This is a genomic window from Actinomadura sp. CNU-125 (genome assembly GCF_001942465.1).
Classification (GTDB): Bacteria; Actinomycetota; Actinomycetes; order Streptosporangiales; family Streptosporangiaceae; genus Spirillospora.
In genome coordinates this window covers 1-49575 of the sequence record NZ_MKJY01000570.1, presented here as the reverse complement: position 1 = coordinate 49575, position 49575 = coordinate 1, and the positions used below count along the sequence as shown (strand labels likewise).

Here is a 49575-nt window from a genome sequence, read left to right as displayed (position 1 = left end):
CCGACGTGATCCCCGTCCTCATCAAGGGCATCACGCTGCTGCGGGACCTGCTGCCGTCGTTCACGCCGCTGGTTCGGGGGGCGGCAGGGGCCGTCGGTCAACTGTTGGACCGTGCTTCGGCGGCGGCGCAGTCGCCGTTCTGGCAGCAGTTCGCCCAGTTCATGGGGCAGGCAGCCGGGCCCGCGATCCTGCAGTTGGGCACGCTGGTCGGCAGCGTCCTGACGGCGTTCGCCGGGATCGCGCAGGGGTTCATGCCGATTGGCATGGCGTTCTTGCAGGTCCTCAACGTGGTCGCCGAACGGTTCGCGGCGTTCGCGACCGGGCTCGTCAGCAACCCGGCGTTCCAGCAGTTCGTCAACCAGTTCATCGCTGCGGTGCCGCTGATCGCCGACACGTTGTCGGCGGTCGGGTCGCTGGTCGGGTCGCTGTTCGCTGCGCTCGCGCCCGCGATGCAGCCGGTGCTGCAGTTCGTGCGGACTCTCGCGTCGACGCTGGCTGGCGTGCTGCGGGCGGTGGCGCCCGCGATCCAGTCGGTGTTCGCCGCGCTGGGGCCGGCGCTGTCGGCGGTGCTGTCCGCGCTCGCTCCCGTCGTGGTGCAGCTCGTCAACGCGCTCGCGCCGCTGCTGGTGCAGCTCATCCAGGGGCTGCAGCCGATCCTGATCTCCCTGGTGCCGGTCCTCAGCTCGGTGATCACCGCGCTGGCCCCCGTGATTTCGGCGCTACTGTCCGGGCTACAGCCGGCGATCGCGGCGCTGGTGCCGGTCGTGGGGCTGCTGGTTCAGGCGGTCGGCCGGATCCTCCTCGCCCTCGCGCCGCTCCTTCCGGTCCTCGGCCAGTTCATAGCCGAGCTGATCCAGGGACTCATGCCGATCCTGACGCCGATCGTCAACGCGATCGCGGCGGTGGCGGCGGAGATCGCCGGAGCGTTCATTGAGGCGCTCCGGCAGAGCCTCCCGGCACTGCAGCAGGCCCTCATTGCCGTCGCCGGTCTGCTGCCCGCACTGATCCCGCTCCTACCGATCTTTGCCGAGTTGCTCACCACGATCCTGCCGCTGGTTCCGACGCTGGTGCAGCTCGCCGCGGTGCTGATCACGGCGTTGGTGCCGGTGCTGCGCCTCGCGATCAGCATTGTGGTGCGGTACTGGCAGACGATCGCGTCGCTGCTGCTGCCGGTGCTACGGCTGATGGTGAACGTGGTGCAGTGGGTCGCGGGCATCCTCACCCCGATCATCCAGGGCATCGGCTGGGTCATCCGAGGGCTCGGCACCGTCGCAATGTGGCTGTGGAACAACGCGATCAAGCCCGCGTTCCGGTTCATCGCGAACCTGGCGAAGTGGCTGTACTCGATCATCGTCGTGGCCGTGATCGGCCCGATCATGGTCCAGTTCAAAGTCTGGGCGACGGTCGCGCAGTGGCTGTGGCGGTCGGTCATCCGGCCGGTGTTCTCCGCGATCGGCGGGTTCCTGAAGGCCACCTGGAACAACGTCATCAAGCCCGTCCTGAAGGCGATCTGGGGATTCCTGCGCGACACCCTCGGGCCGGTCTTCAAATGGATCTACAACACGATCATCCGGCCGGTGTGGAACGCGGTCGGATCCGCGATCAAGTGGGTCTGGGAAAACGTCATCAAGAAGGCGTTCGACGCGATCCGTTCCGCCGTTGGGAAGCTCGGCGGCGCGTTCCGTGTCGCCGTCGACGCGATCGGCAAGGCGTGGGACAAGCTGAAGTCCGTCGCCAAGAAGCCGGTGTCCTTCGTGGTGAACACGGTGTTCAACAAGGGCATCGTGGGCGTCTGGAACGCGGTTGCGAACCTGGTGCCGGGCGTGAAGAAGCTCGAGCCGATTCGTGGGTTTGCCGAAGGTGGCGTCTACCCCGGCTACACGCCCGGCCGCGACATCGGCTTCATCGGCGTGTCCGGTGGTGAGGCCATCATGCGGCCCGAGTGGACCCGCGCGGTCGGCCCCGGGTTCGTTGACGCCGCCAACACTGCGGCCCGCACGGGCGGCGTCGGTGGGGTGTCGAAGTTCATGTCCGGCATGTTCGGCGGGAACTTCTTCCTCGGCGGCGTGGTCGACAAGTTCAAGTCCGCCGCGAAGGGGTTCTTCGCCGACGGGCTGAAGAAGTCCGCGTCCCGAGTGTTCAAGCCGCTGCTCGAACTCGCGGACCGGACGCTGGGCGACACCGCCTTCGGCCGGCTCGCCGCGGCGATCCCGCGAGCGCTCATCAGCAAGATCATGGCGTTCTTCGGGCCGCTCGAAGCGAAGATCGGCGGCGACGGGAAGAAGGTCGTCTCCACCGCCGAAAAGTACGTCGGACTGAGCGGTAACCCGAACCGGTTCACGCAGGCGTGGGGACTCAATGGGTTGCCCTGGTGCGGCATGTTCGTCGGTGAGGTGTTCAAGGAAGCCGGCGCGAAGAAGGCGCTCAGCAAGGTGTCGTGGCCGCCGCTGGTGTCGTCGTACACGACCCTGCCGAAGGTGTCTCCGTCGGCTAAGAAGCCCGGCGACCTCGCGCTCTATCGGGGCGACAGCGGCCACATCAACATCTACACCGGCAAGGGCCTCGTCACCGTCGGCGGTAATGAGTCCAACTCCGTCCGCCGCCAGTCCGGGTACATCAGCTCCGCGAGCTCGATCCGCCGACCGGCGTTCGCGACCGGCGGCATCGTCGACATCCGCGGGCTGCTGAACCAGGACCGGCAGGAGAACCGGCCGTCCACCACCCACCCCGGGACGCAAATCCTCCGGGGGCTCACGGGGATGCAGACGTTCGATTCCGGCGGGTGGCTCCCGACCGGCGTGTCGATGGTCTACAACGGCACCGGCTCGCCCGAGCCGGTCCTCACCGACGCACAGTGGGCGCGGATGTCCGATGCCGCCGCCGGCGGCGATGGCGGCACGCATTACCACGCGCACCTGGACGGCATGACCAAGTCCGCGTACGAGTCGCAGATCCGGACGGCGTTCACAGCGATGCAAGTCGCGCAGGCTCAGCGGGACCGCACCGGTAGACGGAGGTAGATGTGCCACTCCTCGGCCGTCCGGGCACATCAGGACCAGTCACTCCACCGTCCGGGGTGGACAGGCAGCCGCTCACCGTCACCTACATCGACCCGGACGGGGGAGAGTGGCCGTGGTCGGCGCCGGACTCACGATGCAGAGTCCTGTCCGTCACCGGTATCGGCGGGCCCCCGACCGCGTACACCGACACGGCGCTGCCCAGTGGGGCGAGCCTCCCGCAGTCCTACGGGGCGGCGAAGCGGTCGATCATCGTGGGGCTGCACGTGTACGACGACGCATCCCAGTCCGGGCTACTGGACCTGCTGGACCAGCTCACGTTCGCGTTGTGGACCGAACGAGCGGGGATCCCGGCGCCGGGCCGTATCGTCCTCGCCCGCCCGAACGGCAGATCTCGCCAGATCGAGGTGTTCTGCACGTCGGGCATCGAGCAGACCGACGAATCCCGCGACGCCTATCAGCGGGATACCGGGTTGGTGTTGACGTTCGAGTCTGGTCTCGACGCCATGTTCTCCGACGCTGATCCGATCGGGCCGCTGGTGTTCGAGGCGCCCCCGGACGTGGGCGGTGTTCCGCCGCTGCTGCCCGTGGTTCTGACGCCTTCGAACACGCTGGGGGAGACGACCATCGTCAACAGCGGGAACGGGGACGCGTACCCGATTTGGACGATCCAGGGCCCCGGTACCCCGACCCTGTCGAACCTCACGACTGGGCGTGAGTTCTCCTTCGCGACGTTGGGGATCGGTGAGGTGGTCACGGTCGACACGCGTCCTGCACGGCAGTCCGCGGTCGACGGGGTCGGCGCGGACCGGTGGGGTGACCTCGTGAAGACGTCCCCGCGGGACCTGTGGACGCTCGTGCCGGGGAAGAACGACCTGAACTTGGAGATCGCGGACGCGGTCGAGGGGTCGAAGATCGAGATGGTGTATCACCGCCGCTGGCTTAGGGCCTGACATGCCGGTCCTGCTCGAGCCGCTCGACCTGGCGACGTTGAAGCGCGGTCGGCCGGTCGTGTTCGACAAGATCGACGTGACCCTCACGCACAACGAGGTCGGCTCCGCTGTCGTGGAGATGCCCGCGAACGCCCGCAACTGGGAGCTGATCCAACTAGACGTCAACGGGGGGCTGGAACCGTTCGGCCTGGTCATGACGTGGAACGACGTCTTCGTTGTGCCGCTGCTGATCGAGGACTGGTCATTCAAGCGCTCCCTCAGCGATGGCCGGATCGTGGAGACACTCACGCTCACGGGCTCGGACTTCCTCAGTCTGCTGGCGAACCGAATCGCTTTTCGGGACGCCTCGCTCGCGTGGACCGCGCAGACCGTCGGGTCTACGACGTTCGGGCCGTGGGCCGCCGAGACGGTCATCAAAACGCTCGTGTACGTGAACCTGGTGACCGCTGGCGATACGGACCGGCGGGTGCCGCTGTTCACCATCGCCACGGATCAGGCCCGCGGCGGAACGGCCTCGTACAAGGTCGCTACTCCGGCGCCGGACGCAGAATCGGGGACGGAGAACGCAACCGTTCAGCAGTCCCTGATGGACATGGTCCGTGCGGTGGACGAACAGTCTCCGATGGGGGTGGAGGTCACCCTCGGGGCCGGAGCGCTGGTGTTCGACTGCTACGTGCCCCGTGACCTCAGCGAGAAGGCCGTGTTCTCCACCGAGCTCGGAAACCTACCCGAGTCGACGCTGACGGTGTCGGCGCCAACGGGGAACGCGGTGCTGGTGCAGTCGAAGGTCGCCGGGGCGACGTTCACCGAAGCCGCTGGGGCCGGTGCGACGAGCCCGTGGCGGCGCGTCGAGCAGTTCACCGACCAGTCGTCCACCGACACGGCCGCCGACGTGACGACCGCGACGAACGAGGCGGTCGCCGCCGGTGCGGGCACGGTCGCGATCGAGGTGACGGTCGTGGACCTCCCGCGGCTGCGGTTCGGTGCCGACGGCGACGGCATCCAGGGGTATCGGGTCGGGGACATCGTCACCCTCGACCTGCGTGACGGGGTCACCTACTCCGACGTCGTGTCCAAAGTGCAGCTCGTCGCGGACAGCAGCGGCGACACCTACACCGAGACGGTGACGCCCACGATCGGTACCGCGTCGGGGGACTCCGATCGGACGATCAGCGCGAAGCTCGCGGCGCGGCTGCGTGCGGTGGAGAAGGCTCTGCGCGGTTCTGTCGCGCCCTGAGCGCCTCTTGCTCTTCGACCCTTTCTTGGAGGTGCCGTATGGCGCTGGACGACGCCTACCCCACGGGTGCGACGCAGCTGGAGACGACCGCGCAGTGGGAGGCGTTCGTCTCGAGTTTCGCCACGGATGGTGTGGTCGCTGGGGTGCGGGGGGAGTTCGCCCCCTACTTGAATTTCGGTGCCCGCACCGCGGCGATGGTGACCGGGGCGGCGCTGATCCGCGGGTTCCGCACCGAGGGCGCCTCGGACACGGCCGTGGCGATCCCCGCGCCGTCAGCGCAGGACCGCGTCGACCGGCTGGTGCTTCGCCTCGATCGCGACTCGGCCACGGCCGCCGGGTGGGTCACGGCCGCGGTCCTGACCGGCACACCGGGCACGTCACCGCAGCCGCCGGCGCTGACGCAGACGACCGACGGGATCTACGAGATCCCGATCTCGAGGTGGACGTCCGCAGCGAACGGGCAGCTGAGCGGGTTCGCGGATGAGCGTGTGATCGCCGCGGCGCCCCCGGTGGAGTTCAACTCGTGGGCGCGGCCGTCGCCGAGCCTGCGGCGGGTCGGGTTCGACCGGACCACCGGTTCCGTGCTGTGGGCCGACGGGACGTCGTGGCGGGTCCTGTCGGAAGACACCGGCTGGATCAACCTGCAGCTGAGCGGAGCCACGGCCGGGCCGAACGCGAACTCCTGGACGAACAACGTCGTCTCGCGGGTGCGGCTCCGGGACCGGCAGGTGCATCTGCGGCTGGCGATCCGCCGCTGGGACGACTACGGGCTGGGCCTGGACGACGCGAACGGATCGGTGCCGTTCATCCTCCCGAGCCTGTACCGCCCGGAGGTGTGGGAGGTCGGGTTCGGCTACCACTCCCGCAGCCCGGTGGTGGTGCGGGTCGAGCCGGACGGCTCCGTCCGCATTTTCCCGCTCGAGACGAACCTCCCGGCCGGGCGGACCATCATCGCCGGCGCCAACTACTTCATCTAGGAGCTCTGATGGCGCGCTACTGGTTCGGTCAGTCCCCGACGGACTGGACGATGGTGCTGGGCACCGGGATCGTGGAGAGCGGCGTCACGTACGCGCCTGTCCAGGCAGCCGGACCGATGACGGTCACGATGTGGTCGGCGGAGACCGGCGGCGTGCAGCACACCGATCTGCTGGACGCGTCGGGGTCCCCGATCACGGAGGTGACGTCGGCGGACGGGTCGGGGACGCTACCGACCGGCACGATCCCCCAGTTCCAAGGGCCTGACGGCATCGCGCAGCTGTGGGCTGATGCTGGCGGCGGCGTCCGGTATCGGATGCTGTCGAGTGACCTCGGTGCGGTCGTGACGACCCAGCAGGCGCAGATCGACAACCTCGAGAACATGGTCACGAACCTGGACGCGCTGACCGCCAACATCGTGCTCGCGGTCGTGTACGACGAGGTGGCGTCGACGTGGCCGACGCGTCCGGCGGTCGCAGGGACCCGGCCCGTGTACTGGCACGGCCCGAACGCGTCCCCGCCGCCCGCGGGGTACATGCAGACGAACGATCAGTTCTTCGGGTGGACTTCCTGATGCCGTTGGTGCGCGCGTATGCGCTGCGGCGGGCCCGGTTGGAGCCGTACGACGGTGGCGCGCCGATCATCCCCCCGGACCCTGACACGGGGCAGGGCGGCGGGGGTGGGACGCCGGGGACGGGAACCGGGCTGCTGGTGGGAGCGGCGATCGATCCGCCGAACCTCACCGCGTACCAGGAAGCGAACTCGACGATGGGGCCGTGGACGTGCCGCCGCGGTTTCGACTCCGGCGGGTTCGCGTCCGGTGGGTTCACCGCGTCCCGGAGCGGCGTGGACGTGGGCCGGTGGGCGAGCGTGTGGTCAGGGAAACCAGATCCGATCCAGATGGCATCCGGCGCTCTGGACTCGGCCGCGAGGACGTTCCTGGCAGGCATCCCGGACAGCCATACCGCGTTCGTGAGCATCTGGCACGAGGCCGACGTCAAGATCAAGCAGGGAAGCGCGCCGTACACCGCATCTCAGTACAAGGCGGCGTGGCGGAAATTCTTCACGTTGGTGAGGGAAGCGCAGGCCACGAAACCGAACCTGTACGGCTGTCTGATCTTCGGGTCCTACTCGTATATCAGCCCCAAGCCCGGGGCCACGCTCGACGAGTTGTGGCCCGGCAACGGCGCCGACGGGCGCCCGTACGTGGACTGTGTCGCCTACGACGGCTACAGCTTCACGGGCTCCGAGACCGGCGAATACATGTGGGGCACGGGCCGCCAGTTCGCCGACGACCACGGCGTCGCGTGGGGGATCGCGGAGGCCGGACTGACCACCGACGTCACCAGCGGCGCCGCGGGCGCGGCATGGATGCAGACCCAAGCGGACTACGCCGCAACGCACGGAGCCGGCCCGCACTCGAGCGCGGCGTTCCTGTGCTGGTTCGGGTCCACCGTCGGGGGCGTCCTGCAGACCCCGCAGTACTACGCCGAGACCCGCACCCGCTCGGGCCTGATCGCGCAGCAGTACTACACGCCGTACACCTCGTACCGTCTCTGACCAGGGAGAATCATGCCGATCGAGCACCGGGCAGGAGCGGGCGCGTCCGACGTCACCGGCGACCTGACCATCACCATCCCCAGCACGGTCGTGTCGGGGGACTTCATGGTGATCACCTGGCATGTCGCGTCGGCCTCGCGGTTTTCCTGCCGGAGGGGTGGGCGTATCTCCCCGAGGCGGGCACTCCTGGACCGCACAGCGTGGGCACGTCCCGCGCCGCCGGGATCTACAAGATCGCTGACGGGGCCGACGCGAACACCGTGTTGGACCTGGGGACAACCGACGAGACCGAGGTCAAGGAGACCTGCCGTTTCAACGCGTGGTCCGGGGTCGACGAGGCCGCGCCGTTCGACGGCGACTCTGTTTTCGCGTCGTCGACCACGGTGAGTGGTACGACCCACCCGTCCCCGTCGATCGTGACGACCGCCGATGGCGCCGTCGTGGTCACTACCGCGAGTTTCAAGGATTCCTCGGTCAGCGCGATCACGGCGCCGACGGGCTGGACGGACCGCGGCAGCAGCACGTCGACGGGCGGCGGTCGATCGTCCACGGCCCACGCGTCCAAGGCGGCGGCGACGGGCGGAAGCTACGGCGGCGAGTCGTGGACGACGGACGCGATCCCGTCCAGCCGGGCGATGTTCACGTTCGCGCTGAAGCCGCAGGTCGCGACGCAGACCGCGCGGCCCGTCAATGACGTGACCGCTACGAACACGACCGACGAGAACTTGGGCACCGTCGACCTGTACACCACGATCGACGAATCGATCCTCAACACGGCCGACTACGTCCGCGCGATCGAGGGCGGTGTCTACGAGGCGCTGCTGGCCACGATGACGGCACCGCCGTCGGAGTCGGGGTTCCAGGTGAAGTACGTGGTGGGCCTCGGGGACGGTGCGGCCTCTGCCACCGTGGACACGTACCTCATGCAGGGTGCCACGCAGATCGCGCACTGGACGGACGAGATAACCGCCGACAATACGACCGTGTCGCACACCCTCACCGGGGTGGAGTTCGATGCGATCACCACCTGGTCGGACCTGCGGATCCGCTGGGTCGCGACGGATCTGAGCGGCTGATGGAAGCACGCATCTACCAGGCGTGGGTGGAGACCGGCCCCGCGCTGCCACGGCCGACCGTCCGGATCTATCAGGCGTACGGGCAGACGGTGGACGCGCCACCTCCGCTGACGGTGCGGATCTACCAGGCGTGGGTGACGGCCGCGGCCGGTGGTGTGGGGACGCTGCGGATCTATCAGGCGTGGGTGACGGCGGCGCTGCCCGCTGATGTGGTGCTGTCGGGCATCAAAGCGGACCGCGGGGGGAGTCTCGGCGGGGTGACCGCGCGGGTGTTCCGAAACGGCGGCCTGTGACTGGCTACTCCTGATGGTGGACGGCGGTGACGATGCCTGATGGGGCGACGAATGCTTGGCGTCTCGATCGGCTTGAGGAGAACCTCCGAGACCTCGCGCAGCGGGCCGTGTCCACCGACCTGTACACGCGGGACCGCACCGAGCATGAGCGGACCATCGCCGATCTGCGGGCGGCGCTCGCCGAAGAGAAGACTGCCCGGCGGGCAGCGGACGAGTCTGCGCGGATGGCGTGGCAGGCGGCTCTGGAAGCAGAGCGGATCGCCCGCGAACGCGCCGACGAGGACGAAGAAGAGGACCGGAAGCGGGACGTCCAGGACATCAAGACGGCGATGGTCAACCGCGGCGTCAGTTGGCGGCAGGCCGTGTATGCCGGGCTCTTCCCGGTGCTGCTGTTTCTGGCCACGGTCTTGCTGCAGCTCAAGGCCGGGACGGGTAAGTAATGGCTGAGCGGGTGCGGAGTATGCGGCGCAACCTCGGCGTCTTCGTGCTGACGGTCGCGGTGGTTGCTCTGGCGTGGTGGGCGTGGCAGTCGGTCCGGGACCTGCAGAAGGACAATGCTCTGCTTTCGCAGCAGGTGCAGCAGCTCGGCGGTGTTCCGCTCAAGTCGCCGAAGCCTGGCCCGACCGGTCCACAAGGTGAACCCGGTGCAGCGGGCGAGCGGGGCAATCCCGGTGAGCGGGGTCCCGCCGGCGCGGCCGGAGAAGCCGGTGCGTCGGGGGAGCCCGGAACACCGGGCGATCCGGGGGAGCAGGGCCCGCAGGGCGCGCCGGGCGAGGTTGGTCCGTCGGGGGCGCCAGGGCAGGCAGGCGCCGACGGGCAGGACGGTGCTCCCGGTTCGCAAGGGCCCGCAGGCCCGCAAGGCGATCCTGGTTCGCCCGGACCGGCAGGTCCGTCGGGCCCGCCGGGGCCGGCGTGCCCCTCTGGCTACACGGTCGAGGAGGTCACGGTCGTGACCGCCACCGGACCGCAGCCCGCCACGATCTGCACCGAGACCGCGGAATAGGGGGACTCGATGCCTCTGGCAGCCGCACGAGCAACCGTCACCGAGCCGAGCAGCCCGGACCTCGCCGCCGCCGTCGCGGCGCTGACCGCGAAGGTCGACGCCCTGCAGCAGACGGTGGACGCGCTTCCTGATGTGGTGGCGGTCAAGGTGGCTGAGGAACTCCGGACACGGCTGGTGTCGTAGAACCGGATCGCCTGCAATGTCGGGGCTGCGGGGTATCGTCGATGCGACCCCTCGAAGCTCCCTCCACGGCCCGTGGCGGCTGTTGTTCTAGGCAGGCGACGATCCTCACCCTCGACGATGTGATGACGCGGTTCGGTGCGCTGACGGATACCGCAGCGCCGCCCGATCATGCGCATGTGCGGGGGACTGTCCTGGCGGTCGGCATGGACTGGCTGCTGCGCATCCCCGCGGGGCCTGCGCGTGACGCGGCGCTCGAGCGGCTGCTCGAGTCCGCCGAGCTCGCCTGCGCGGCCCTGAACACCGCCGACTGACCTTCCTTCTTCATCCTCAGCCGACCCATGGCGGGTCGGCTTTTCGGCATGCGCTGGAGAGGCCGATGGACGACAAGAGCAATGAGGAGCCGGACGTCGAGGAGATCGACGTGCCGCCGATCCCGGAGCCGGACGAGCCCGAGGAGGGCGTGCTGGACCCGGACGACACCTACACCGAGGGGCCGCAGGCATGAAGCTGCAGCGCCGTTCGGCGTTCGGGTGGCCGGGGACCGCGGCCGGATATGCGCCCTGCAAGAACGGGCTCGTCGTGCACTACGACGGCGCGAACAAGGGCTTGGCCCGCAAGCCGCATTCGGCGTGCGTCGACTACTGGAAGTGGTGCCGGCGCTTCCACATGGGGACGCGCGGCTGGGCCGACGTGGGGTACAGCTATGCGGTTTGTGCCCACGGCTACGTCATGGAAGGCCGTGGCTGGCAGCGGCAGCAGGCCGCGCAGCCCGGAGGGAACTCGACCTGGACGAGCGTGACGTTCATGTCGGGGCCCGCGGAGCGTCCGACCGCCGCGCAGATCGGCGCGTCCGCGACCTGCGGAACTGGCTCCGCGGCAAGGGACTCGCCGCAGCCGTGTCGTACCACGGCCGGTTCATCTCGACGACCTGCCCCGGCGCGATCCTGCGCGGCCTCGTGACGTCGGGCGCGCTGATCGCGGGGGACATCAAGGAGGACAAGGACATGCCCGAGTACGTCAGCGTCGGCGTCGACTCCCCGCAGGAGCTCCCGCCGAACGAGTGGGTCACCGTGACGTGGGGCCACGAGTACTCCGACGGTGAGCACCACCATTGGGACAAGGGCGGCTCGTCGTTCGTCATCGGCCCCGCGCGGTACTCGGTGACGGCGAACGTCCGCATCAGCGGGCTGCCGGCCGGTACGGAGATCCAGGCGCGGACGATCGAGCGGCACGAGGACAGCGGGGATGTCGACGGCGGTCCGCTCGCGGAGTACACCGCGTCGGGCGGCGACACGTTCGTCCATTACGCGCTGCCCGCGGACGTCGTGTCGGACAAGCGCCGCGTCCGGTTCCAGGTGATCCACTACGGCACCGCCACCGGACGGATCACCGGTGGCAGCGCCAAGGCGTTCGTGTGGGAGCAGTGAGGAGATCGTCATGAAGATCTGGGGTCGTGAGCCCGCCGTCTGGGTGGGCCTGGTCGCCGTCGCCGTACAAACCCTCGTCGCCTGGGGCGTCGACCTGACCGAGGCGCAGCAGGCCGGCATCAACGCGGTCGCCGCGCTCGCGGTGGGTCTGGTCGTCGCGGTGATGGTGGCGCGGGACCGGATCGTTCCGGCGGCGGCGGGTCTGCTCGTCGGTGTGCTGCAGTTGGCGGTGGCGTTCGGCGCGGACTTCTCGCAGGAGCAGGTCGCGTCGGCGGGCGCGCTGCTCACGGCGGTGTTGGCGGCGTGGCTGCGGACGCAGGTGACGGCGCCGGTCGCGGCGGATGGCAGCCGGGTGCCGAAGGCGCCGGTCGCGGGCCGGTAGCCCTCGGGTACGCGGACGGCCCCCGCGCTTCCCCGGTCTGGGGAGGCGCGGGGGCCGTTTCGTCGTGTCCCCTCACAGGGGCGATGATGCGCGTGCGCGGCTGGCCTCGAACCGAGAGACTCAACGTTGCGACCCCGGACGGGGCGATGAGGGATCGACAGTAGCACCGCCCGGCGTGCCGGTCCCGGCTTCGGCCCGATGCGGCCGGGGGCTTCGTCTCGCCCAGGGATCAAGCGGTCTCCCACGGATCCACGCCCGTGCGGGTCTTGTTGTGGATGATGTCCAGCGCTTCCTCTCGTGAGGACGCGGCGGCCGTGATGATGCGCTGGTAGGCCATCCACAACCCGTCCATGCGCTCGCGGACGTGCACGTACTCGCTGGGGAGAGGCCACCGGTTGCTGATATCGGCGGCCTCCGTGACGAGCGCCGAGACGCCCTCGTCGGTCAGACCGTGGCCCTCGCCCAACCAGGCGAGAATGGCGTCGCGGGTCGGCGCGGTGACGGCCATGGCGGACTCCTCGAAGGGGACGATGGCTACCTGCCAGGCGAGGGAAGGCCCGTGTTCGCGCCTTCGACAGAGCAACTCGTCCTGCCTGACTCGCCGGACGATCTGGAGGGCTGGCTCGTCGCGATGCTCCGCACCGTCCGCCACGACGAAATGGCCTCCCCCTGGAACGGGCGGAGGCCATCGCAGCGGAGCGGTTCACGGGCGAGGAGGTCGTCCAGGCCCTACGCCGGGTCCTGGCGGTCGAGCTCGCCCGGGCTCGCTAGTTGAAGGTGAACGCGTGCCGGTGCCCGAGGTCGCGGACGCCGACCTGGGCGAAGCGGTCGTCGAGGATCGCGACGCGGCGGGCGTGCTCGTCGGCGCTGAGCCAGTACCGGCCCGGCGGTTCGGCCCCGTACGCCTTGGCGTAGCACGCGGTGGTGTAGTCGCCCGGCTCGTACCCGTCCGCGGCGACCTCGGTGTCGGTCATGTGAACGAACGTGATCCCGTGGCGGGCCGCCATCCGCTCCGTCAGCGTCCGCTGCGCGAGGACGGCGTGGAGCACCTCGTCGACGGGGCGGGCGATGGGGATCTCAGCGGTGTGCTCGTCGCCGGTGAGCCGGAAGATCGCGGACTTCAGCGCGAGGGCTCGCAGCGCCTCGTTGATGAGCGGGCCGGCGTCGTCGGCGATGTCCCACTCGGAGATGGTGAGGGTGCCGGTGAGGCAGGTCCGGTCCTGGTCGTAGCGGCGGCACGTCTCGAGCAGCCGCGGGTACTCGGGGTCGGTGGTGATGGCCCGCATGATGTCGGCCGCGGTCCGAGCGACGTCGACGGGGTTGGGGCGGACGGTCGGCATGGTGTTCTCCCCGGCGCAGGGTGAGGGACGTGACCCCGGAGGGCGCCGTCGTCCCCGGGGCTGGAGGCCACCCGCGTGACGAGCGTCCCACCCGGTGGGGGGCGGTGTCTGTGGCCTACGGGGGAGAAGCGCGTACTGTCCGATGCCGGTCTCGTCGTGTGGGTGGCGGCGACTACGGGTGCCGCTCATGATGAGGGCGCGGCAAGCGATGGACCGGAAGCGTCCCGGCCGGTTCCACCAACCCTGGCACATCAGGTTGCCGGTGGTTCCGGCCGGGACTTCAGGCCTCCCGGCCCCCAGGGGGCGCGGGGTACGCCCCCCAAGTCTGGTTGAGCACGGCCGGGGCCTCGCCCTGCTGGTGACTTCCGAGGCCCCGGCCGCGCACCTCCCCCCGGAGTGGACACGCCCGGAACGGGGTTGTGCGGGGTGCGGGCGCGTCCACGCTCATCACAGGTCCACCTCGAACCATAGGCAGGTGCCGTACTCGTCGGCCTGCAGACTCCACCGGGACGCGAGCGCGTTGATGATGGTGAGTCCGCGGCCGTAGTCGCGGCGGTCGCTGCCGGGGTTGGCGGGGCCCTGGTCGCGGACTTCGACGCGGAAACGGTCCGGGCCGCAGATGACGGCGACGTCGATGATGCCGGTGCCGTGCAGGACCGCGTTGGTGACCGCTTCGGAAGCGAGGAGTTCGATGTCGTCGATCTTGCCGAGGTGGGGGAGGACGGCAGCGGCCCGGCGGCAGATTTCCCTGCGGATGCGAGGGACGTCCTTGGCCTCGGTGAGGGCGAGGGGGGCGCCGAGGAGGTCCATGGTCGCCATCACGATCCGTCCACTTCGAGGTGGGTGGTCCGCATGATGTGACCTCCGGGGCTCACGGTGTGCTGCCGATCGAGCGATAAAAGTAAGAGTGCCGTGACACGTCCACGATTTCAATGACCGTGTCACGATAATCTTGGCCGTACTAGGCCACCAGCCAAGACGCGGAGGCCAGCAGCAACCGGAGGATGATGCAGAGATGGCAGCAGTCATGACTCCCACCATCCGCGGACGCCGGCTCGCCCTCGAGCTCCGCACCATGCGCGAACGCTGCGGACTCACTCAGGCGGAAGCGGCGCGCCGGTGTGGCTGGTCAAAGAACAAGCTCTCCCGGTTCGAGGACCCCTCCACTCGCCCGTCCGACGAGGACGTTCGGGCGCTCCTCCAGATGTACGGCGTTGACCCCGACCGCCACCAGGCCATCCTCAACCTGACCAAAGACTCCTGGCAGCACGGCTGGTGGACCGGATTCCGTGATGCGTTCACCGGAAACTTCATCATGCTCGAAGACCAGGCGCCGCTCATCTGCAGTTACGAGACGATGCTCGTCCCCGGCCTGCTTCAGACCCCCGAGTATGCACGCACCGTCATCGACGGAGCCCGTCCCGGCACAGAGGAAACTGACCTCGACCGTCTCGTCGCCGCCCGCATGGCACGCAAGGCGATCCTCCGCCGCAGCACCCCACCGGAGTGCCGCTTTGTGATCAACGAGGCCGCGCTGCGGCAGACAGTCGGTGGCGAAGACGTGATGCGTAAGCAGATCGGGGATCTGTGGTCGACCGCGACATCACACGCCAACGTCACCATCCAGATCTTGCCGTTCAGTGCCGCCGTCGCGTGTGGTCTCGCTGGCCCCCTCACCCTCTTCATCCACCCCAGCGACCACGGCCTCGACACCGGACACACCGAGGCGCAGATGGGGGAGTGGTACGCAGAAAGCGCAGACGAGGTCCACGGGCTTAGGCTGACCTTTGATGGAGTGTGCCAGGCCGCACTCTCGCCGGAGGACTCCACCGCATGGCTTGCGGCCCGGACACACGAATAGTCCAGTCGCAAGGAGAAGACCGGTGCATGCACCACCAGCCGCCACGTGGCGCCGATCTAGCCGATCCACGGGCAACGGCAACAACTGCGTCGAGCTCGCCGACCTGGGGGAAGGAGTCGGCGTCCGGGATAGCAAGGCGCCTCACGCGGGCGCGCTGCTGCTGCCACGCGAGGCGTGGCGCGAGATCGCTGAACGGGTGAAGGCTGGCGACCTCGACCTGTAGCTCCCTCTGAGAAAGGCCCCCGGGATGGGTGTGTTCCGGGGGCCGTCCAGTCGCACCCACAGGGTAGCCACGAAGGCGGGCTCTAAACGCGGCGCCCGCGCCGTTAGTTCGCCCTTGTGTTCGAACCTATGGGTATATACCCAATGGGGTAGAGGCCAAGAGGTCGCCCTACGTTGCCCGTCATGCGGCAACGAAGGCGCATCGAGCCTCACTCGGATCGGCCGGTGTACAAGCAGGTCGCGGACGACATCCGCCACCAGATCCAGTTAGGGCTGCTGCTGCCCGGGGCACAGCTACCGAGTGAGTCCCGGATCGCCGACGAGTACGGTGTGGGCGCCAACTCGGTCCGCTCCGCGCTGCGCGTCCTACGCGCCGAACGCCTCATCGTTACCGAGGCCGGCGTCGGGTCGCGTGTCCGCGACCCGGAAGAGAGGTCCATGGTGACCATCCCGCCCGGAGCACGCGTCACGATCCGGCCTGCCACCGACGATGAACGCCGCCGGTTCGGCTTGGAGCCGGGCGAGCCCGTCGCCGTCATCGCGACAGCGGAGGGCGAGGAGGTGCTGCCCGCCTACCGCGTCGTCCTCGTCGCAGAGGACGACGCGGACGACAGATAGCCCCCGCCCGCTGGCATATTCGGTATCCACGAGTCAAGAAACGGCCCCCGCGCTGATGAGAACGGGGTTCCGTGCGCACAGTCGCCAGACTGACACCCTGGGTTTGGTCTCTGCAAGACATTGACGTCTGTTAGTTCCCAACTGTCCAGTCGGTCATGGCGCAACTCTCATCCAGTGCACAGAACGCCCGGCCACACCAGTGACCGGGCGTACCACGCGCATCATGCTCACCCGCGGATGAAGCCGTTCACCACCATCGGCAGCGACGCGTCCAGCCCCGCGACGTTCAGCACGCCCTCGTCCCGCGGGTCCGCGATCGAGTGCCCGGCCGCGGTCATCGCCGCCACCACGACCCGCGCGTTGCCGTTCACCGCCCGGCGGTACGACGCCAGCGCCTGCGTCGGGTGCGACCGGCCCGCCCACGTCTCGTTGTCGGTCAGGACCACGATGCCGTCCACGTTGAGCCGTTCCTGCTGCGCCCAGGTGAACGGCAGCGACAGGTTCGTGCCGCCGCCCGACGGACGCCACTGGCCGATCTCCCGCAGGTTCGTCCGCGCCGTCACTTTGGAGGCGTGGACGCGGGTGTCGACGTCGATGACGTGGACGTTGCCGCCCTCGACGCGGTTGAGGATGACCGCCATCGCGTTCGCGACCTCGTAGCAGGTGCCGAGCGGAGCCCCACCGGACTGGACGCTCTCCCACGACATGGAACCGGACGAGTCGACCGCGATGAGGATGCGCCGGCCGGACGGCTCGACGTGTCCGAACGACAGCTCGTACGCCTCCTCGAGCGCGTCCACGACCGCAGGTACCGGCGCCCACGTCTGCATGTCGGCGCGCGGGTTCGGCTGCGCCCGCCCGGCCTGGTAGACGCGCAGCGCCAGGAACAGATCCATCGGGTGGACCCGCGCCTTCGCGAGGGCGTCGGGGTTGGTGAGGCGCTCTGCAGCGCGGCGGGTCGCGTCGCTCATCGGGGCGAGGGTGCCGAGCCGCGTCATCCGCGCCAGGTTCCGGATGAGGGCGGTCATCCCGACCGTGTCGACGAGCTCGTCCCACACGCCCGCGTCGCCGAGCACGTGGTCGGGCAGGAACTCCCATGGCACCCCGCGGTCCTGCACGACGTCGATCGCCTCGACCGGGGTGGTGACGGCCTGTGCGGCGAGGAACGCGTCGATTGCGGGCACCTGGCCGCGGGGGTCTTCCGCTGCCGCGCCTTGCATGCCCGCCACGCGACCTGGTCGACGTCCCCGGCCAGGAACCAGGACCCGAGGGCGGCCCGCATCGCTCGGCCGGCGACCGGTGCGGTACCGCCGGAGGTGGTCTTCCCGCCGAGGTTCTTCCAGTACCCGAAGAACGTGGCGAGGTGGTCGGTGGTCCGCGCGGCCTTCGCCAGCGACGCCTTCACAGCCTGGCGGGTGTCGGCGTCACCGCGTGCAGCCGCGGCGGCGAGGACGAACAGCGCGGGCCGGTTCTTCGGCGCCCGCGGCGGCCGGGCCGTGGAGATCTCCGTTGCGAGGTTCACCGCGCGAACACCATCAGCCGCCACCGTGTCGAACACGACCTGCGCGTTGTCGGCGGTGAGCTTGTCCTCGCGGACGTAGTAGGTGCCGCCGGTCGTGCCGAGGATGATGAAGTCCTCCAGTCGCGTCCACAGGTCCTTGCCGAACGTGTAGCCGCCGGCGTTGTTGCGGACCTGCTCGTGCTCGCGGCCGGGGATCGGCCGGGTCTGCGGCGTCGCGATGGTGGAGACGGCAGCGAGGGGGTCACGGGCCACGGTCGGCCTCCAGGTGTTTCGCCCCGCCCAGGGGGCGGATGTGGGGGAGTGGAGGCTGAGCGGGCGGGGAGGGCGGATGTGGTGACGCCCACCGGGATAAGAGCTCTGCCATTGAGCTACACCGGACCAGGTCCGGCGACGGGATTTGAACCCGACCAACCTCTCCATTAATAGTGGTAACCGGCGAGACTTCGACCCGCCCTCCCCGTGCGTCCAGCCTGCTCGTCGAGTCTGGTGTCTGCACGGATATGGAGACGACCACCGGGGGTCTGTAAGCAAGATAACCGATGGTCTTCGACCCGTGCAGGCACCGGACCCGACGTGCACAACCGACGCTAACCGCCCGAATCGGCTACCGCGAATCGTTTATTCGGTCGGCGTGTCGCCCGTCCGGGCAGCGGCTCGGAGCGCCTGCTTCGCCGTGAATACGTCCCCCGCTTCAAGCCACCATGGGTGTCGCTGCAGCTTCTCGGACAGGTCGAGGCGCTCTGCCCGCGCCTGCGCCAGCTCGGCCCGCTGCTCCTCGGTCACCTCGGCTACGCCGGCGACGACGTCTCGGGCGCTGGGGTGCGACGCCGCGACCTCCTCACAGCGGGCGTCAGCGGCGTACCAGGCGCGCTGGAGTTCGAGCAGGTCAGCAGGGAAGTCGAAGTCGGCCACGTTGTGATCATAGAGAGCGCTAGAGAGCAGTAGAGCCACCTGAAGGGGCAGCGTGCGTCACAGTCCGATGCCCTTCATGGGGTTGTTCTTCCACTTGTCCACGGCGCGGATGTAGCCGAGGACCACCGGGGACTTCTCTGCCCACCGTCCGTGGGAGGCGATGACGGAGACGGGGACGCCCGCGGCGTAGGCCGTCGTGGCGGCACCGCTCCGGAGCGAATGACCGCTGTAGCTGTCGGGCAGTTCAGCCAGGAGCGCGCGTCGGCGGACCATATCGCTGATGGACTTTCCGGTGAGGCGTGCTGCGGCCCGGCCGGCCATCTCGGCTTCACCGCCGATCCGGCCATGACGGTCGACCGGCCGGAACAGAGCGCCACCACGAAGCCCGCACTCGTCGAGGGCGTCCGTCCAGGCGCGGACAGCCCGGACTGCGCATGTCGCTTCGTGCTGCCCGTAGGGGACGCCGACAGATGCGCCCTGGGCTTCCTGGTCGGTCTTGGACCGGCGAATGTAGACGTTGATGCCCTCTTCGGCGTCCTGGACGTCGATGCGGTCCAGGCCGGAAATCTCGGAGCGGCGCCCCATCATGTTGAACCCCACGAGGAGCACAGCTCGGTCGCGGACACCGCGGAGCGTGTCAAGGTCGCAGGTGTCGACCATGGCGCGGAGACCGTCCAGGAGCAGGGGAGTGGCCTTGCGGACCCGGTTACCGTTGTCGGCCCATTCCCGCTTGTAGGCGCGCAGGAGCTTCAGTGCTGCGCGGGTGTTCGGTTCCTTGTCGTGGCCGGCGTCTGTGTGCTTCGAACGGATGGTGCCGATGGCGTTGTCGATCGTGGCGGGCGCCATGTCGATGCCGACGAGGCGCGCGACGTAGTCCGCCAACGTCTGCGCAGTGGCGGGGAGCGCAACGCGGCCCTCGTCCGCGCACCAGCGGGAGAACTGCTTCCACGCCCACTCGTAGGTGCGCGCGGTGTTCTCGGGGGTGGAGTTGACGAGTTGCTCGGCGGTCTTGGCCGCGATGGTGAAGTCGGCGTCGGTGTAGGCGACGGGCGCTGGCTGCTCCGGGCGGACGACAACGGGGGAGTGGGCGGGCTCGAGGTTGGTCACCGCTGCGCCACCGACAGGTCGATTTCGTCGGAGATGGTGCCGCCATGGTTGTCGTGGGCGTGGAGGCTGGCGACGTATTTCACGTCGGCGACGGTCCCGCCGTGGTCGATCCGCGTGTATCGGTCGGGGTGCTGAGTGTAGAAGTGCTCGTTCCAGGGCCCCCACTCGCCGTGAGTGCCGAACTCTGGGCAGGCGTGGCATGCCCATGCAAGACCGTCTCGCTGCCCCCGCAGGTTGCGGTAGTGCTGGAAGGTGAACAGGGCACCGTCCCGTGCTGTCACCCGCACGATGATGTCGCTCGGGTCGAGCCGGGCGAAGTAGGTCTCTCGGTTCATCTGATCAGTGCTCCCCCACCGGATTCTGAGTTCCTATAAGTCACCTTAACGGAACCCAGATCTCTCTGCCTTCGGTCGAACGGAATAGGTCTAGATCGACTGCTTGCCCCCTCCTGGAGAGGCTGTGTCCTGCTCTCACACAAACCGGCACCACGGGCGGCGAAGAGACGCCACTATGGAGTCCCATGAGCAGCCAAGCAAAGCGCCTGACCTACCGCGAGCGACTGACCAGCGAGATGAAGGCCATCCGCGACGACTATCGAAAGATCATCGCTGCCTCCAGCGTCGTAAACGTCGACCCCAACCGGACTCACTCGGACTGGGGGGCGTTCGTCGGCTTCCCAGAGTGGGCCTGGGCGCCGGGCGACGCATCGCTGGAGGCTTCACGGATGAAGCTGCTGGGCATGTTCCGAGACTGGGCGCCCCGCTTCCGCCTGCTCTTCCCCCACGCAACCCCACAGGTCGATGAGCGCCTGTCCGGTGCGCTGGAAAGACTGCATGACTGGCTGGTCCGGGAAACGGGCTCCCACGATGTACCCGCCACGATCCAGCAGGCAGAGGTGCAACTCGATGCGACCTTCTCGCTCCTGTTCGAGTTGATGGCGTTGCTTCCGCCGGACGAGTTCAAGGTCCGTGCCACGGTCGACACCAACACGTTGGTGGATAATCCAGACCTCGCGGCCCACACGCAGAGCTTGGGCGGGCGCTACATGGTCCACCTGCTGCCGGTCGTGCTTCGAGAGATTGATGACCTCAAGCGCAACGGACGAAACGAGATGGTGCGCGAAGGGGCGAAGCGCGCCGACCGCCGGCTCAAAGGACTGCGTACTAACGGAGACGTGCTCACGGGAGTCCGTGTTGCGGGAGACGTCCACGCGGTCTTTGATCACGTGGAACCTGCAAGCGATGATCTTCCGAGTTGGTTGGACCTGAGTGTTCCCGACGATCGGTTCGTTGCGTCCACGCTCCTGTTGCAGTCTGCCCACCCGGGATCGGCTGTCTACGCGGCAACTGGGGATATCAACCTTCAGACGAAGCTGTCGGCAGTCGGCATCCCGTTCGTTGAGCTTCCGTAGTCGCTCGTTGACGCCCTCTTCCTCGCCGGAATGAAGCTTATGGTGAGCTAGGCGTCTGATCGGGCCTTAGCGAGGAACGCGCGCCGGAAGCCGCCCAGCTCGAACACGTCCGCCAGGAAGGTCCCCTCGTCCGTCCACCCAGGTATGTAGTCCGGGTGGGCGCGCCACAGGCCGGCGAGGTTCCGCAGCGTCGTACACGGGAAGCCGTGGCTGGGCTCGCAGGTGAAGCAGCGTGCGTGGCTACGCCCCTCCTGGTCGACGTAGGTGCTGTGCCAGCCCGCGATCCTGCGCAGCGAGCCGATCCGGTCGCGCTCGGCCTGGCGGGCGGCGCTGTCGAGTTTGTCTGCAGACGCACGGTCCTCGTCGAGGCGGGCGAAGATGAAGTCCTCGCAGCGGAACTCCCAACCCCAATCAGGGTCCCCTTCGCGGAGGTAGTTCCCCACGGTTCTCTCCTCGTCGATGTTCATCTGCCCGGAATCCGCATTCTGTGAGCCCATCACGCGGCGGCCTTCTGGACGCCCACCGCGCTCGCGTACACCTCTTCGAGGAACTTCCACCCCGCCGGCGTGTGCCGGTACTTCGTGAAATCGTCGGGGCGGACGACGACCTGCGGGCCGCGGTCTTCGTTGACGATGAGGCCGATGCTGTAGAAGTCCGCGACGATGGCCGCCTGCTGCAGAACCGCAGGCTTGGGCTTCCCGGCAAGGACGAGCGCGCGGCGGCAGTACGGCGCGAAGCGGCTGGCGCGGCCCAGTCCCGGTTTCCACTGGTGGCCGTGGACGATCGCGAGCTCCACGCGCAGCGGATGAGTGAGTTGCCGCACGAACCCGCCCGGGGTGATGTCCACCGTCCCCAGCGGCATCCGGTCCAGGTCGCGATGCTCGGCAGGCCGAAACGACGAAAACGGGACCGGATGCCCGTGCGGCAGGTTCATGAGCAGGCTAAGCCAGTCAAGCCGAGTCACCGAGGGATTGCCGTGCGCTTGACGTCGCTCGAACTCAGCGCGGTCGGGCGTGTAAACGATGGTGGCATCCACTCCCGACCAGCGCATATTGACGTGCTCAACGCCTGTGAGGTCGAGGGCAGTGAGGATTTCCTCGGTGCTCGGGCTCATGCTCTATTCTCTCATTCTCGCAGGTCAGATGTAGGAATGGCGCTGCCGGGATTTCTCAATCCCGACACGACGTATCAGGGGTGCCCCGGCAGGTGGGACAGCCGAACGTTCAGCGCGAACGCGGGTAGACGCCCATCTGCCTCAGCGGCGATGCCGGAGAGCCGCGCCAAGGCCGCGAAAGGATGGTCCGGCTCAAAAGTGTTGATGGCGAGATTCGGAACCTCGACCTCAACGGTTTCCCCCGAGGGGAAGGTGATGTGGGCACCGTCATAGAAGGTCTCCAGGGCACCCACGCTGGCGGGCAGGGTGTCGGTGATGATGTCGCCCGACCAAGCTTCGCCGTCCTGGCTCAGGCGTGCGGTCCCCTGGAAGGTGATGCTGCCGTCCAGCGTCGTGGCAGTGACCTGCTCGCGGTGAATGTTCGTGTCGGTCATTCTTCGGTTCCCTCTCCAGGAATGGGCTGTTGTGGGGGCTGGTGTTCCGTGAGGCGCCGCCGTAGAAGGCGGCGCCGGACGCAGCACCAGACACTGCTCAGCTTCCCCTGTGCCAGGTCCGCTCGCCGTAGTCGTTGGACCACTGCCATGTGAACCCCTGCTCGGTGAGCCAGTCTCCGATGGTCTTACGGATTCGCTCGTGAAGGGCGTGGTCGGTGCCGCCGAGGAACCAGACCTCGAGAGTGTGCTCCGGGTATGGCTGCTCGGAGTCGAGGCTGGGCAGGACACCACGGGTGGTGTAGAAGACGCGGAGCCACACCGGCAGACCCTGGTCCTGGACCATGGTGTACTCACGGGCACCGCGCATGATGTTGGAGGGGCCTTCGTGCCAGCGGTGCCGACGGCGGGCGCCGATCGTTTCGCGGCAGACCGCGAACAGTTTCTCGGTGTCCTGGTCGGTGAGCTGGTTGTGGACGATGATGCTTGTCGACATGCCCATGGTCAGGTTCCGTCCGAGTTGAGTACGCGGGACAGGCTGTCGCGAATGTCGGAAGCGCCCTTGTGTCCGCTCTTGGCGTCGCATTCCGCGAGAAGCCGTCTGGCGTCCGTTACAGAGAGATCGATGGCGGCCTGCTGCGGCGACAGCTGCGTTCCGGTGACCGTGCCGAGGACACGCGTGATGGTCTGATAGCGTCCTGGCGGATCACGGCGGTGATCTCGGTGACGTGTTCGTCCTTGTCGAGTTCGATGCTGGTGATGCGGAACTGGCGGTCGGCCATGGTCAGTCTCCGTTCGGGTTGCGCAGGGCGTGCGCGAGCATGTCGACGTGTGCACTCCACACGCCGCATCGGTAGACGGTGGTGAGGTGGTAGGTGAGTTCGCCGTAGGTGTCCGCGGGAACCCATGCGGCGCGAGCGGCGTCGTCGCCGCCAGCCACGGCCGGGAACTGACCGCGTGGGATGACGCCGAGGTCGGCGATGCACAGCGTGGTGACCATCCAGGCTTCGTCCGAGGCGCGGGGATCGTCGACGTACTGGGGCATCCCGGCGTGCCACTCGATGTTCTGTCCTCGGAGGTCGAGGCCGGTTTCCTCGGCCAGCTCACGGACCGCGGCTTCCAGCGCGGTTTCGCCCGAGTCGACCTTGCCGCCGGGCAACGCCCACCGGCAGAGTTCATAGCGTTCGACCTCGTCGCGGCGTTCGATGAGGACGATCCAGCGGCGACCGTTCTCGTCGAACGCCGCGACGAGCGCGTCGGCGGCTTGCTGTTCCCCCCAGTGGCCCAGTTCGCTGCGGCCGTAGCGGATGCCGGTCGGGTGGTGCGGGTTGAGAGGGCGCCCGTCGACGACCTCGAAGGGGATTGCTGCGGCGGCTTGTCTCGCTGGCCAGTCCAGCGTGGTGGGGTCGTCTTCTGGGTCGGCCCACCCTTCGGTGATGCCCTTGCTGAGGACATCAGGGTGCGTGTAGGTCCGGGACACGTTCAGTCCTTTCCACTGATGATGGCGGCTGAGATGGCGCACCAGCCGATGTGCCATGCCTGGTCGAGGTAGGCGGCGCCGGACGCGAGGCCCGGTTTGCCGAGCTCGGCGTATTCGTCCTTGCCGATCCGCCTGAGCGCTCGGCACAGGATGGGGAGGACGCCGTGGTCGCGGCGGTCCATGACGTAGTGGGAGATGGCGTTCACGGCGAGGCCGGCTGCGGCGCGGCGGGCACTGAGACGCTCCCCCGAGGAGGTGCTGGCGAGCGCGAGGAACGCGACCTGCGTGGCGGTAAGGGTGGCGACGTGGATCGCGCAGGCACGGTTCCCGGCGGGCCCAGGCATGCCCTTGACGTGGGCGCAACGGGCCGTTTGAACCCAGTAATCGCCCACGGTGTGGCCGGCGTGGAGAGCGGCGTACACGCCGCCGAAACGTCCGAGGCTCACGAGGACCTCCGGGGTGCTTCGTCCACTCGCACGCTCGTGGGGTGCCCTTCGGTGGAGTGCTTGCGGGCCGCGGCGCCGGCGCCGCGCAGCGTCTTGTAGTTGACTCCGGAACGGGGGTCGGGGCCGCCGCGGCGGAACACGTCCAGGCATTCGCCGCACCGCCACGCGAACCCCTGTCGGAGCGGGTTCCCGAACACCCTCGGTGCCTCCCCCACGAGGATCTGGCCGGGGCCGGGCTCGACGGCGGCGGCTACGGCGTAGATGGCGTGGTCGGCTCCAGCCTCGGCGGCTGCCGACAGCCACAGTGCCCGGGCCTTACCCAGGTCGCCTGCCGTGATCGTGTTGGTGATGACGGTCGCCCACGGTGGGGTGTTGTGGTTGGTGTAGGTCCTGACGTCGGTCATCGGCGGGGGCTCCCGTCCGGCCAGTGGTTCTCCAGCAACTTCGCTTCGTGCTTGGCGCAGTTGCCGAACGAGGCGCCGGGCTTGGACGGTTGGTGGCACATGGTGTCGCGCTGCCCCCAGTAGCTGTCGCCGACGTCCCAGGAGCACTGGCCGGCGTCGAAGGTGCGCTTCTCTTCGGGGGTGAAGCGGTCGGGGTCGGTGGTCGGGGTGACGATTCGGTTCTTCGGGTCCTGGCTCATTTCGTCTTCTTTCGTTTGACCTTGGGGGCATTTCCGGAGCAGGTGCGGCAGGGGATCTTGGTTCTGGTGACGGGGCGGCCGGTGAGCGGGTGGAGCTGGCGGGACTCGCCGATCGTTCCCGTGCCGCCACAGGTGGAGCAGGACGACATTGGTGGGCCTTCCTTGGGCCGGGCGGGCGCTCGACTCGTGGCCGGGCGCCCGCCCGGTACCGTTCAGATGATGTGGAGCTGACGGAGGAAGTCCTGCCAGATCAGCTCGAGGTTGGGGACGGCGGCGAGTTGCTGGGCGGTGCGCCAGGTCAGGTCGGTGAGCTCCCCGTTGGACCGGACGGTCGGGGGTGTCCGGCCGGAGAACTCGACGGTGAACAGCAGCCAGTGGTGCCAGTTGTCGCCGTCGACCGAACCGGCCTTGCGGTGGCAGCGGTCGCCGCCGATCCGGTTCAGGACGAGCTTGAGGTCGCGGGGCCGGACCCGCAGGCCGGTTTCCTCTTCGAGTTCGCGGACGGCGGCGTCGCGGAAGAGGGGTTCCTCGGTGCGGGAGCCGGTGGGGATGCGGGTGCGGAGTTCGTCGACGTGCCCGGCGCAAGGGGCGACCGCGATGGGGGTCTTGGCCCGCAGGCCGGTGAGGTAGTGGCCGTTCCAGATGGCGAGGACACCGACGACGGCGTGGTTGCAGGGGTCTCCCATCACCGCACCCGCTTGATGTCGATGCGGTCGGCGCGGAACGTCCACCGATGGGGCGGGCCGTTGCGCTTGGTCCGCGAGTTGATCTGGAGGATGGTGTCGGAGGCGTCGCGGCTGGCGATGGCCGCTTCGATCGCTTCGACTTCCTCGCGGGACAGGTCGGCGTACAGGGTTTGCGTCGTGCCCTTTTCGGGGCGGAACTCGATCTCGATCTGCACTGCGTGGTCCCCTTCCGTGGGGTTAGGCCGCGGCCTGGTGGCCGAGGTGGTGGGTGCGGGGCAGGTGGCGAACGTTGCTCGGGGTCGTGGCGGTGCGCCGCAGGGTGGTCTCGATGAGGTGGTAGGAGATCCCGGCGGGCAGGACGGCGGCGATGGTGTCGACGGTGGCGTTGGGGAGGCCGACGGCGGCCTGGGCGACGAGGCGGTCGAAGGTGTCCCAGCCGGGGCACTGGTCGCCGGTTGTGGTGGTGTAGGCGTACATGAGGGGTCCTTTCGGGTTAGGCGGCGCGCTGGTAGCGGCCGTGTTCGGCGGCTTTGGTGATGAGTCCTGCGTCGAGCAGGTCTCGGAGGATGTTTTGGATCTGGCGGTGTTTGAGACCGACGCGCTCCTCGAGGAGCCTGGGGCGGTCGATACCGGCGCTGACGGCGTCGAGGACGGACTGCTGTGACGGGGTGAGCCCTTCCACCGGCCGGGCCGCTGACGGCGTCGCAGCGGTGGTTTCGGGGGCGTTCTTGATGAGGCGGAACTCGGGGAACCCGACGATGTCGGCGAGGGGTACGACGGCGGTGTCTTCCGGCTCACCGCGCAGCATGTCCGCGGGTACATGGCCGTTGCGGAGCGCCTCGACGCGGGCGCGGGACCCAGCCCGGCCAGTGTCGGTAGAGGTGTGCCGGTCCCGATACGCCGTGCCGGCGGCGAGCGTGGCGGTGACCATGAGGGTGTCGAGGCCGGGCCGCGGCTGCTGCGCGAGCCAGTAGGCGGCGCCGGGGCCACCTGCAGGTTCAGTGTTGCGGTTCCGGAACGGGGCCGTGCGGACGCCGGTTTCCTCCGACCCCTGCACGTATGCGTAACCGGGGATCTTCGGAAGCGTCTTGGGGTCCACGGTCAGGCCGGCCATGAGCCCACCGGTCTGGTTGCTCGTGGACCGCAGCACCAGCGCATTGCCTTCCATCACGCTCGACCGGAGTGCCTCGTTGCTGCCGAACGTGATCAGGCCCGGGTACTGGGAGACGCACAGCAGAGCGATCCCGAGCTTGCGTCCCTCCCGGGCGAGGCGCGCCCACTTGACCGCGCGGACGTTGTCGGCAAACGGGTTGTGGCACTCCTCCACGGCGATGAGGAGGCCGGGACGCTGCGGTGACGGCGTGAACCCGGTCCAGCCTTCGACGGCGTTCTCTTCGGCGCGTGCGTCGAGTTCGGCGATGGCGGTGTCGAGGAACTCGTCGATCTGGTCCATCGTGACGAACCAGTCGGCGGCGTCGGCGAGGGCAGGACTGGAACCGCCTCGGGCCGGGTCCAGGTACCAGAATTCGGTGTCGCCGCCGGACAGCGCGGAGATGACGATGTTCTCCACGACGCGGCTCTTGCCGATGCCGGTGCCGCCGATGACGACGCCGGACCACATGGAGCCGGGGGTGTAGAGGCGGTAGACGGCTTCGCCGGATCCGTCGGCGTAGGGGCCCAGCTCGAGCAGCCCGCCGCGGCGGCGCGGCCCGGTGAACACGATGTCGCCGGAGATCGGCGACCGGGTAATGAGCTGGAACTTGCACGTCGCGGTGGACTTGAACGCAGGGTGCTGCTCCACGATGACCTGGTCAACGCCGTACCCGAGTCCGCCCGCGAGCTTGTCGAGCGCGGCGAGGGCGGTGGCCAGGGTCTGTCGTCCGCGCCACAGCTGCAGCGTGAACGCGAATCCGTGCTCGTGTTCTTGAGGGGCGATGAGCCGGGAGTTGTGCAGTGGGCCGCCGGCGCAGGCGATGTATTCGTCCCAGTCGGAAATGATCTGCTCGACTGGGGTGAGCGGCTCAGGGATGTCCTCGGGGTCGAGGAGGAACGTCGTGTCGTCGGCTTCGCAATCGGCGTCGGGGTAACCGGGCCGGTTGGCCTGCCACCAGCGGGCAGCGAGCGCATACTCCCCTGCGACCAGCATTGCGGCGTCTCCGAGCCCGACCCCGTACGGTGCGGCCGTCAGCCAGAGCCCCGCCCCGGCTCCGCCGATCAGCATCCGCTGCACCCACTCCGACCCGCGGCGTCGAGCCCGTGCCACGATGGCGCCGACCGTGGCGGCTGACGCGGCAGCGGCCATCATCGCGGCGCTGCCGGGCGTCAGCCCGCCGGTCGCGACGATCGCGTCGAGCGCGAGTCCGGCACCGACGGTGGCGCCAACGGCGGCGTGCGGGCCGATCTGGGCGCGGAGACGCACGGCGGTGTCGTAGACGTCGGTTCGGGTCCGGGCGATGGTGCCTTCGACGTCCCAGCGCGAGGACCGCGGCGCCTCCGTGCCGCTGGCTTCGGTCGGCCGCTCGATGGGGATGGCGGTGTACCGGTCGGTTGCGGCGTCGTCGCCGATGATGGTGGCGGTCATGGGGCCTGCTCTTCTCTCGTGTGCGTGATGGGGAGGGGCTGGCGTCCCGTGGAACGGCCCGACCCGGTGGTCGGGCCGCTCGGACGCGACGTCAGCGCCGGTCAGTCGCTGGTGACGAACTCGCGGGTGCCGGCGCCGCGGTTGGCCTCGTACGCCTCGGCGACCTGCAGCTGCTGCGTCAGGGTCACGGCGGCGCTCCGGTAGTGGGCGGCGGTGGTGTGGTGGCCTTCCATCGCGGCCTGCAGCGCCGCGATGGAGGCGCCGGAGGTGCCGCCGGTCTGCAGCCCGGCGATCGCGAGTTCGACCTGGGTGGCGGCTGCGTCGGCGGCGGAGGCGGAGCCGTTCGCGAACGCGATGGCGGAGCGGAGGCCGGTGATCTCTGCGGACATGTTCTTCTCCTTGCTGGGTTCGGCAGCGCGTTGCTGCCAGTCGGCGAACTGGATGACGTCCGCGCCTTGCGTGGCAGGCGCGGGAGATGGGGCGGCGGGAGCGGGGGCCCCGTCCGGAGAGGGCGCAGGTTGCGGTGCGGGCGCGTTCGGGGCGGCAGGTGCGGGCTGCGGTGCGGGCTGCGGTGCGGGCTGAGACGGGGGCGCGCTCGGGCTGGCTGGTACGGGCCGCGGCGCAGACTGTGGCTGCGGCTTCTGCGCGGTGTCCGCCGGTCGGCAGGCCAGGCATGCGCGAACTAGGCGCGATCCGTCTTCGACGGCCCGGAGTTCGTCCAGGCTCTTTACGTGCCCGCAGAAGAAGCATGGCAGCGCGAGCCGCGCCGGTGCGGGGCGCGGCGCGGACGGCGTCTGGGGCGGCGGCACTGGGGCGGACTTCTTCTCTGCGGCGTTGAGGCGCTCGTTCAGTGCGTACGCCTCGTCCTCGGCGGCGGCGACGTCCTTCTCGACGTCGGCGGCCCGCCGTCGGCCAGCGGCCTTCTCTGTCCGGCGGGAGCGGCGCTCGTCCGCCCGCGCCCACGCGTCCGCCCACGCGTTCCCGGCGAACTTGCGGGCCGGGCCCGGGCCGCGGTCACGGCGCTCCTTCTGCCGTTCCCACCGCTGCTGCTGGCGGCGGAAGCTCGGCGGGTCCTGCCCCCGGGACTTGAACACGAGGTCTTCGGTGACGTTGCGGGTGAAGTAACCCGCAATCCACAGGCTGAAGAGGATCGCGGTCAGCGGATCCATCAGGCGCCACCCATCTGCCCGACGAAGCTCGACACCTGGTTGGTGACGGACTGGACGGCGCCGCCGCCGCTGGCGCCCAGGGATCCGCCGACGACGAGCGCGAGCATCACCGGCATCAGGAACGCCGACACCTGCGCGGCGCGGTCGGCGCGGCGGTCGCACGCGATGTCTGCGATCGCGGTCAGCAGCAGCAGGAGCGTGAAGGCGATCGCGATGCCGGACGCGATCGCGGCTTCGCCGGTGATGTTGGCGAGGATCTGCCCGACCCAGTCGACGACCGCGGCGAACCACCGGCCCGCGAACGTGTACGCGAACCCGCAGCCGGCGATCGCGGCGAGGAGCATCACCGCGACCGAGACGGCGGCGGCGCCGCGGCGGAGCCGGACCCGCTTGGACACGACGAACCAGACGGCGGCGGTGGGGAGGAGAACGAGCCATCCCATGAGGATTTCCTTTCGGGTTAGAGGACCCAGGCCAGTGGTGGGACCTGGGCGAGGAGAACGATGAGGACGATGAGCGCGATCAGGCGGGTGCCGCGTTCGGCAGCCCACGCGACCCCGTAGGCGAGGCCGACGACGGGGAGTGCGATGAGGAGCGCGTACGCCTGCCCGACCCGCCGGGGTGCACCGCCGTCGCGGGTCCAGTCGCCGCGGGCCGCGTACGCCCACACGTCGCGGAGCGCGGGCCGGTCGGTGGACCAGATGTCGGGCGGGGAGAACCCGGCGGCGATCCCCCGGATCCCGTCACCCTTCGTGACCTCGGGGGCGTCGTTGGCCTTCTCGAAGTCGGGTGCACTCGGGGGTTGCGACTGTGCACTCTCGTCGCTATCCTCGCGCGGGCGCCCGCGGGGGCGCGCGTTGACTCCCGGGTCGGTCGAGTCAGCCGGACTGTGCACTGCACTGTGCACTGCATCCGCTCCCCCGTACGTGCGCGGGTCGCGCGGGTGACCGTGAGTGGCCGTCACTGCTGCTGCTCCTTTCCGCGGAAGAGCCGGTCGGCCGTCTCGATGAGGTGGGTGACGGCGGTCTCGGCGGTGGTGTGGTCGGGGTGGATCGCGAGCGCGGACCGCAGGTACTCGGCGGCGAGCGCGACCCGCTGCTTGGGGTCGTGGGCCTGGGCGAGGCGGATGTTCAGTGCGGCGCGGCGCCGCTCCGGCCGGGCGGTCCGGACGAGCGGGGTGCTCGTCCCGCGGCGCTTACCGGCCATTGCCGTGCCTCCTCATCCGCCAGCCCACCGCGACGCCGGCCGCGTAGGCGAGGACCAGGGCGCACCCGGTCGCGTAGAGGACCTTCTGGACGGTGAACACTTCGATGGCCAGTACGGTCGTGGCCACCCCCGCGAGTGCCCACTTGCCGCCGAACCGCCATCCGGCCGTGGTGGCCATGTCCACGCCGGTGGGCTCATCGGTGTTCATCCGGGCGTGGCCAGTGCCGTGACCATCGGTGGACTTAAGCGTGTGTCCACTGGTGGGCTCACCGGCGTGGTCACGCCCCTGGCCCTTGACGCCGTGCCCATGAGTGGGCTTACGAGTGGACTCTCGGGTGGTCACTGCCCCACCGCCTTGCGGACCATGGGACGAACGTTCATCTCGTCGAGGAGCTCCCGGACGATCCGACGGTTCACGCGGATCGCCTCCGCGAGGGGCTTCACCTGGGGCTCGCCGCCGCCGTTGTCGTAGTGCTCCTTGAGGGCCTTCTGCAGTTCGGTGCGGATCTGGTCGCGGGTGCGGCGCTTGGCCTTGCCGCCCGTGTTCGTGTTCGGCTGGCTGGTGGCGGGATCGGTGGTGACCACGGGGCTGGGCTCACCGGTGGGCTCAACCTTGTGCTCAGCAGCCGGAGCCGGGATGGGCATCGGCTTCCCCGTGGACTCACGGTGGCCACTGTCGATGTGGTCACCCGTGGACACAGGCGTGGGCTTCTGGAGGCTCAGGGGGGTGGGCCCAGCGGTGGTGACGAGAGTGGCCATCGGGGTGGGCCCAGGGGTGGCGACGGACGTGGGCTCAGTCGGATGGACACTCGGGGTGAGCTCCCCTACCGGGGTGGTCATTGCGGTGTCCACCTGGTGGCCACTGGAGCTGGACATTGGCGTCTGCTCACCAGTTGACCCAGCCGAGAAGCTCTTGGTGGGCACCTCGGCGGCCGGGGCTGAGAACAGGTCCTCGCCGCTCGCGATCTTTCGGAGGTCGCTCTCGTCGTCGCCGGTGACCATGCTGGCCTGCTGCCGCGCGGACGCGCGAACGTGTCCGCGACGATGTAGGAGAAGAACGCGAACGCCGCCGCCCCCGCGGCACAAGTGGCACCGATGATGTTCCCGCCGTGAACGTTCGCGACCATGGACGCCACCAGCGGCGCGACCATCAACGACCACAGCGCCACGTCCTGCCAGCGCTTGATCTTCCCGCCATGCTGGGAGAGCTCCGACTTGGCCAGGATCACGATCGTGGCGAGGCCAGTGAGCCCAACCTCCGCGATGTATCCGGACCCTGCGGGAATGCTCTCGTACTTGGTGGTGAGGTGCTCGAGGCCGCGGGCGGACCCGAACGCCAGCACGATCGACGTCGCGAGGGACACGTGCATGTAGCGGGTCCGGCTCGCGTAGAGGGCCCGAACTGACTTGGCCGGCGACGACGCCTCGCGCGCCTGCTGCAGCGACTCGAGGGCCTTCTCAGCGTGTTCGGCGCGGTTCTCCTCAACGCGGATCTTGCGGAGGTCTCGGCGGTCGTCGGCCTTGAGGATCTTCCGGTGTCGGCTGTCGCGCAGCTCGGTGGCGAACGACCGGACGGCCGGGTTGGTGCGGGGGTCGATGAGCAATTCCTGCCCGCCGATGCGGGCGAGGGCAGCGGCCTGCTCGGTCTGCTCCTCGACGGAGGACACCACGCTGGCGTCCTCGCGCTTCCAGTAGATCTTCACGCGGCCACCTCCTGCCCCTGACCACGCAGGCGACGCAGCGCCCGGCGCTCCTTCTCGGACGTGCCGCCCCAGATGCCGAACCGCTGGTCGGTGTCGAGGGCGAACTCCAGGCACTCGGCGCGGACCTCGCAGCCGCGGCAGACGTTCTTGGCGGCTCGGGTGGAGGCGCCCTTCTCGGGGAAGAACGCGTCGGGGTCGGTCTCGGCGCACAGTCCGCGGGTCTGCCACGGCACCTGGTCCTCGACTGCGGCGAGGCCGATGGCGAGCGGCGGCCCGGACGCGACCGGGGTCACTCGGCGGATCTGACGGGCGGTCATGGTTGGCTCCTAGTAGGGCATCGGGCGCCCGGACGGGGTCCGGGTGTCCGGCTTCGGCTTGGTGGGTTTGCGCGGCGGGCGCGGGCGGCGCACCTGCGTCACGGGTACTCACCCGGTCCGAAAGCGGCGGCGAGGGACCTGAAAGCGGCCTCCTCCCGGACCGGGAGGCGGATCGCCAGCGACTCGGGGTGCAGGGCCGGTTGGGTCTCGCGCAGCGGCTCGAGCACGGTGCAGCGGGTACACGACCGGGCGGCGGTTCCGGTGACGACCGGGAGCCGCACCTTCCACCGGTGATCGCATTCCCACGGCGGGGTGTGGCGGCGGAACCGTGCGGCGGCCGTCAGGATCGGGGTGGTGATGGCGTCGAGAGCGATGCTGAGGAAGAACATCAGCCGGTCACCTCCCGGCGGTCGTTACCGAGAACGGCGACGAAGAACAGACGCCGCCAGGCGGCGCCGTAGTCGCGGAGCCACTGCTGCGTGGAGGCGTGCCATTGCTCGTCGACGGCGATGTCGTCGAGGTTCGGCGCGACACCGAACAGCGCGACCCAACGGGCGATGTACTGCTGCCACCGTGCGCAGGTCGCGTTGCGGCAGAAGCACGGGACGACCGGGTGGGCCGGGGCCTGGAGCGGCTTGGTGATCCGGCAAGGCCGGCACATCAGGTGCACGGTCGCCGGGCGGCGCCCCTGCCCGTCGTCGAGGGCCAGGCGCCAGACGTGGCGGCCCTTGATACGGTGCATCGCGCGGAGAACGAACCTCACCGGAGACCACCCCGTTCCCGGATCTCCGCGGCGGCCTGGTCGACGGCTGCGGTCGCCCGGACCGCGAAGTGGCGCCCGCGGACGAACTGGGCCTCGCCGTCGCGGATCACGGACTCGAAGTCGTGGAACGTGCGGACGGTCTGCTCGCCGGTCGCTCCGGGCTGCGGGGTCGTCAGCCGCACCGCGCCACCGACGAAGTGGAACCCGTAGGGCACACCGTCGCGGACGTCCGCGTTCGGGTCGTACCTGAACTCGATCACGAACCGGAACTCGTGACCCCGCTTGGTGGTGTGCCCTTCGATGATCAGGGCGGGCTTGGTCGGGTCGTCGCCGCGGAGCTCGTCCTGCGTGGACGTGATCCCGTACCGCTCGAGCCAGCTGAGGAGCGCGAGCTCACCCATCTGGTACTCGACCGTTTCGACACCGCGGCGGGTGCGGACCTTGAAAGGGATGATGCCGTTGCTCATCGGGTGACCTCCCGGTTGATGTCGGCGGCGGGCACGGCGTGGCCGTAGGCGCAGCGCCACCGGATCGGGCCGCCTTCGAGGGCGCACTCGGGGTGCACGGGGCAGTGGGTCGGGGGACGCGTTGAGGTGCTCGGCTGCCGGGCCGGGGCGGGCGCCGTGGGGGCGGTGTTCACTTGACCACCGCCAGGTGCGGCGTCGCGTCGAGGCGGTCCGCGATGCTGCGGAACACGGCGTCGAGGTCCGCGGCGTCGTCGCGGGGGGCGGGCAGCCCGGCGGGCCGCTCGTACGCGGTCGCGGAGATCGTGACGCCGGCGTACATGCCGCCCTGCTCGATGGTGCGGACGGACACGTCGCGCCGGTGATGCCGTGCTGCTCGAGCAGCGCCGCGATTCCGGCGGACAGCGCGGCCGTGTCGAGCACGGGCCGCTCGGGCATGAGCGCCGCGGTCACTTCTTGTCGCCCTTCGCGGTCTTGTCGCCCTTGGCGAGCTGGGGGTAGCCGCGGCCCTGCTTGCCCCACATGCCGTGGGTCGGGGCGGTCGCGGTGCCGCCGCTGCTGCTACGGTTGTCGCTCACGGATCTGCACCTTCCTTTGCTGGTGGTTGGGTCCTTCAGCCCCGCCCGGCGCTGCTATCGCCGCGGCGGGGTTCTTGTGTCTGGGGCCTCCGCCGCCCCGAGCGGGGGCCGTGTCCGGGACGGCGGAGGAGATCACTTGCGCCGCTCCCGCTTCGGGAAGACGGTGCGCCACGCGTTCACGCAGGCGCGGCCCCAGTAGTCGCCGAGCGAACGGGCGATCTGCTGGACGTGCTCCTCGGCGCGCGGTTGCTCGGTGGTGGGCTCGTTCATCACGCCGCCCCCTGTCGGGAGGCGATCCAGGCGGCGGCGAATTCTTCGACGATGACTCGCCGACCTGACCGGACCTCGTTGAGGAGCGCCTCGACGAAGGGGCGTGAGACCCGGTAGGTCCGCCCGAATTGGAGGCCGGGGAAGTCGCCAGCCTCGAGTGCGCGGCGGATGGTCATTTCGCTGACGTCGAGAGCGGCGGCGGCTGCCTTGATCGGCATGAGGTCCGCGCTGGCGCGGGTTCTGGTGCCCGTGCCTCTCTGTCGGCTCCTGTCGCTCAGGGCGCTCACGCGGCTCTCGGTGTGCTGCATACCCATGAGACTAAGTCGCGACTAGTCGTACGTCAATCGGTATCGCGACTAATCGCAGATACAAAGAAGCCCCGCACCAGGTCGGTGCGGGGCTCGTACAGCGTTCGATCAGTCGCGGGCAGAGTGTCCATCAACCGACGCGTAAGAGACATGGCCTCATCGCCAACGATGGCCTCGTCCAGCAGGCGCGAGAACACTCGCCGATAGCTGGCTACCGTCTCCTCGTCATCCCTGCGTCCGTCCTCGTGGTAGGTCTCCACGAGGACGAACGGCCGGTCCCCGTGGTCGAAGATCGTGAACCCGTTGAGCTGCAGCATCTCAGCCTGACGGTCCTGCGGCAGGATCCCGATCGTCACGTTCGGCAGGGTTGCCACCGACATCACGCGGTCGAGTTGCGCGCGCATCAATGCTGGCGGCCCGGGCCGCCAGCGGAGCGCCCCCTCGGTCAAGACGAACTCGAACCGCTTGCTGACGTCGTAGAGCAGCGTCTGCCGCTCCAGCCTTCTGGCCACAGCATCGGCGGTCTTGTGCTCGTTGTCCGGGTCGATCAACATCAGTACCCGCCGTGCATAGTCGGCGGTCTGCAGCAGCCCGGACACCGCCGACGGCTGAAAGTTGTGCACGGACGTGCTTCCGGCCTCGACGTCGCCGATGTAGGCATTGCGGTCAGCGAGGGATCCGCGCCGCGCGGACCAGTCCTTCGACTCTGCCGCCAGCTCGGTCGCGAGGTCGACAATGCGTGCGGTCGTGTCTTCGTCAGCGCCGGCCGCCCGTGCCCATTTCTCCACGTCGCTGGGTGAAAGGAGAGTGCCGCCGCGCTCTGACTTCGACACCTTCGACTGCGACCACCCATGGGGTTGACCGAACCGGGCGGCGGACAAACCGGTGCCTTCGCGGAGCCTTCTCAGCTCGCGGCCCAGATCTCGCTGGGCTTTCGTCGGCTTGGAGGTCATGGCGCGTGGTGCCTTCCGTCGGGATGCCGCCATGCTAGTCCCGCAGGGACGAACAACCCATCGTTAGCGCGACTAGTCGCGGGAAAAGGGTTCCCACGTGGCGCGCTGCGGGCTAGCGTGGCGGGAGTCACCCAGCTCCCTGAAGGCTCTGTCATGGCTCTACTCACTCCAGACGAGTTCGCGACCGAGTTCGGCAAGTTCACGCGCTCGGCGTTCCGTCTTGAGCTCTTCGACCACTACGTCGCCTCGAACGAGACCGAGCCCTTCCGCCTGTTCCTCAACGGAGAGATCCCCTCTCCCGAGTGGCGGCAACCGTGGCAGCGCCTCGTCCGCGGCAAGGTCGCGGCCGGCGCCACTATGGCGCGCGTGCATGTGGTCACCGAACCCCTGACCGACTACACGCTGTTCGAACTCACCTGCGCCTACCCCGCCAGCGTCGCGGCGGGGGAGGACATCCGCGTGCTGCCACGTCACCGCACGCGCGAACTGGACCTGCCCGACACTGACTTCTGGCTGCTCGATGACCGCGTCGCCGTCATGCACTACGACCGACATGGCAACTGGTTGAGCGTCGACTTGCACCGTGCCCCGGACATGGCGCTGCGGTACGAACAAGCCCGAAACGCTGCCATGGCGGCAGCCTCTCCGCTCGCCCTCTACCTCAATGAAATCGCCCACCGCACTGAGGAGCACCAGCATGGATGCCACCACCGTCGAGCGTCTTAAGTCCGCCGCCTTCCGCAAGGCTGGCGGGAGCGGAGACATCGGCTGCGTCGAAGTCGCCTTTGTGGAAGACGCAGCCGGCGTCCGCGACTCGTACGACCGCAGCGGCCCGATGCTGGCGTTCACCGCGCCCGCGTGGGTCACGTTCACGACCGCTGTCCGCACGGGACGGTACGACCTGAGCCGTGGCTGAAGAGGGCGTCACGACGATCCGAACTCTGGTCAACATGCTCACTCTGATGTCGTCCGCGCTGCCCGACGGGCTGGAGACTCGGGTCGAGTTCGGCATCTGCGACGGCGAGAACCTCCAGATGGTCGACAAGGTCGATCTGAGCGACTACACCACCGTGACTGAGGACGGCCGTGAAGAGGAGACCGTGGTGGCGTTCCGCGGGCATGCGCATCCGGGGCAGTCCCCAGGGCGGTTGCTGCAGGGCGTGACGGCCGACGCCGACGAGCAGATGCACCGCCTCGTCGAGGACGACTGACTCGGCGCACTCCCGCAGCTACCGCGTCGACGTCAACGGAGCGCGTCCGTTGCCCTGAGGCCCGCATCCTCGACCGGAGGATGCGGGCCTCTCGCATGCCTACGTCTTCAGTCCGCCTCTCTCCCACTCGCGGACCTGGTTGGGGCTGAGCTGCCCGGCTTGAACGGTCGCGGCTACGAGCGCGAGCTGGGCGTGGACCTGGGCGCGTTGGAGACGGCTCGCGTTCGCGGGGTCATCTTTGTTGCGGTTGACCTTGTCGAGGAGCCGTTGGGCTTCCGCGTAGTGGTCTGGGCCGCTCGTCACCATGCTTGTGGGCCTTCCGGTGAGGGGTCTGCGCCAGGGGTCAGGACGGCGGTGAGGCCGGCTGCGCGGTTGTTGGTGGAGTGCTGGGGCTCGCTGGCGGTGGGTTGTTGTGGCCGGGGACGGGTTTGGGCAGGCCGGTGACGCACGAGTCCACGAAGAACTGCCGGACCTGGGCACGCCATTCGGTAGATGCGCCACCGCCGTCGATGTCGGAGGGGATGTCGTCGTCGGCGAGCCCGTCGTAGGTCGCGCCGCAGCGTTTGGCGTCGATGTGTGCGCCTTGGGCGGCGAGGAGCTTATGGGTTTCGGCGCCGCGGTTGGCGATTTTGCGTAGGTAGGTCATGCGTTCGTCGTACGACGCGGCGCAGGCGGTGAGGGTGAAGGTGAGGGTGAGGAGCGCGGCTGCGGCTGCGGGGGCGGGTTGCGGTTTCACGGCGTGGTTGTGCCCGTCTGTGGTGGGTGGGTCACGGGGGCGGCCAGTTGCGGCAGGTTGCCGCGACTACGTCGAACGCGGGTTGACGGATCAGTCAGATGGGGGCTCGGGAACCAGTGGTGCTCCCGTGACGGCGTGGCGCTGATTCGCCCGCTAAGCGCCGAAGGGGCGTGGGGTCTATATCGCCTACGGGTCGGCGGGGGTTTGGCGCTCCTCGTTGATTCTGGCGCGCTCTGGGCGTTGTCCTTCGCCGTCGAGGGCGAGTTTCGGCGAGGCTCGCGCGGTCGATGCGCAAGAAAGATCTTGGGGTAAGGGGAACAGGGGAAAGGGGAGTCCGTAGTTACTACCGTTACGTTCCCCTCTCCCCTAGAAGGGTCGGCGAAGGGTTCCGCTAACCCTTCGGCGAACCCCTGCGCTAACCCTTAGCGGAACCCCTGAGTCTTGTCACTGACCTGCGAATACGTGACCAGGGTGGCGCTGCCGCTGGCTGGAACGGGGGGCGGTGCCGCGCGGGTCATCGGTGCAGGTCTCACCTGAGGTTTTCCACAGGCCGCGAGCCCTCGACGTAGTGACGCACCCCCTTCCATTGGGGGTGCTGGCGGGGCTACTGGAGGGGTTCCGCTAACCCTTAGCCGAACCCCTCCGCTAACCCTTAGGAGCGGCCCTCACCTGCATAAACGTCGGCGGGCGGTTGCCTCTGCGGCGCAGTCGCGAGCAGGCTGCGGCCTGCACGTCCGCGGTTGGCCGGTTGCGCTTCGCCTGGTTGCTGGTGTGCGAGGCCAGGTCGAGGCGGCGCATTGCCCGGGCAAACGCCCTGATCGGGGCTGTGAGGAGGGTCCCGAGGGGAGTAGCGGCAAGGGTTAGCGGAACCCTTAGCGGAAGGGTTCCGCTAAGGGTTCGGGCAGCCCAGACGTGGAGAGCCCCGGTTCGGTTGGCGGGGCGTCCGCCTTCGGTCGTTCCTGCTGGTTGAAGCCCGAACGGGTGGGGCGTTGTCCCACACTGTCGTTCCACTCGACAGGAAGGGGCGCCATGGGGCAGCCGCAGGACCCGGGCCAGCAGTATCAGCAGGGGCCGATGCCGCCTCCGCCTCCGCAGCCTCAGGTGGTGTACGTGCAGGCGCTGCGCCGCAGGCCGTGAGCGCCAAGCGCGGGATGTCGTTCGCCGGGCACGGCTTCAACTGGACCCTCACGTTCTGGACGTGCGGGATGTGGCTGCCGATCTACGGGTGCTGGTGGGCGACGGTCCGGTCCTGGCAGGTGTGGCGGAACTGGAGGAACCACAGGAAGCACTACAAGGTGTACGGCTGATCGCTTGGGTCGTAGTCAGAGTGCGGGCGGCCGGTTTGCGGCGGGATGTCACACGCACGTTGGAAGGTCTGCGTGAAGGGTTGGTCTCGTCTCGCCAAACACCCGACGTACACGGTCCGTCTGCATGTAGTAACGAAGCGTTGCGGTTCGTGGGCACGTTCAACGAACCGTTACCAACCAGTAAGGACCAGATATGCACATCCGTTCCCCCCAACGGGTACGAATAAGGACAGGGGAAGGAGGGGGCACGCACATGGCCGCGATCAACGACGTCGCCGCATACATCCTGCAGAAGCGGGGTCCTATGTCGGCGATGAAGCTGCAGAAGCTCTGCTACTACGCCTACGGCTACCACCTCGCGTGGGAGGAGCGTCCCCTGTTCCCCGAGCGGTTCGAGGCATGGGCCAACGGGCCTGTCAGCCCACTGCTGTACCGGCGGCACCGCGGCCGGTTCCAGCTCGCCGCCGGCGACATCTCAGGTGAGCCCGCCGCGCTGGACGAGGGCGAGCGGGAGTCGGTCGAACTCGTCCTAGACGGCCTGGGCGAGTTCGATGCCCATCAGTTGTCGGCCATGACGCACCGGGAAGGCCCGTGGGTGAGCGCCCGCAACCGCGCTCGCGTGGGCCCGATGGAGCGCAGCAGCGAGGAACTCACCGACGAGGAAATCGGCGAGTACTTTGACGCGCTCACCGCCGCTGACGCCCATGGGCAAGAAGGCTAAGCTTCGCCCCTCGCCGGAAGTAGTTCGTAAGCCGCTGCCGCGGTGCCTTTCGGGTGTCGCACATGACGGCGAGGGCGATCATCATCCGCTGTGGCGGCTGTCGTTGCTGGACGCCGAGTACGACGGTGAATGGCATTGGCGGGTTGACCGGTCGACGAGCGCGATGCTGGTGCGGTTCCTCAGCGATATGGAGCGGCTGACCTGGCGGGAGATCTGGGATCAGCGCACGCACAGCAAGCGGCGGGACAGCCAGAAGCACAAGTGGATCCCGGTGACCAGCCTGGTGAAGACAGCGCAAGATCGGCTTGCTGAGTTGCGGTTGGACGAGTTCGAGGAGATGTTCCGGTTCCGGGTCGGCAACATGGGCCGACTGTGGGGTGTGCTGTCGGAGGAGTCACCACGGGTGTTCTACGTGATCTGGTGGGACCCGGAACACAAGATCTGCCCGTAGCTGCGAAGACAAGGCGCTCTCCCGCAGCACAAGCGGGAGAGCGCCTCCTCGGTGAGGTTGCTCTACAGGATGACCTGTTCTCCGACAATGTCGCCGTTGTGGCCTTTCGCTATGACACGGACTTCCGACCAGGTGAGGGCGTTCCGCAGGGTGTTCGCCGCGACCCATGCCTGGTGGTGGTCGGTGAACCAGTAATCGCCGCCGTGACGCATGGTGCCGATGCCGTCAGGGGCTGGCTGCCGCGGGATCCAGGTGGAGCCGTCCCGAGACGACTGGACCTGGAACGCGGCGGCATCTCGGATTCGGAATCCGGTCGACTGGTCACCCATGGGTGCTCTTCTCGGTGGTGAGTCGCCAGCGCATGGCGCCGTCCCACGCTCTCCACCACGAGTCCTTGTAGAACAGGTCGGGGCGGCCACGGTTGACGGTGCGGTCCTCGTAGGCGACCTGGATGTAGATCCCTTCCGCCTCGACGACGCGGCCAAGGTGTCGGCGTCCTCCTTCGAGCGGGGTTCGGGTGGCTTCGTCGTGCTCGACAACGAGCACCGCCTCACCGACCTTCAGTGCGACGTGGTGGGCGCGGACAGCGTGTGGGTCAGGAGCAGCCATCAGCCGTCTCCTCCTCGTCGACGGCACTCCAGGTCCTGCCGCCGTCCCGAGAAACCATGACCGTGCCGCCGTGCACCTTCTGGTGGGCGCGGGCACCTGCGAGGGTGAGGTCGAATCCGGTCCCGTAGCCTGGTGGTCGACGTCGTAGATCGGGGTTCGGTCTGCCATAGGTCTCCTCCGTGTTGGTCTGGCGCTCCGTGGGACGGCCCGGGGTGCCGGGCCGCCCGGACGCAACGTCAGCCCTGGTAGCGGGCCGGGACCAGGTCGGGCCGCACCGTCCGGAGCGCGTCCAGCCACACGTGCGGCGCCCGCCCGTAGACGATGCCGATGGCGTTCTGCGCGTCGATCGCGTGCAAGCCGGCCAGCGGGGCGCCCGGCCGGATCAGCTTGGCCGCGGGCTCGGCCACGTCGCTGGGCGCGGCCTGCAGCATCCGCCGCGCGTCGCTCACGGTCAGCTCGTCGCAGATCGCGACGAGCTCGGCCTTGGCGAGCGGCTTGCCGGCGGGCGGGTCGGCCAGCAGCAGGGTCACGTACTCGGGGGTGGCGGTGGCCTCGCGGCCCCGGTCGATGTCCAGCGCCCAGAAGCGCCGCTGCGTGGGGAGGTGCGTGACCTCGCAGCGCCCGCCGGTCAGGTAGTACGTCCAGGTGCCGCAGGTGGAGCGCCCGCCGTAGACGGCGGAGCGGTGCTCCCAGGGGGTGAAGGGGGTGAGGGTGATCGTGGGCATGGGGTTCTCTCTTTCTGGCCTTCGGTGGGCCGGTGGTCTGGCGTCCTGCACTGGGCCCATGCGGGGGTGGGCCCACTGCGGACCGTCAGATCCGGTCCCGGACCTGGCCGCAGAACCAGGCGGCCGGGGAGTCCGCCTGCTCGACCAGCCAGTCCGCGAGGCCGTCGTCGATGTCACTGGCGATCGCCTTGACCGTGGCCGTGACGTCGTCGGCGGTGGCGTCCTTGCAGAGTCGGGCGGCGACTTCGAGCGGGTCGGTGTCGGCGAGGATCGCGTCGGCGACGTCGCTGTCGAACGAGTCGCGGATTTCGGTGGCGAGGTGTTGGGTGGCTTGGAGTGCACACATGAAGATCCCCAGGGCAGAGCGGGTATGTGGTTAACCACAATGTAGGTTGGTAGCATGCGACGCGCAACCCCTTGCGGTTAACCACATAGAGGAGATGGCCATGGGTGACGCCGACCGGCACAACAACAAGCACGTCATCGGCGTCCGAGGCGGCTCCAAAGAACTCGCCGAAGCCGTCCGCGAGCGAGCGAAGACCGCCGACCACGGCGACCTCTCGGCGCTGACGATCCGCTTCTACCGCTGGTACCTGCGCGAAGAAGGCGTGACGCTTCCACATCGCCCACCCAAGCCGGAAACCGAGCAAGGGGAGTAGGACGCGCCGGGTGCAGGCCCCCGGTTCCACCCGGGGTTGGACGGGTCTTCGGGGCCGTCATGACGGTGCCCCTCCCCGGCCTTGGCTGCCCCTTCGCGCCTCCCGAAGGTCATCGGCATAGAGGCAGGGCTGGCTTTGACACCCGGCGGCGAGCTCGTTCACCTACCGCGCGGCTGCGGCAGGGTGACCTTGAGGTACTGCATGTCGCCGCCGCTACGAGCCTGGTAACGGCGGACCTTCCACGCGTACCGTCCGAACGGAAGTGACTGCCCGAGGGCGGCGAGGAACGCGTCGACGTCCTCGGCCGCGCCGTGGACACGAACCTCAACGGTGCCCGCCGCGGGCGGCGGCTGCTCGCGCCAAGGCCGGCGAGTCGAAGCGGCGGTCACGTCTCGTCCCCCTCGGTGGTGACGGTCGCCCAGACGCCTACCTCACCGCGGTGCCCGCGCCAGCCGTCGGGAGCGGCCGCTCGGAGGTACACGGAGCCGGAGTCGGAGCTGGTCTCGGACTCGTTCGCGGTCTCCAGACCGAGAGCGGTCACCCACGCCCAGAACACGCGGCGGCGCTGGCCATCCGGGATCCCGTAGAGGTCCCCGACCACGGCGTACTCGGTGACCCGCCACGTGAGCGGCGGAAGCTGGTGCTGCTGCCCGACTTTCAACACGTCGCCGAGCAGGGCGTAGCGCTGCATCTGCCAGCGGCGCAGGTCCGCGTCGGTGATCGGGCCGAGAAGGGTGGACATCAGGGCTCCTCAGGGAGAGGGAAGAGGGGAAGGTGCTGGACGGACTCGTCGAGCTCGAATTCGATGCCGGGGTCTTCGGCGCGGGCCTGCTCGAGCCAGCCGGCGTGGAGGGCGCGGGTGTTGACGATCGCGCGTTCGATGCCGACGCCGTGGTTGACGCCGCCGCATGCCTTGCACACGCATTCGTCGTGTTTGGCGTCGTAGCAGAGGGCGTCGCAGTGCCCGATGATGTCTCCGCCGCGGCGGACGATCAGCAGCGACGCCATGCCGTTACTTCTTCGGCGTGCGGGACGCTTCGACGAGGCCGCTGCAAGCCTGCTTGGCGTGTGCGATTACCTCGTCCAGCGTTTCGGCGGCGTCCACGTAACGGCCTTGGGCGATCAAGGCCACGGCGTCCTGGGCGGCATCTGCGGCCCGGCCGGCGGAGCGCTCGGCGGCCAGGGCACTGTGCCCGGTCGTGGTTCTCACAGCATCCCCCTCAGCGCGGCGAGGGGAAGCAGCAGGGACCACGCTGCTGCAGCCAGTGTGATCGCCTGGACGCGGGCTCGGACGTTCATTGGGTCGCCTCCTGGGCGGTTGGGAGTTTGGTAAGCGGCGACTGGTGCCCCTTCGGGGTGGACCTGACCACCGCCCAGTCGATGTCATCTCGCTGCTCGACGGCGGTGAGGTCCCGGGCCCGGTACAGGGCGACGTTCTCGTGACGCTGGTAGATGCTCCGGCCGTAGCGGGCGGGGGAGAGGTACCCGGCGCGGACGAGGTGGTCGAAGTCGGCGCGGCGTATCTGGAGCCGTTCGGCGGCTTCGTCGCTCGTGAGGAGTTCACCGTCGCGCTGGGCGGTGATCGCGGCTGCGGTGTCGGTGAACGCCTCGAGGGAGTGTCCGCAGTAGAGGGGGTGCCCCTTGAAGTCCCCGACGATGGTGAGGCGCCCGCGGGCGGCGAGTTCAGGGATCGCGTCACAGGTGATGGTGATGCCGAGCCGGGCCGAGATGACTTCTGCGGCGCGGACGGCACCGAGGTCGGGGATCGTGCCGGCGACCGCGCGGATCTCGTCGATCTGGTCCTTGAGTTCCGTGGCGACTGCGGCGGACCAGCGGCCTTTGCTGCGGTCGGGGTCGCCGATGATGCCTGCGGCGCGGGCCCGGTCGAACTGGAACCGGTCGATGCCGAGCTGGTCGCAGAGTTGGACGGGGCCGTAGTGGCCGTCGGGCATGCGGTCTCCTCCGCAAGGTCAAGACGCTTACGGAGTTATGTTCGTGGACGCGTTCCGCAACGGCCAGATCCCCGGCCTGTGACGCGCCGCCGCGGGCCCGGCCGGTCCGGCCGGCCCGGCGGTGCCCGCGGTGTCAGCGCGGTTCGGGGCTGACGAGCAGCAGCGCGATGTCGTCCTGGCCCTGCTGGTCGGCCAGCAGGGCCAGGGTTCCGTCGGCGGTGTCCTCCAGGGAGCCGCCCGCGGTGTGCGAGGCGACCAGCGCCGACGCGAGCCGCGCGATGCCCTCCTCGATGTTGCGCAGGCGGCTCTCGACGAGCCCGTCGGTGTAGAAGGCCAGGACGCCGCCGGGCGGCAGGACGGCCGACACCTGCTCGTACTCGGCGGGGTGCGCGGGGTCGGCCACGCCGAGTGGGAGGCCGTCGGCGACGGCGAAGTGCCGGGCCGTCCCGTCGGGGAGGGTGACCAGCGGCGGCGGGTGCCCGGCGCACGCCAGCTCGCAGCGCAGCGTCGCCGGGTCGCACACCAGGCACAGGCAGGTGGCGAACTGGGCGGCGTCCAGGTCCTGGGCGATGGCGTCGAGGCGGGCCAGCACTTCGGCGGGCGGCAGCTCGCAGCTGACGAGGGTGTGCGCGGCGACGCGCAGCTGGCCCATGGCCGCGGCGGCGGTGACGCCGTGCCCGACCGAGTCGCCGATGACGATCGCGACGCGTTCGTCCGGCAGCGGCACCACGTCGTACCAGTCGCCGCCGACCGCGGCGCGGGCGGGCCGGTAGCGGTGCGCGATCCGCAGGCCGGGCGGGACGGTGACGCGGGTGGGCAGCAGCCCGGCCTGCAGGGCGGTCGCGGTGCGGTGCTCGCGGCGGTACAGGCAGGCGTTGTCGATGCCGGTGGCGGCGCGGGCGGCGAGTTCGGCGGCCAGGGCGGCGTCGGCGGGCCCGAAGGGCGCGCGGCCGTGCTTGCGGCTGAACACCGCGTAACCGAGGGCGCGGCCGCGGGCGGTGAGGGGGACGGCCAGCAGCGACGTGTGGTCCAGGACGCCGTCGACGAGGCGTCCGGTGCGGCGGGCGAGGCTGTCCAGGGCGTCCTCGCCGCCGAACTCGACGGTGCGTCCGGTGGCGACGCAGCGGGCGTAGGGGGTGGCGGGCGGGTGGACGACGACCTCGCCGGCGGGGAACGCGGCGGCCCAGTCGCCGGGGTCGTCGTCGGCGAACGCGACGGCGAGGCGGCGGACGACGATCGAGCCGTCGTCGCGGGCGCGGCCGGGGGCGTGTCGTCGTCGGCCAGGCGGCGTTCCAGGACGTAGATGGCGCCGGCATCGGCGAAGCGGGGGACGGTGACGGCGACGATCTGGCGGGCGGTGAGGGTGAGGTCGAGGGTGGAGCCGATGCGGCTCCCGGCCTCGTTCAGCAGTTCCAGGCCGCCCGCCCACGGGGGTGCGACGGTGAGCGCGACGAGCGTCCGGCCGGATGTGGCCGTGCCGGATGCGGCCGTCGCGGCGGCGCCCGGCGCGGTGCCGGGCGCGGTGGTGAGGGCCTGGCAGGTGGCGCGGACCCCGTCGACCGCGACGCCGTGCACGGCGCTGACGTCGAAGGTGACGTCGTCGGGGGTGCCCGCGAACAGCGGGAGCGTTCCCGTCCAGGGTCGGCCGACGCGGCCTGCGCGACGGCGGCGGCGAGCGCGCGGCGGCGGCCGGGCTGCGCAGGAGCGCGGGCAGGTCGGTGCCCAGGGCCTCGGCGGCGGTGCGGCCGAACAGGCGCGCGGCGCCGTCGCTCCATCCGGTGACGGTGCCGCCGGTGTCGAGCAGGACGGTCGCCGGGTCGAGGGGGTCGGCTGAGTCCGGTGGGGCTGCGGGGTGCTCGGTCATCGAAATTCACAAGTCCCGTGTGGGGGGTGGTGCGGGAGGAGCGGCGTTACGCTGGGGTCGCCCTGCGGCCGCAGCCCCTCCGTTGGCATGGGAGACGTGCATGGACCCCGAGCGGATTCCACCCGAAGTCGACAGTCGGAGACCAAGCGTTGCACGGGTGTACGACTTCCTGCTGGGCGGAGCGCACAATTTCGCGTCGGATCGTGACCTGGCGACCGGTCTCCTGCGGGTGGAGCCGCAAGCCCGGGAACTGGCGCACGCGAACCGGGCGTTCCTGCGCCGCGCGGTCCGCACGGTCGCGGAGGCGGGCGTGGACCAGTTCGTCGACATCGGCTCGGGCATCCCCACGCAGGGCAACGTGCACGAGGTCGCGCAGGCGGTGAACCCGGACGCGCGGGTGGTGTACGTCGACAACGACGACGTCGCGGTCGCGCACAGCCGCACGATCCTGGAGGGCGACGATCGGGTCGCGGTGATCCAGGCCGACATGCGGCGTCCGGCGGAGATCCTGTCCGATCCGCTGCTGACGGAGCTGGTCGATCTGTCGCGTCCGGTGGCGTTCCTGCTGGTCGCCGCGCTGCATCTGGTCAAGGAGGAGGAGCGGCCCGCGGAGATCGTGGCGGCGCTGCGCGAGGCGTCGGTGCCGGGCGGCCACCTGGTGCTGTCGCATCTGACCCACGACGCGCGGCCGGGGAAGGCCGCGGCGATCGGCAAGCTGTACGACCGGGCGACGTCCCCGGCGGTGGCCCGGTCGCACGACGGGATCCTCGGCTTCTTCGACGGGTGGGACCTGCTGGACCCGGGGCTGGTGTACGTGCCGTCGTGGCGTCCCGAGGAGGGGGAGGTCGACTCCCCGGAGCGGTTCCTGGTGTTCGGCGGCGTGGGCCGCAGGCCGTAGCCGGGACGGGCGCGGTGCGCCCGTCCCGGCCGGTGGGCGACAGGGGCGGGGGTCAGCGGGCGAACGCGACGGCCGTCCCGGCGCTGACCACGACGGCGATGACCACCAGCACCAGCGAGGTGCTCAGCGGGTCGCGGCGCTGCGGCTTCTCGTCGGCGGCGCGCTGCACCGTGTGGTGCACGACCTCCTGCGACGGCGACGGCGAGGGCTGGGCCGCGGTGGTGCCTGCCGTGCGGGCGGAACGATCGCGGCGGGCCGCGGCGCGGCGCGCGGCGACGTCCGCGCGGGGGGCGGCTGCGCCGGTGCCGGTGTCCCGGGCGGGGCCGGGGACGGTTCGGCGGGCGGTTCCTGCGCCGGGGACGCCGGGGCGGACGGCGGCGTGACCGGCGGGGTGGCCGGGGGCGCGGGCGGCGAGGGTTCGGGTTCCGGCTCGTCCGGCGGCGCGGGTTCGGGCGCCGGGGGCTCGGCGGTCGGCGGCTTCGGGGCGGGCGGTCGCGGGCATCCCGGGGGATGGCCGACGTGCACCTCGACTTCCCCTCCGACGCAGATGCTGATGCCGCCGGGCGGCCCGGGCTCGGCGTGCAGGGCCGGTGCGGCCGGTGCGGCCGACGCGGGGGGCGCGGCGGCCAGCGTGAGGGCGCCGGCGGCGCGCCCTGCAGGATGAGGGCGGGCAGGATCAGGACGCGGCGCAAGGGTCATCCACCTCCGTCGATGCGTTGGAGTTCGGCCTGCAGTTCGACGAACGCGTCCGGCCCGACGGCCATGGCCCCGTCGAACGGGTGGGCGATGTCGATGGTCAGGTACGTCCCGGCGGCCAGCAGCGCGGCCATGAGCGCCAGCGGGACGAGCGCCGCGCCGCGCGGCGCGGCCCCGGCCAGGAACGGCAGCAGCACGACCACGGCGCCGGTGAGGATCGTGACGACCGTGAGCCCGGCGGGCGGCGCGCTGCGGGCGTCCATGGCGCGCTGGTTGCGGGCGGCGGCGACCTGCCCGATGCCGTCCAGGACGGCGGCGCGGGCCTCGCGGAGCTCGTCGGTGTCGGCTTTCAGCGCGATGACGTCGCGGCGGACGCGGTCCAGCAGCGTCCATCCGGCGGGGGTGAGCCGCCCCTCGGCCATGAGGTCCCATTCGGGGTCGCGGACGGTGTCGACGTAGGCGCGCAGGCCGCTGCGGACGCCCGTCGCGCTGGTCGGCGGGCAGGCGCGAGGCCGCCCAGTAGGTTTCGGCGATCGCCTGCGTCTCGGTGTAGGTGCCGGCGCGGGCGGCGTCGGCGGTCGTCCAGGGCACGATGACGGCGATGGCGAACGCCAGCAGGAACAGCGCCGACAGCATCGCCCCGGCGTGCGAGACGGTGGCGCCGTCGGGGGAGGCGTCGTCGGTGGCGCGGCGGGTCCGCCGGACCAGCACGCTCGCGACGGCGACCACGCCGACGGCACAGGCCGCCGCCGCAAAATAGACGATCATGCCCCTCCAGCGGGTTCGGTTCGGGGGCGGTTCCGCACCCGGAACCGCCGACACTGGCCGTGATTTTAAGGTCACGTTGAGTGCGGGTGGGGGATGTTCGGGAAAGTCGCCGAAAGGGTCACGCGCAGGTCAGGTGACCGCCCGGTCGGGCAAGGGGGCGGTGCCCGCGGGGAAGCGGAACGGGGGCGGTGCGGGGTTCCGCCGCCCGGTGGGGAAGGTGTAGGGGAACGGTGTGCGGACGGGCGCGGCGACGGCACGGCGACGGTGCCGTGACGAAGCGGCGGCGAAGCGGCAACGAACCGGAATCGATCGGACTTCTTGCGGATTTCGGTCTCGATGCCGGAAGATCTTCCGTAGACCGCGCGAAGTGAAGGACGATTGTTCGGTCCGGCCCGTGAGGGGCGGCAGCGTGAGGGGAGACGGCGATGGCGCCGCACGGAAAACTCGATCTCGATCCCGAGGCGGTCCGCACCGCCCGGAGGCTGGCCGCCCGCGCCGCCGAGCCGATCATCGCGATGGCCCGCACGCACACCACCGTCTCGGTCGAGCGGGCCCTGCTGCGCCTCGCCGGGCTCGCCGGCGCCGACGACGGCGGCCGCCCCTGGGCCAACCACCTCGCCGACACCGTCCGCGACCAGGTCGGCCTCGAACACGGTGTCGCCCTGCCCGTCTGGGACGCGCTGCTGCGCGGCCCGCACGGCACCCTCGCCGACCTCGCCGCGGCCGCCGCCCGCGGCGGCGTCTCGTTCCGGCTGCCCGCCGGAGCC

General features: G+C 69.6%; 81 protein-coding genes (1 of these 81 only partly in view). 29 read left to right on the top strand and 52 right to left on the bottom strand.

Annotated features, from left to right (window positions below):
* The 15 genes from BJF79_RS43415 to BJF79_RS43355 all read left to right on the top strand — a co-directional run.
* A protein-coding gene (locus BJF79_RS43415; protein WP_075906275.1) for a hypothetical protein crosses the window boundary here: on the top strand, positions 1–3020 show its 3' portion. It extends 1345 nt beyond the left edge of the window; only the last 3020 of its 4365 coding nucleotides appear in the window; its start codon lies beyond the left edge, outside the window; the stop codon is at positions 3018–3020.
* A 56-nt stretch (positions 3021–3076) separates the two neighbouring features.
* Positions 3077–3970 (top strand): hypothetical protein, encoded by an 894-nt coding sequence (locus BJF79_RS43410; RefSeq protein ID WP_075906273.1) that lies wholly within the window; start codon positions 3077–3079, stop codon positions 3968–3970.
* Position 3971: 1 nt separating this feature from the next.
* Positions 3972–5207, top strand: coding sequence for a Gp37-like protein (locus BJF79_RS43405; RefSeq protein ID WP_075906271.1), 1236 nt, complete (start codon positions 3972–3974; stop codon positions 5205–5207).
* Between the two features lie 38 nt (positions 5208–5245).
* The gene (locus BJF79_RS43400) at positions 5246–6184 is read left to right on the top strand and encodes a hypothetical protein (RefSeq protein WP_075906269.1); all 939 of its coding nucleotides are present in this window, start codon (positions 5246–5248) and stop codon (positions 6182–6184) included.
* Positions 6185–6192: 8 nt separating this feature from the next.
* A complete protein-coding gene (locus BJF79_RS43395; protein ID WP_075906267.1) occupies positions 6193–6756 on the top strand; it encodes a hypothetical protein in 564 nt (187 codons plus the stop codon).
* Positions 6756–7742 (top strand): hypothetical protein, encoded by a 987-nt coding sequence (locus BJF79_RS43390; protein ID WP_143220896.1) that lies wholly within the window; start codon positions 6756–6758, stop codon positions 7740–7742. Before BJF79_RS43395 ends, BJF79_RS43390 begins: the two co-directional genes overlap by 1 nt.
* A 200-nt stretch (positions 7743–7942) precedes the next feature.
* Positions 7943–8818 (top strand): hypothetical protein, encoded by an 876-nt coding sequence (locus tag BJF79_RS43380; RefSeq protein ID WP_075906261.1) that lies wholly within the window; start codon positions 7943–7945, stop codon positions 8816–8818.
* The gene (locus BJF79_RS43375) at positions 8818–9111 is read left to right on the top strand and encodes a hypothetical protein (RefSeq protein ID WP_075906259.1); all 294 of its coding nucleotides are present in this window, start codon (positions 8818–8820) and stop codon (positions 9109–9111) included. Before BJF79_RS43380 ends, BJF79_RS43375 begins: the two co-directional genes overlap by 1 nt.
* Before the next feature lie 107 nt (positions 9112–9218).
* Complete coding sequence (locus tag BJF79_RS43370; protein ID WP_143220895.1) at positions 9219–9551, top strand: hypothetical protein; 333 nt, start codon at positions 9219–9221, stop codon at positions 9549–9551.
* A 572-nt stretch (positions 9552–10123) separates the two neighbouring features.
* Positions 10124–10297 (top strand): hypothetical protein, encoded by a 174-nt coding sequence (locus BJF79_RS56645; protein WP_158079467.1) that lies wholly within the window; start codon positions 10124–10126, stop codon positions 10295–10297.
* Between the two features lie 41 nt (positions 10298–10338).
* A complete protein-coding gene (locus BJF79_RS54725; protein WP_143220894.1) occupies positions 10339–10608 on the top strand; it encodes a hypothetical protein in 270 nt (89 codons plus the stop codon).
* A 65-nt stretch (positions 10609–10673) separates the two neighbouring features.
* Positions 10674–10802, top strand: a complete 129-nt coding sequence (locus tag BJF79_RS64395; RefSeq protein WP_262403450.1) for a hypothetical protein — start codon at positions 10674–10676, stop codon at positions 10800–10802.
* Positions 10799–11257, top strand: coding sequence for a hypothetical protein (locus BJF79_RS54720; RefSeq protein ID WP_143220893.1), 459 nt, complete (start codon positions 10799–10801; stop codon positions 11255–11257). Before BJF79_RS64395 ends, BJF79_RS54720 begins: the two co-directional genes overlap by 4 nt.
* A complete protein-coding gene (locus BJF79_RS43360) occupies positions 11194–11724 on the top strand; it encodes a hypothetical protein (protein ID WP_075906253.1) in 531 nt (176 codons plus the stop codon). Before BJF79_RS54720 ends, BJF79_RS43360 begins: the two co-directional genes overlap by 64 nt.
* Before the next feature lie 10 nt (positions 11725–11734).
* Entirely contained in the window at positions 11735–12106 is a 372-nt protein-coding gene (locus tag BJF79_RS43355) for a hypothetical protein (protein WP_075906251.1), read from the top strand.
* 229 nt (positions 12107–12335) lie between these two features.
* Here the strand turns inward: BJF79_RS43355 and BJF79_RS43350 are convergent, their stop codons facing one another.
* From BJF79_RS43350 to BJF79_RS54715, 3 genes are all read right to left on the bottom strand, one after another.
* Positions 12336–12614, bottom strand: a complete 279-nt coding sequence (locus tag BJF79_RS43350) for a hypothetical protein (RefSeq protein WP_143220892.1) — start codon at positions 12612–12614, stop codon at positions 12336–12338.
* A 259-nt stretch (positions 12615–12873) separates the two neighbouring features.
* Positions 12874–13446, bottom strand: coding sequence for a hypothetical protein (locus BJF79_RS43345; protein ID WP_075906247.1), 573 nt, complete (start codon positions 13444–13446; stop codon positions 12874–12876).
* 447 nt (positions 13447–13893) lie between these two features.
* On the bottom strand, positions 13894–14265 hold the full coding sequence (locus BJF79_RS54715; protein WP_262403449.1) for an ATP-binding protein: 372 nt from the start codon (positions 14263–14265) through the stop codon (positions 13894–13896).
* 196 nt (positions 14266–14461) lie between these two features.
* On the opposite strand from BJF79_RS54715, the gene BJF79_RS43335 reads away from it, so the two are divergent.
* From BJF79_RS43335 to BJF79_RS43325, 3 genes are all read left to right on the top strand, one after another.
* The gene (locus tag BJF79_RS43335; RefSeq protein WP_083734674.1) at positions 14462–15307 is read left to right on the top strand and encodes a helix-turn-helix domain-containing protein; all 846 of its coding nucleotides are present in this window, start codon (positions 14462–14464) and stop codon (positions 15305–15307) included.
* On the top strand, positions 15237–15530 hold the full coding sequence (locus tag BJF79_RS43330; RefSeq protein ID WP_083734673.1) for a DUF397 domain-containing protein: 294 nt from the start codon (positions 15237–15239) through the stop codon (positions 15528–15530). Before BJF79_RS43335 ends, BJF79_RS43330 begins: the two co-directional genes overlap by 71 nt.
* A 224-nt stretch (positions 15531–15754) precedes the next feature.
* Positions 15755–16147 carry a winged helix-turn-helix domain-containing protein gene (locus tag BJF79_RS43325; protein WP_158079465.1) on the top strand — a complete coding sequence of 131 codons (393 nt, stop codon included), beginning with the start codon at positions 15755–15757 and terminating at the stop codon, positions 16145–16147.
* A 227-nt stretch (positions 16148–16374) separates the two neighbouring features.
* Here the strand turns inward: BJF79_RS43325 and BJF79_RS43320 are convergent, their stop codons facing one another.
* From BJF79_RS43320 to BJF79_RS56640, 5 genes are all read right to left on the bottom strand, one after another.
* Positions 16375–17205 (bottom strand): TROVE domain-containing protein, encoded by an 831-nt coding sequence (locus BJF79_RS43320; RefSeq protein WP_262403461.1) that lies wholly within the window; start codon positions 17203–17205, stop codon positions 16375–16377.
* Entirely contained in the window at positions 17172–17921 is a 750-nt protein-coding gene (locus BJF79_RS64390) for a TROVE domain-containing protein (protein WP_075906237.1), read from the bottom strand. The genes BJF79_RS43320 and BJF79_RS64390 overlap by 34 nt, the downstream gene beginning before the upstream one ends.
* A 366-nt stretch (positions 17922–18287) precedes the next feature.
* Positions 18288–18581 (bottom strand): hypothetical protein, encoded by a 294-nt coding sequence (locus BJF79_RS43310; RefSeq protein ID WP_143220891.1) that lies wholly within the window; start codon positions 18579–18581, stop codon positions 18288–18290.
* Between the two features lie 57 nt (positions 18582–18638).
* Positions 18639–19688 carry a site-specific integrase gene (locus tag BJF79_RS64385; protein ID WP_075906233.1) on the bottom strand — a complete coding sequence of 350 codons (1050 nt, stop codon included), beginning with the start codon at positions 19686–19688 and terminating at the stop codon, positions 18639–18641.
* A complete protein-coding gene (locus BJF79_RS56640) occupies positions 19685–20023 on the bottom strand; it encodes a hypothetical protein (protein ID WP_075906231.1) in 339 nt (112 codons plus the stop codon). The genes BJF79_RS64385 and BJF79_RS56640 overlap by 4 nt, the downstream gene beginning before the upstream one ends.
* 185 nt (positions 20024–20208) lie before the next feature.
* Here BJF79_RS56640 and BJF79_RS43295 point away from each other — a divergent pair, with 185 nt between their 5' ends.
* Positions 20209–21099, top strand: coding sequence for a PIN domain-containing protein (locus tag BJF79_RS43295; RefSeq protein WP_075906229.1), 891 nt, complete (start codon positions 20209–20211; stop codon positions 21097–21099).
* Positions 21100–21146: 47 nt separating this feature from the next.
* Here the strand turns inward: BJF79_RS43295 and BJF79_RS43290 are convergent, their stop codons facing one another.
* The 30 genes from BJF79_RS43290 to BJF79_RS43165 form a co-directional block, all read right to left on the bottom strand.
* On the bottom strand, positions 21147–21542 hold the full coding sequence (locus tag BJF79_RS43290) for a hypothetical protein (protein WP_143220889.1): 396 nt from the start codon (positions 21540–21542) through the stop codon (positions 21147–21149).
* 53 nt (positions 21543–21595) lie between these two features.
* Positions 21596–22213 (bottom strand): hypothetical protein, encoded by a 618-nt coding sequence (locus BJF79_RS43285; RefSeq protein WP_143220888.1) that lies wholly within the window; start codon positions 22211–22213, stop codon positions 21596–21598.
* A 74-nt stretch (positions 22214–22287) separates the two neighbouring features.
* The gene (locus tag BJF79_RS43280; protein WP_075906225.1) at positions 22288–22647 is read right to left on the bottom strand and encodes a hypothetical protein; all 360 of its coding nucleotides are present in this window, start codon (positions 22645–22647) and stop codon (positions 22288–22290) included.
* Positions 22648–22744: 97 nt separating this feature from the next.
* Positions 22745–23146, bottom strand: coding sequence for a hypothetical protein (locus BJF79_RS43275; RefSeq protein ID WP_075906223.1), 402 nt, complete (start codon positions 23144–23146; stop codon positions 22745–22747).
* 109 nt (positions 23147–23255) lie between these two features.
* Positions 23256–23426 (bottom strand): hypothetical protein, encoded by a 171-nt coding sequence (locus BJF79_RS56635; protein WP_158079463.1) that lies wholly within the window; start codon positions 23424–23426, stop codon positions 23256–23258.
* A gap of 2 nt (positions 23427–23428) precedes the next feature.
* A complete protein-coding gene (locus BJF79_RS43270; protein ID WP_075906221.1) occupies positions 23429–24124 on the bottom strand; it encodes an NUDIX domain-containing protein in 696 nt (231 codons plus the stop codon).
* A 2-nt stretch (positions 24125–24126) separates the two neighbouring features.
* Positions 24127–24570 (bottom strand): hypothetical protein, encoded by a 444-nt coding sequence (locus tag BJF79_RS43265; protein WP_075906219.1) that lies wholly within the window; start codon positions 24568–24570, stop codon positions 24127–24129.
* A complete protein-coding gene (locus BJF79_RS43260; protein ID WP_075906217.1) occupies positions 24567–24974 on the bottom strand; it encodes a hypothetical protein in 408 nt (135 codons plus the stop codon). The genes BJF79_RS43265 and BJF79_RS43260 overlap by 4 nt, the downstream gene beginning before the upstream one ends.
* A complete protein-coding gene (locus BJF79_RS43255) occupies positions 24971–25213 on the bottom strand; it encodes a hypothetical protein (protein ID WP_075906215.1) in 243 nt (80 codons plus the stop codon). Before BJF79_RS43255 ends, BJF79_RS43260 begins: the two co-directional genes overlap by 4 nt.
* Positions 25214–25425: 212 nt before the next feature.
* On the bottom strand, positions 25426–25899 hold the full coding sequence (locus BJF79_RS43250) for an NUDIX domain-containing protein (protein WP_075906213.1): 474 nt from the start codon (positions 25897–25899) through the stop codon (positions 25426–25428).
* On the bottom strand, positions 25899–26114 hold the full coding sequence (locus tag BJF79_RS43245; RefSeq protein ID WP_075906211.1) for a hypothetical protein: 216 nt from the start codon (positions 26112–26114) through the stop codon (positions 25899–25901). The genes BJF79_RS43250 and BJF79_RS43245 overlap by 1 nt, the downstream gene beginning before the upstream one ends.
* A gap of 22 nt (positions 26115–26136) precedes the next feature.
* Complete coding sequence (locus tag BJF79_RS56630) at positions 26137–26376, bottom strand: hypothetical protein (protein WP_075906209.1); 240 nt, start codon at positions 26374–26376, stop codon at positions 26137–26139.
* A 16-nt stretch (positions 26377–26392) separates the two neighbouring features.
* Complete coding sequence (locus BJF79_RS43235; protein ID WP_075906207.1) at positions 26393–28480, bottom strand: MarR family transcriptional regulator; 2088 nt, start codon at positions 28478–28480, stop codon at positions 26393–26395.
* 101 nt (positions 28481–28581) lie between these two features.
* Positions 28582–29649 carry a hypothetical protein gene (locus BJF79_RS56625; protein ID WP_075906205.1) on the bottom strand — a complete coding sequence of 356 codons (1068 nt, stop codon included), beginning with the start codon at positions 29647–29649 and terminating at the stop codon, positions 28582–28584.
* Positions 29649–30092 carry a hypothetical protein gene (locus BJF79_RS43225; protein ID WP_075906203.1) on the bottom strand — a complete coding sequence of 148 codons (444 nt, stop codon included), beginning with the start codon at positions 30090–30092 and terminating at the stop codon, positions 29649–29651. The genes BJF79_RS56625 and BJF79_RS43225 overlap by 1 nt, the downstream gene beginning before the upstream one ends.
* Before the next feature lie 17 nt (positions 30093–30109).
* Complete coding sequence (locus BJF79_RS43220; RefSeq protein WP_075906201.1) at positions 30110–30544, bottom strand: DUF1634 domain-containing protein; 435 nt, start codon at positions 30542–30544, stop codon at positions 30110–30112.
* Positions 30545–30609: 65 nt separating this feature from the next.
* Positions 30610–30855: a hypothetical protein gene (locus BJF79_RS43215; RefSeq protein WP_075906199.1), complete on the bottom strand. Its 246-nt coding sequence runs from the start codon at positions 30853–30855 to the stop codon at positions 30610–30612.
* Positions 30845–31063: a hypothetical protein gene (locus BJF79_RS43210; RefSeq protein WP_075906197.1), complete on the bottom strand. Its 219-nt coding sequence runs from the start codon at positions 31061–31063 to the stop codon at positions 30845–30847. The genes BJF79_RS43215 and BJF79_RS43210 overlap by 11 nt, the downstream gene beginning before the upstream one ends.
* 131 nt (positions 31064–31194) lie before the next feature.
* Positions 31195–31500, bottom strand: a complete 306-nt coding sequence (locus BJF79_RS43205; RefSeq protein ID WP_143220887.1) for a hypothetical protein — start codon at positions 31498–31500, stop codon at positions 31195–31197.
* Between the two features lie 191 nt (positions 31501–31691).
* Positions 31692–32558, bottom strand: a complete 867-nt coding sequence (locus BJF79_RS43200; RefSeq protein WP_075906193.1) for a hypothetical protein — start codon at positions 32556–32558, stop codon at positions 31692–31694.
* The gene (locus tag BJF79_RS43195) at positions 32555–32875 is read right to left on the bottom strand and encodes a WhiB family transcriptional regulator (RefSeq protein WP_075906191.1); all 321 of its coding nucleotides are present in this window, start codon (positions 32873–32875) and stop codon (positions 32555–32557) included. The genes BJF79_RS43200 and BJF79_RS43195 overlap by 4 nt, the downstream gene beginning before the upstream one ends.
* 98 nt (positions 32876–32973) lie before the next feature.
* The gene (locus BJF79_RS43190; protein ID WP_075906189.1) at positions 32974–33264 is read right to left on the bottom strand and encodes a hypothetical protein; all 291 of its coding nucleotides are present in this window, start codon (positions 33262–33264) and stop codon (positions 32974–32976) included.
* Complete coding sequence (locus BJF79_RS43185; RefSeq protein WP_158079461.1) at positions 33264–33617, bottom strand: hypothetical protein; 354 nt, start codon at positions 33615–33617, stop codon at positions 33264–33266. The genes BJF79_RS43190 and BJF79_RS43185 overlap by 1 nt, the downstream gene beginning before the upstream one ends.
* A 17-nt stretch (positions 33618–33634) precedes the next feature.
* Positions 33635–34105, bottom strand: coding sequence for a hypothetical protein (locus BJF79_RS43180; RefSeq protein ID WP_075906185.1), 471 nt, complete (start codon positions 34103–34105; stop codon positions 33635–33637).
* Complete coding sequence (locus tag BJF79_RS56620) at positions 34102–34278, bottom strand: hypothetical protein (RefSeq protein ID WP_158079460.1); 177 nt, start codon at positions 34276–34278, stop codon at positions 34102–34104. The genes BJF79_RS43180 and BJF79_RS56620 overlap by 4 nt, the downstream gene beginning before the upstream one ends.
* Entirely contained in the window at positions 34275–34454 is a 180-nt protein-coding gene (locus tag BJF79_RS43175; RefSeq protein ID WP_075906183.1) for a hypothetical protein, read from the bottom strand. The genes BJF79_RS56620 and BJF79_RS43175 overlap by 4 nt, the downstream gene beginning before the upstream one ends.
* A gap of 97 nt (positions 34455–34551) precedes the next feature.
* A complete protein-coding gene (locus BJF79_RS64380) occupies positions 34552–34680 on the bottom strand; it encodes a hypothetical protein (protein ID WP_262403448.1) in 129 nt (42 codons plus the stop codon).
* A gap of 132 nt (positions 34681–34812) precedes the next feature.
* Complete coding sequence (locus BJF79_RS56615; protein ID WP_158079459.1) at positions 34813–34950, bottom strand: hypothetical protein; 138 nt, start codon at positions 34948–34950, stop codon at positions 34813–34815.
* Positions 34950–35168 (bottom strand): excisionase family DNA-binding protein, encoded by a 219-nt coding sequence (locus BJF79_RS43170; RefSeq protein WP_158079458.1) that lies wholly within the window; start codon positions 35166–35168, stop codon positions 34950–34952. The genes BJF79_RS56615 and BJF79_RS43170 overlap by 1 nt, the downstream gene beginning before the upstream one ends.
* A 122-nt stretch (positions 35169–35290) precedes the next feature.
* The gene (locus tag BJF79_RS43165) at positions 35291–36211 is read right to left on the bottom strand and encodes a helix-turn-helix domain-containing protein (protein WP_075906179.1); all 921 of its coding nucleotides are present in this window, start codon (positions 36209–36211) and stop codon (positions 35291–35293) included.
* Between the two features lie 153 nt (positions 36212–36364).
* On the opposite strand from BJF79_RS43165, the gene BJF79_RS43160 reads away from it, so the two are divergent.
* Genes BJF79_RS43160 through BJF79_RS43150 form a run of 3 tightly spaced genes read left to right on the top strand, consistent with a single transcriptional unit; the run spans position 36365 to position 37422 of the window.
* Positions 36365–36937 carry a DUF6879 family protein gene (locus tag BJF79_RS43160; RefSeq protein WP_075906177.1) on the top strand — a complete coding sequence of 191 codons (573 nt, stop codon included), beginning with the start codon at positions 36365–36367 and terminating at the stop codon, positions 36935–36937.
* On the top strand, positions 36909–37127 hold the full coding sequence (locus BJF79_RS43155; protein WP_075906175.1) for a DUF397 domain-containing protein: 219 nt from the start codon (positions 36909–36911) through the stop codon (positions 37125–37127). The genes BJF79_RS43160 and BJF79_RS43155 overlap by 29 nt, the downstream gene beginning before the upstream one ends.
* On the top strand, positions 37120–37422 hold the full coding sequence (locus tag BJF79_RS43150) for a hypothetical protein (RefSeq protein WP_075906173.1): 303 nt from the start codon (positions 37120–37122) through the stop codon (positions 37420–37422). Before BJF79_RS43155 ends, BJF79_RS43150 begins: the two co-directional genes overlap by 8 nt.
* A gap of 99 nt (positions 37423–37521) precedes the next feature.
* Here BJF79_RS43150 and BJF79_RS43145 read toward each other — a convergent pair whose 3' ends face one another.
* Both BJF79_RS43145 and BJF79_RS43140 read right to left on the bottom strand, forming a co-directional pair.
* Positions 37522–37728 carry a hypothetical protein gene (locus tag BJF79_RS43145; RefSeq protein ID WP_075906171.1) on the bottom strand — a complete coding sequence of 69 codons (207 nt, stop codon included), beginning with the start codon at positions 37726–37728 and terminating at the stop codon, positions 37522–37524.
* A gap of 37 nt (positions 37729–37765) precedes the next feature.
* Entirely contained in the window at positions 37766–38158 is a 393-nt protein-coding gene (locus BJF79_RS43140) for a hypothetical protein (protein ID WP_075906169.1), read from the bottom strand.
* A gap of 1133 nt (positions 38159–39291) precedes the next feature.
* Here BJF79_RS43140 and BJF79_RS56610 point away from each other — a divergent pair.
* The 3 genes from BJF79_RS56610 to BJF79_RS54700 all read left to right on the top strand — a co-directional run bounded on the left by BJF79_RS56610 (position 39292) and on the right by BJF79_RS54700 (position 40637).
* The gene (locus tag BJF79_RS56610; protein ID WP_158079457.1) at positions 39292–39465 is read left to right on the top strand and encodes a hypothetical protein; all 174 of its coding nucleotides are present in this window, start codon (positions 39292–39294) and stop codon (positions 39463–39465) included.
* Positions 39466–39718: 253 nt separating this feature from the next.
* On the top strand, positions 39719–40186 hold the full coding sequence (locus BJF79_RS43135) for a Panacea domain-containing protein (RefSeq protein ID WP_075906167.1): 468 nt from the start codon (positions 39719–39721) through the stop codon (positions 40184–40186).
* Positions 40170–40637 (top strand): hypothetical protein, encoded by a 468-nt coding sequence (locus BJF79_RS54700; protein ID WP_143220886.1) that lies wholly within the window; start codon positions 40170–40172, stop codon positions 40635–40637. Before BJF79_RS43135 ends, BJF79_RS54700 begins: the two co-directional genes overlap by 17 nt.
* A gap of 62 nt (positions 40638–40699) precedes the next feature.
* Here BJF79_RS54700 and BJF79_RS43125 read toward each other — a convergent pair whose 3' ends face one another.
* The 4 genes from BJF79_RS43125 to BJF79_RS43110 form a co-directional block, all read right to left on the bottom strand.
* Positions 40700–40966, bottom strand: a complete 267-nt coding sequence (locus BJF79_RS43125; RefSeq protein WP_075906162.1) for a hypothetical protein — start codon at positions 40964–40966, stop codon at positions 40700–40702.
* A complete protein-coding gene (locus BJF79_RS43120; protein WP_143220885.1) occupies positions 40959–41246 on the bottom strand; it encodes a hypothetical protein in 288 nt (95 codons plus the stop codon). Before BJF79_RS43120 ends, BJF79_RS43125 begins: the two co-directional genes overlap by 8 nt.
* A gap of 236 nt (positions 41247–41482) precedes the next feature.
* A complete protein-coding gene (locus BJF79_RS43115) occupies positions 41483–41971 on the bottom strand; it encodes a hypothetical protein (protein WP_075906158.1) in 489 nt (162 codons plus the stop codon).
* Between the two features lie 85 nt (positions 41972–42056).
* Positions 42057–42317 (bottom strand): hypothetical protein, encoded by a 261-nt coding sequence (locus tag BJF79_RS43110; RefSeq protein WP_075906156.1) that lies wholly within the window; start codon positions 42315–42317, stop codon positions 42057–42059.
* Between the two features lie 100 nt (positions 42318–42417).
* Here BJF79_RS43110 and BJF79_RS43105 point away from each other — a divergent pair, with 100 nt between their 5' ends.
* On the top strand, positions 42418–42630 hold the full coding sequence (locus BJF79_RS43105) for a hypothetical protein (RefSeq protein WP_075906154.1): 213 nt from the start codon (positions 42418–42420) through the stop codon (positions 42628–42630).
* A gap of 158 nt (positions 42631–42788) precedes the next feature.
* On the opposite strand, the gene BJF79_RS43100 is transcribed toward BJF79_RS43105, so the two are convergent.
* The 6 genes from BJF79_RS43100 to BJF79_RS52275 all read right to left on the bottom strand — a co-directional run bounded on the left by BJF79_RS43100 (position 42789) and on the right by BJF79_RS52275 (position 46446).
* On the bottom strand, positions 42789–43019 hold the full coding sequence (locus BJF79_RS43100; RefSeq protein WP_075906152.1) for a hypothetical protein: 231 nt from the start codon (positions 43017–43019) through the stop codon (positions 42789–42791).
* Positions 43016–43372: a hypothetical protein gene (locus tag BJF79_RS43095; protein ID WP_075906150.1), complete on the bottom strand. Its 357-nt coding sequence runs from the start codon at positions 43370–43372 to the stop codon at positions 43016–43018. The genes BJF79_RS43100 and BJF79_RS43095 overlap by 4 nt, the downstream gene beginning before the upstream one ends.
* The gene (locus BJF79_RS43090; RefSeq protein ID WP_075906148.1) at positions 43372–43638 is read right to left on the bottom strand and encodes a hypothetical protein; all 267 of its coding nucleotides are present in this window, start codon (positions 43636–43638) and stop codon (positions 43372–43374) included. The genes BJF79_RS43095 and BJF79_RS43090 overlap by 1 nt, the downstream gene beginning before the upstream one ends.
* A 4-nt stretch (positions 43639–43642) precedes the next feature.
* Positions 43643–43840, bottom strand: a complete 198-nt coding sequence (locus tag BJF79_RS43085) for a hypothetical protein (RefSeq protein ID WP_075906146.1) — start codon at positions 43838–43840, stop codon at positions 43643–43645.
* Between the two features lie 85 nt (positions 43841–43925).
* On the bottom strand, positions 43926–44582 hold the full coding sequence (locus BJF79_RS43080; RefSeq protein ID WP_075906144.1) for a helix-turn-helix domain-containing protein: 657 nt from the start codon (positions 44580–44582) through the stop codon (positions 43926–43928).
* 133 nt (positions 44583–44715) lie between these two features.
* Complete coding sequence (locus BJF79_RS52275; RefSeq protein WP_083734667.1) at positions 44716–46446, bottom strand: SpoIIE family protein phosphatase; 1731 nt, start codon at positions 46444–46446, stop codon at positions 44716–44718.
* A 100-nt stretch (positions 46447–46546) separates the two neighbouring features.
* Between BJF79_RS52275 and BJF79_RS43060 the strand changes: the two genes are divergently transcribed.
* The gene (locus BJF79_RS43060) at positions 46547–47344 is read left to right on the top strand and encodes an SAM-dependent methyltransferase (RefSeq protein WP_075906136.1); all 798 of its coding nucleotides are present in this window, start codon (positions 46547–46549) and stop codon (positions 47342–47344) included.
* A gap of 52 nt (positions 47345–47396) precedes the next feature.
* Here the strand turns inward: BJF79_RS43060 and BJF79_RS43055 are convergent, their stop codons facing one another.
* Entirely contained in the window at positions 47397–47846 is a 450-nt protein-coding gene (locus tag BJF79_RS43055) for a hypothetical protein (protein ID WP_075906134.1), read from the bottom strand.
* Positions 47847–48039: 193 nt separating this feature from the next.
* Entirely contained in the window at positions 48040–48462 is a 423-nt protein-coding gene (locus BJF79_RS64375) for a DUF4239 domain-containing protein (RefSeq protein ID WP_262403447.1), read from the bottom strand.
* Between the two features lie 131 nt (positions 48463–48593).
* Between BJF79_RS64375 and BJF79_RS64370 the strand changes: the two genes are divergently transcribed.
* Together BJF79_RS64370 and BJF79_RS43045 are read left to right on the top strand one after the other, a co-directional pair.
* Positions 48594–48800 carry a hypothetical protein gene (locus tag BJF79_RS64370; protein WP_262403446.1) on the top strand — a complete coding sequence of 69 codons (207 nt, stop codon included), beginning with the start codon at positions 48594–48596 and terminating at the stop codon, positions 48798–48800.
* A gap of 433 nt (positions 48801–49233) precedes the next feature.
* Positions 49234–49575: lysine 5,6-aminomutase subunit alpha TIM-barrel domain-containing protein (locus BJF79_RS43045; protein WP_316043563.1), on the top strand; the 342-nt coding region annotated here is incomplete at its 3' end.

Bases quoted from the DNA above. Each gene is read 5' to 3' on its own strand.
- BJF79_RS43260 (WP_075906217.1), bottom strand. From the start codon at position 24,974: ATGACCGACGTCAGGACCTACACCAACCACAACACCCCACCGTGGGCG.
- BJF79_RS64375 (WP_262403447.1), bottom strand. From the start codon at position 48,462: ATGGCCGAGGGGCGGCTCACCCCCGCCGGATGGACGCTGCTGGACCGC.
- BJF79_RS56645 (WP_158079467.1), top strand. From the start codon at position 10,124: ATGCCTCTGGCAGCCGCACGAGCAACCGTCACCGAGCCGAGCAGCCCG.
- BJF79_RS43145 (WP_075906171.1), bottom strand. From the start codon at position 37,728: ATGGTGACGAGCGGCCCAGACCACTACGCGGAAGCCCAACGGCTCCTC.
- BJF79_RS43275 (WP_075906223.1), bottom strand. From the start codon at position 23,146: ATGGGCATGTCGACAAGCATCATCGTCCACAACCAGCTCACCGACCAG.
- BJF79_RS43400 (WP_075906269.1), top strand. From the start codon at position 5,246: ATGGCGCTGGACGACGCCTACCCCACGGGTGCGACGCAGCTGGAGACG.
- BJF79_RS43390 (WP_143220896.1), top strand. From the start codon at position 6,756: ATGCCGTTGGTGCGCGCGTATGCGCTGCGGCGGGCCCGGTTGGAGCCG.
- BJF79_RS43255 (WP_075906215.1), bottom strand. From the start codon at position 25,213: ATGAGCCAGGACCCGAAGAACCGAATCGTCACCCCGACCACCGACCCC.
- BJF79_RS43115 (WP_075906158.1), bottom strand. From the start codon at position 41,971: ATGCCCACGATCACCCTCACCCCCTTCACCCCCTGGGAGCACCGCTCC.
- BJF79_RS43090 (WP_075906148.1), bottom strand. From the start codon at position 43,638: ATGGCGTCGCTGCTGATCGTCCGCCGCGGCGGAGACATCATCGGGCAC.
- BJF79_RS54700 (WP_143220886.1), top strand. From the start codon at position 40,170: ATGGGCAAGAAGGCTAAGCTTCGCCCCTCGCCGGAAGTAGTTCGTAAG.
- BJF79_RS43160 (WP_075906177.1), top strand. From the start codon at position 36,365: ATGGCTCTACTCACTCCAGACGAGTTCGCGACCGAGTTCGGCAAGTTC.
- BJF79_RS43350 (WP_143220892.1), bottom strand. From the start codon at position 12,614: ATGGCCGTCACCGCGCCGACCCGCGACGCCATTCTCGCCTGGTTGGGC.
- BJF79_RS43395 (WP_075906267.1), top strand. From the start codon at position 6,193: ATGGCGCGCTACTGGTTCGGTCAGTCCCCGACGGACTGGACGATGGTG.
- BJF79_RS43105 (WP_075906154.1), top strand. From the start codon at position 42,418: ATGGGTGACGCCGACCGGCACAACAACAAGCACGTCATCGGCGTCCGA.
- BJF79_RS56625 (WP_075906205.1), bottom strand. From the start codon at position 29,649: ATGGATCCGCTGACCGCGATCCTCTTCAGCCTGTGGATTGCGGGTTAC.
- BJF79_RS43280 (WP_075906225.1), bottom strand. From the start codon at position 22,647: ATGACCGACACGAACATTCACCGCGAGCAGGTCACTGCCACGACGCTG.
- BJF79_RS43155 (WP_075906175.1), top strand. From the start codon at position 36,909: ATGGATGCCACCACCGTCGAGCGTCTTAAGTCCGCCGCCTTCCGCAAG.
- BJF79_RS43355 (WP_075906251.1), top strand. From the start codon at position 11,735: ATGAAGATCTGGGGTCGTGAGCCCGCCGTCTGGGTGGGCCTGGTCGCC.
- BJF79_RS54715 (WP_262403449.1), bottom strand. From the start codon at position 14,265: ATGGCGACCATGGACCTCCTCGGCGCCCCCCTCGCCCTCACCGAGGCC.
- BJF79_RS43335 (WP_083734674.1), top strand. From the start codon at position 14,462: ATGGCAGCAGTCATGACTCCCACCATCCGCGGACGCCGGCTCGCCCTC.
- BJF79_RS43235 (WP_075906207.1), bottom strand. From the start codon at position 28,480: ATGACCGCCACCATCATCGGCGACGACGCCGCAACCGACCGGTACACC.
- BJF79_RS43190 (WP_075906189.1), bottom strand. From the start codon at position 33,264: ATGTTCTTCCTCAGCATCGCTCTCGACGCCATCACCACCCCGATCCTG.
- BJF79_RS56630 (WP_075906209.1), bottom strand. From the start codon at position 26,376: ATGTACGCCTACACCACCACAACCGGCGACCAGTGCCCCGGCTGGGAC.
- BJF79_RS43210 (WP_075906197.1), bottom strand. From the start codon at position 31,063: ATGAACACCGATGAGCCCACCGGCGTGGACATGGCCACCACGGCCGGA.
- BJF79_RS56640 (WP_075906231.1), bottom strand. From the start codon at position 20,023: ATGAACCGAGAGACCTACTTCGCCCGGCTCGACCCGAGCGACATCATC.
- BJF79_RS43125 (WP_075906162.1), bottom strand. From the start codon at position 40,966: ATGGGTGACCAGTCGACCGGATTCCGAATCCGAGATGCCGCCGCGTTC.
- BJF79_RS43135 (WP_075906167.1), top strand. From the start codon at position 39,719: ATGGCCGCGATCAACGACGTCGCCGCATACATCCTGCAGAAGCGGGGT.
- BJF79_RS43170 (WP_158079458.1), bottom strand. From the start codon at position 35,168: ATGCCGATCAAGGCAGCCGCCGCCGCTCTCGACGTCAGCGAAATGACC.
- BJF79_RS43345 (WP_075906247.1), bottom strand. From the start codon at position 13,446: ATGCCGACCGTCCGCCCCAACCCCGTCGACGTCGCTCGGACCGCGGCC.
- BJF79_RS43185 (WP_158079461.1), bottom strand. From the start codon at position 33,617: ATGCACCGTATCAAGGGCCGCCACGTCTGGCGCCTGGCCCTCGACGAC.
- BJF79_RS43375 (WP_075906259.1), top strand. From the start codon at position 8,818: ATGGAAGCACGCATCTACCAGGCGTGGGTGGAGACCGGCCCCGCGCTG.
- BJF79_RS43330 (WP_083734673.1), top strand. From the start codon at position 15,237: ATGGAGTGTGCCAGGCCGCACTCTCGCCGGAGGACTCCACCGCATGGC.
- BJF79_RS43120 (WP_143220885.1), bottom strand. From the start codon at position 41,246: ATGGCTGCTCCTGACCCACACGCTGTCCGCGCCCACCACGTCGCACTG.
- BJF79_RS43165 (WP_075906179.1), bottom strand. From the start codon at position 36,211: ATGACCTCCAAGCCGACGAAAGCCCAGCGAGATCTGGGCCGCGAGCTG.
- BJF79_RS43055 (WP_075906134.1), bottom strand. From the start codon at position 47,846: ATGCCCGCGACCGCCCGCCCCGAAGCCGCCGACCGCCGAGCCCCCGGC.
- BJF79_RS43225 (WP_075906203.1), bottom strand. From the start codon at position 30,092: ATGGGATGGCTCGTTCTCCTCCCCACCGCCGCCGTCTGGTTCGTCGTG.
- BJF79_RS43195 (WP_075906191.1), bottom strand. From the start codon at position 32,875: ATGACCGCCCGTCAGATCCGCCGAGTGACCCCGGTCGCGTCCGGGCCG.
- BJF79_RS43180 (WP_075906185.1), bottom strand. From the start codon at position 34,105: ATGAGCAACGGCATCATCCCTTTCAAGGTCCGCACCCGCCGCGGTGTC.
- BJF79_RS54720 (WP_143220893.1), top strand. From the start codon at position 10,799: ATGAAGCTGCAGCGCCGTTCGGCGTTCGGGTGGCCGGGGACCGCGGCC.
- BJF79_RS52275 (WP_083734667.1), bottom strand. From the start codon at position 46,446: ATGACCGAGCACCCCGCAGCCCCACCGGACTCAGCCGACCCCCTCGAC.
- BJF79_RS43285 (WP_143220888.1), bottom strand. From the start codon at position 22,213: ATGAGCCCGAGCACCGAGGAAATCCTCACTGCCCTCGACCTCACAGGC.
- BJF79_RS54725 (WP_143220894.1), top strand. From the start codon at position 10,339: ATGCGACCCCTCGAAGCTCCCTCCACGGCCCGTGGCGGCTGTTGTTCT.
- BJF79_RS43295 (WP_075906229.1), top strand. From the start codon at position 20,209: ATGAGCAGCCAAGCAAAGCGCCTGACCTACCGCGAGCGACTGACCAGC.
- BJF79_RS56615 (WP_158079459.1), bottom strand. From the start codon at position 34,950: ATGAACGAGCCCACCACCGAGCAACCGCGCGCCGAGGAGCACGTCCAG.
- BJF79_RS43205 (WP_143220887.1), bottom strand. From the start codon at position 31,500: ATGCCCATCCCGGCTCCGGCTGCTGAGCACAAGGTTGAGCCCACCGGT.
- BJF79_RS43060 (WP_075906136.1), top strand. From the start codon at position 46,547: ATGGACCCCGAGCGGATTCCACCCGAAGTCGACAGTCGGAGACCAAGC.
- BJF79_RS64395 (WP_262403450.1), top strand. From the start codon at position 10,674: ATGGACGACAAGAGCAATGAGGAGCCGGACGTCGAGGAGATCGACGTG.
- BJF79_RS43080 (WP_075906144.1), bottom strand. From the start codon at position 44,582: ATGCCCGACGGCCACTACGGCCCCGTCCAACTCTGCGACCAGCTCGGC.
- BJF79_RS43110 (WP_075906156.1), bottom strand. From the start codon at position 42,317: ATGTGTGCACTCCAAGCCACCCAACACCTCGCCACCGAAATCCGCGAC.
- BJF79_RS43095 (WP_075906150.1), bottom strand. From the start codon at position 43,372: ATGTCCACCCTTCTCGGCCCGATCACCGACGCGGACCTGCGCCGCTGG.
- BJF79_RS43405 (WP_075906271.1), top strand. From the start codon at position 3,972: ATGCCGGTCCTGCTCGAGCCGCTCGACCTGGCGACGTTGAAGCGCGGT.
- BJF79_RS43250 (WP_075906213.1), bottom strand. From the start codon at position 25,899: ATGGGAGACCCCTGCAACCACGCCGTCGTCGGTGTCCTCGCCATCTGG.
- BJF79_RS43215 (WP_075906199.1), bottom strand. From the start codon at position 30,855: ATGGCCGGTAAGCGCCGCGGGACGAGCACCCCGCTCGTCCGGACCGCC.
- BJF79_RS56635 (WP_158079463.1), bottom strand. From the start codon at position 23,426: ATGGCCGACCGCCAGTTCCGCATCACCAGCATCGAACTCGACAAGGAC.